Consider the following 57,671-nt stretch of genomic DNA (forward strand, 5'->3'; position numbering starts at 1 on the left):
GGGGCGCAGGCCGTGGATGCCGTCGGCGTTGGGGATCTCGATGACCTTGTCGGTCTTCATCACGTCGCAGCGGATGCGGGCGACGCGGGTGTTGGCCTTGTCGTTGACGAAGATGTAGCGCCCGTCGTAGGTATTGTCGGTGAACGACATGTGGGGGTGGTGCAGGTCGCCGTTGGGCAGCACGCCGCCGATCGACTCGACGAACTTGCGTGTCTCGGGCGTGAGATGCTCGTTCAGGATCTTGCGGCTTTCGTTGGTGCGGCCCCAGCCCGTGGCGCTGCACATGTTGAATACCGGAATGCGCATGAGTTCGCGCATGGACGGCACGCCCAGGATACGGACCTCGCCCGACTGGCCGCCCGAGTTGAAGGCATAGTATTCGTCCAGTTCGCCCGGAGGGACTTCGGTGCTCTGGTGGCCCTTTTCATTTTTCTTGTCATCCTTGTCTTTGGCCGTGGCGGCGCCCAGGTGGGTGACGCCCACGGCAGCCGCCCCGGTCAGCGCGGCGGTGCCGAGAAAGCCTCGACGGCTCAGGGCGGGTTTATCTTGGTTCTGGTCGGACATGAAGTGCTCCCTGGAAGGGTTGATGTTCGTAGCGGTCCGGTTTCCGGTGCTACGGGTTCGACGAAACGGGGGTGGCGGCGTCATCGGCCGTGCGCGGACGAACGGTCGGCTTGCGGCTGGCGATGACTTCGCCCGGGATGCCAGCGTCGGGCGGCGGTGTCTTGTTGCGCTTGAGCTTGGCGTTCTTCTGGATCAGGTGCGGGCAGCGCTTTTCGTTGTGATAGAGCTGCTGGCAGTTCAGGCACTGAATGCATTCATTGGGGTTGATGTCGCCCTCGGGGTTGATTGCCTGCACGGGGCAATCCACGGCGCACAGCTGGCAGGGATTGCCACAGGTCTTGTAGCGCCGCAGCCAGTCGAAGATGCGCAGGCGCGCCGGGATGGCGAGGGCAGCCCCCAGTGGGCACAGATAGCGGCAATAGAAGCGTTCGATGAACAGACCCGCCAGCAACAGCACCACGGCGAAGATCACGAAAGGCCATTCGCGGATGAACTTCAGGATGATCGCGGTCTTGAATGGCTCGACCTCGGAGAACTTTTCCGCCAGGCCCAGCTCGTAGAGCGAGATGCCGAACAGGATCAGGAAGATGATGTATTTCAGCCCGGCCAGCCGCGTGTTCAAACCGTGCGGCACCTTGATCTGCGGGATGTGAAGCTTTTGCGCCAGCTGGTTGGTCAGTTCCTGCAGCGCGCCGAACGGGCACAGCCAGCCGCAGAAAGCGCCCCGGTTCCAGAAGATCAGGGACATCGCCGTGGCAATCCACAGGATGAACACGATCGGATCCATCAGGAAATATTCCCAGCTGAAGTCGGTCCGCAGCGAGGTCGTGAACGTCAGGACATTGACGACAGAGAGCTGCGCCTGGGCATACCAGCCAATCCAGAACAGGGTGAATATCAGGAAGCCGGTCCGGAAGCGCCGGTAGATGACTTCGTTCTTGACGAGCTGGTTCTGGAAGAAGAACACGCCAATCAGGGCCAGCAGGGCAATCGAGATCACGATGATCTGGGTCGTTTTGGCCTTCCAGATCTGCTTCCAGAGCGCCGGAGCGTTATCCTGGGCGGCCGCGGGAGCTTGCGTGGGCGCGGCCGATGAACTAGCGGCCGTGCTGGCGGGCTGGGCCGCCGGTGTCGCGGGTGTCTCGACCTTGGTGAAGGCGGCAGGCAGCTGGTAGTTCAGAACGAACGCAGTGAAGGCCTTTTCCTTCACGTTGATGATGCGCTGGACGCTGAGCTGCAGCCGCCAGGCGGCGGTCGGGTCGAAGACGGCATTGGTTGGCGCGGTGAACAGCGCAATCTCGCGAAAGCCCGGGGCGCCGGCCGCCATGATGTCGGCGAGGCGTTGATGGTCGAGGTCGGTGAAACGGAAGCTGTTTTCGTCCTGGACGACCTCGATGCGGTCGAATACGCCCCCGCGCACGTAGCCAGAGCCTTTGAAGGAATAACGCCCGTTGCCGGCCACCAGAATCGCCTGCTGGCCGGGCTTGAGGCGGTCGCGCAGGTAGTTGTAATCGCTGTCGCCCAGCAGGCTGCGGCCGATGGTCGGCACGCTGACCACGGCGGCATACAGGTCGATGAACGTGTCCTTAGGGTCGCCGGGTTCCGGGTGGTCGATGGCCCCTTGCCGACCGGTCGCCTCGAATGCCTTGTTGACGTCGGCGACGCTGACCCTGAGGGCGGAGACGGCCCCCGTTTTCAGCAGCTCGTCCCAGGATTGAATCCCGGTCTTTTCCATGTCGATGACACGGTGTTCGACGGGTGCGGCGTGGGTCTGTGCTTCCTGGCCGATGCCGTAGTTGCGAGCCACCGCCAGCACCGAACGGGGGATGCTGTCGCCGATGACCATCAGGGTGACGGTTGCGCCGCTGATGATGTCCACAGGCGGCGGGGCGCCGGGGCGGGGCGGTTCCTTGACGTAGTTCTGGCCGATGTAGCCGTCGATGAAGCGCTGGACCTTGGCTTCGGGGATCCCGATCAGGACAATCGGTTCGTGGTGCTCGACCAGCTTGACGCCGACGATTTTTCCCTCGAGTGTCAGACCGACCAGGATGTCGATGGGCTTGCTCGAGTAGCCGCGTGTGTTGACGATGTCGGTCGTCAGGTAGACGTAGCCGATCATCTTGTCGGCGGCGTAGGCGCGGGCAATCGTCGGCTTGCCTTCGGGGGGGCCGATCCGGTCGGCCCCGGGGAAGATGTCGGCCGGCTTGACCTTGTTCAGAAAGGCGCCCAGGCGCGGGCTGTTGCCCAGTGGCGTGCCGCCGCCCCCGAACTTGAACGCCTCATGCGCGCGGCTCGAGTCCGGTTGCGCTATGGACTGGATAGGAGTGGCGAGCAGGCAGGCCGCCAACACGATCAACAGGCCGAACCAGACCCAGGAGTTGGACGGTTGAGACAGGCTCTGGCGGAAGGGGCGCATGACGACAGGGTGAGAAATTAGAGATAACCCTGATATGCTAAGGGCGGATCCCAAACCTGAATTTGCGCTGAGTCAAAAGAAGCGTCTGTCGGAAATGCCAATCAATCTCGGCTTGGCCCGGGGGCCTCGGGACTGCCGTTTACCGCGCGCTGCGCTTTTTGGCCGGCCGGCGGCTGACGGCGGGATGGCCGTCGATGTAATAGCGCAGGGGTTTTTCCGCCCATTCGCCGGCGTAATCCACGCCGATCCGCGGGCTGGTTGCGGCCGGGACGTGCGTCGGTGCCTCGTCCCGGGCAAGCCACAGCGTGTCGCCGCACAGGTCGATGCCGTAGTGATCCAGGGTGATGTTCATGGCCTTGCACAGGCGCCCGGGGCCGTTCGTGGCAACGTCCAGCCCGGAGACGGGCGCCAGCGCACGCAGCAGCACGGCAGTGCCGCTGCCTTCGGGGCCGGTCACCACGTTGATGCAGTGGTGCATGCCGTAGATCAGATAGACGTACGCATGGCCCGGGGGCCCGAACATGGCCCGGGTGCGGGCAGTGCGCCCGCGCGAGGTGTGCGCGGCCAGGTCGCCAGGCCCCAGGTAGGCCTCGACTTCCACGATGCGGCCGATGTGTGGGCCCGTCGGGGTGGCATGGATCAGCAGCCGTCCGAGCAGGTCGGGGGCAACGGCGGTGGCGGGCCGGTCGTAAAAGTCGCGGTCCAGTTTGCGGCATTCGCCCTGGATCGCGTCGCCGGGCAGTCTCAGTTTTGCAAGATTGACGGGGGTAAGCATCGGGGAACGGGGCTCAGCCCCGGCGGGCAGCCGACGCCAGCCGGTCCAGCAGACGGGCCTTGTCGGCTGGAGGCAAGAATGAGGCATTCAGGCTGTTGGCGGCCAGCGTCACCAGTTCGTCATGCGACAGATCCAGGGCGGCGGCGCTGGCGACGTAGTTGTCCAGCACGTAGCCGCCGAAGTAGGCCGGGTCATCGGCATTCAGAGTGATCATGGCGCCGGCACGCAGCAATCGCGCCAGGTTGTGTTCAGACAGGTCGTGGACCACGCCCAGTTTCAGGTTGGACAATGGGCAAACCGTCAGGGGGATTTGTCGCTGGATCAGGATCTGGAGCAGCTCGGGATCGTCGCTGCTGCGCACGCCATGATCGATGCGGGCGACGCCCAGGATATCCAGTGCGGAGCGGACATAGTCCGCCGGTCCTTCTTCGCCGGCATGCGCCACAAGGTGGAAACCCAGCCGTGCGCACCGGGCGTAGACCCGGGCGAATTTTTCCGGCGGGTTGCCCTGTTCGGACGAGTCCAGGCCGATGCCGATCCAGAGATCGGCGTAGGTTTCCCGCAGCGGCAGCGCGGCCTCCAGGGTGGTGATGGCGTCTTCCTCGCTGAGATGGCGCAGGAAGCTGAGCAGCAGATAGCTGCTGATGCCCAGGGTATCGCGCCCTTCGCGCAGAGCCCGTGCCAGCCCCGCAAAAACTGTGTCGATGGCAATGCCCCGATGGGTATGGGTCTGCGGGTCGAACATGATCTCGACGTGAACCAGGCCGTCGGCCTGGGCGCGCCGCAGATAGGCCATGGCCAGCTCGTAAAAATCCTGTTCCGTGACGAGCACGCTGGCGCCTGCATAGTACAGGTCCAGAAAGGACTGCAGGTCGGTGAAGCGATAGGCGGCGCGCACCGCTTCGACATCCGCGTAGGGCAGGGTGACACCATTGCGGCGGGCGAGCTCGAACATCAGTTCGGGTTCGAGCGTGCCTTCGATGTGCAGGTGCAGTTCGGCCTTGGGTAACGTGCGCAGCCATGCGCGCAGCACGGGATCGGGGGTTGGGCTGGACATGAGCATCCGGGTCTGGCTTGACAGGCATTCATTATAAAGGCCGTGTCCCTAAAGGCCGTGTCCCGCGCGGACAGGCAAGCGGCCTGTCTTTGGGGCCGCGCGGGACGACCGATCAGGCGTTGGGGCCGCGCCAGGCCGCTAGCGCCAGCGCCAGCCAGGACAGGATCAGGAGCAGCCCGCCGACCGGGGTGATGGCCCCCAGGATGCGGATGCTGGTCAGGACCAGCGCGTACAGGCTGCCGCAAAACAGCAGCAGCCCGGCCAGCATCAGGCCGCCGGCCCAGACTGCCGGCGTCGGTGCCAGTCGGGCCCAGAGGGCGGCAAGCGCCAGCAGACCCAGCCCATGGATCATCTGGTAGTGGGCAGCGGTACGCCAGGTATCCAGCAGTTCCGGTGTCACCAGGCGCCGCAGGCCGTGTGCGCCGAAAGCGCCGGCCGCCACGCCCAGCGCCAGGATCACGGCGCCGCACAGGATCAGGAAACGGGGTGTCATGTCGGGAGTCTCCGTGAAGGTGTCGGGGTCGATTGTATCGGGGCGCTGTCCGCTGCCGGGAATCGCGGGTAGACTGAGGTCGTGCAATCCCGGAGGAACACCTGATGAACGTCGCGGATGCCGCACCGGATGCGTTCCGGGCCGAAAACCTGGTGCCGGACTTGCCGGACTGTAACCTGTTTCTGACGGACGCCGCGCTGGTGCAAGGGGTGCGCCGCGAAGGCGGCCAGGATCACGAGGCCGATCTGGATTCCTGGGGACTGCGCCTGGGGCGCGCCGATCTGTCCAGGCTGGCGGCGGACATCAACCGCACCGCGCCGACGTTGCGGGCCTTCGACCGGACCGGACACCGGCTCGACGTGGTCGATTTCCACCCGGGTTGGGCCGAGTTCCTGACTTTGGCTTTCGCTCAGGGTATGCACGGCCGCGCCTGGATCGCGCCGACTCCGGGTGCGCACGTGGCCCGCGCGGCGCATTACCTGATGCATGGTCAGGTCGAAGCCGGATCCTTGTGTCCGATCACCATGACCAGCGCCGCGATTCCGTTGTTGATGCGCGAACCGTGGTTCACCGCCCTGCAACCCCGGCTCGCCAGCGGTCAGTACGACGGGCGCGATATTCCGGTGTCGGCCAAGCAATCGATGATGGTGGGCATGGGCATGACCGAGAAACAGGGTGGGTCCGACCTGCGCAGCAATGTCAGCCGGGCGGAACCGGCCGGAGACGGCTGGTTTCACCTGACCGGGCACAAATGGTTCTTTTCTTCGCCCATGTCCGATGCCCATCTGATGCTGGCCCGTGATGGCGATGGGCATTCCTGCTTCTATGTGCCGCGCTGGCTGGATGATGGCCGGCGCAATCCGGTGCGCATCCTGAGGCTGAAGGACAAACTTGGCAACCGCTCCAATGCCAGTGCCGAGGTCGAGTTCGACGCGGCCCTTGGGCGACGCGTGGGCGAGCCCGGGCGGGGGATCGCCACCTTGGTCGAGATGGCGTCCTACACGCGCATGGACTGCGTGCTGGGCAGCGCTGCGCTGCTGCGCCAGGCCGTTGTTCAGGGTATTCATCATGCACGTCATCGCCGCGCCTTCGGCCGCCTCCTGATCGATCAACCCCTCATGCGGCAGGTGCTGGCCGACCTGGCCCTGGAAAGCGAGGCCGCAACCACGCTGGCGCTGCGTCTCGCCCACGCGTTCGACCATCCGGAAAATCCGGCGGAACAGTCCCTGCGCCGGATCCTGACCCCGGCCGCGAAATTCTGGATCTGCAAGCGGACAATCGAGGCCACCGCTGAATGCATGGAGATCTGGGGCGGCAACGGCTACATCGAGGATGGCCCGATGGCCCGGCTCTACCGTGAGGCACCCGTCAATTCGATCTGGGAAGGTTCGGGCAACGTCATGTGCCTGGATGTGCTGCGCGCGGTCCGGCAGGATGCGCAGCCCGTGGCCCAGGCAATCGATGCGCTGGCGCGGGCGCACCCGGGGGAACCCGCCATGCGGGCGACGGCTGACCGTCTGCTGCAGGGATTGCGGGCCGATCCTGACCAGCAGCAGACCCTCGCTCGACGGATCTCCCAGGACCTGGTGCTGCTGGTCCAGTCGGATCTGCTGCTGCGCCATGCGCCGGACTGGTTGTCGCGGGCGTTCGTGGACAGCCGTCTGACGGGGGGCGGAGGCCGTGTCTATGGCGCCCAGCCATCCGGCCTGGCATCCGACGCGCTGTTGCGACGGGCCTGGCCTGACGCGTGAATTACAATACCCGGTCCTGGCCGCGTTGGCGGCCCATTTTCCGCTGCCCGCCTTGCGCCGTCTCCCTTTTGGTTCCCGCGTCATCCGCCGCCTGATTGCATTGGCGCTGCTGGTCTGTGCCACCTGGTTGTCAACCGGGAAGTTCTCCATTGGATCGTCTTCCGTTCCCACCGGCTCATCGGCTGCCGGGGTGTACACGCTGGCTGGCCGGATCGTCAACGTGGCGGATGGCGATACCCTGACCGTGCTGGTCGGTGGCAAGCAGGAGCGGGTGCGGCTTGCCAGCATCGACGCCCCGGAAACCAGCCACGGCAGTCAACGTCCTGGGCAGCCCTATGGACAGGCCTCCCGGCAGGCTCTGGCGGATCTGGTGGCCGGCCGGACATTGCAGCTGCGCTGTTACGAACATGACCAGTACGGGCGCAATATCTGCGACGTGCCCCTGCCGGATGGCCAGGTGGCCAATCGCGTCATGGTTGCGGGCGGGATGGCCTGGGCCAATGAGCAGGGGGGTGGAAAATACCTGCGTGACCCGGATCTGCGGCGCCTGGAAAAGCAGGCGCGTCAGGCACGCCTGGGCCTGTGGCAGCGTCCGGGGGCCGTGGCACCCTGGGAATGGCGCTGGAAATGCTGGAAGGCGCTTGAAACTGGACACTCAACCCCCATTTGCTGATCATGGCACTGAAAGTATTCGATCTCGCTTGCGAGCATGACCACGTCTTCGAGGGTTGGTTCGCATCCCAGGAAAGCTACGACGACCAACGGTCGCGGGGGCTGGTCCGTTGTCCGATCTGCCAGAGCGACCAGATCACCCGCCGCGTGTCTGCGCCGCACCTGAACGTCAGCCATCTGCGGCGGGAATCGCCGCGCGCCGAGCCCCAGTTGCAGTCCGATCGGGCGCCATCGGGGCAGGTGGCCGAGGGGCGGGCCGCTGTTGCGGCGCCGTCCAGCGATCAACTGGCGCGCCTGCAGGCCGAGGTCCTGCGCCAGATCCGCCGCATCGTGCGCCAGTCCGACGACGTCGGGACGCAATTCGTCGACGAAGCCCGGCGCATGCACAGCGGCGAGATCGAGGAACGACCCATCCGCGGGACAGCTTCGGCCCAGGAATGTCGGGAACTGGACGAGGAAGGCATTTCCATCATGCCGATCCCTGAGATCCTGGACGATGACCGGCTGCAATAGCGGCTACCCTATCCGCGTGTGACGGCCTGGCGCAGTGGCGCATGACGCAGGCCCATGGCGGGCGGTCAAAAAGAAACCGGGCATGCGCCCGGTTTCTTTTTGACGTTCCGTCAGGATCACATCACGCGGCTACGGTATTCGTTGGTGCGCGTGTCGATTTCGATTTTGTCGCCGATATTGCAGAACAGCGGCACGGACAGTTCGTAGCCGGTGTTGATCTTCGCCGGCTTCAGAACCTTGCCGGAGGTGTCGCCCTTCACGGCGGGTTCCGTGTAGATGATTTCGCGTACGATGATGGTCGGCAGTTCGACGGAGATCGCGCGGCCTTCGTAGAAAACGACTTCTACCGTCATGCCTTCTTCCAGGTAGTTCAGCGCATCGCCCATGCTGTCGGCTTCGACTTCGTGCTGGTTGTATTCTTCGTCCATGAAGACGTACATCGGGTCGGCGAAGTAGGAATACGTGCAGTCCTTGTTTTCGAGCATGACCTGCTCGAATTTTTCGTCGGCCTTGTAGACGAATTCGCTGGCGCTGCCGGTCAGCAGGTTCTTGAACTTCAGCTTGACGACGGCGGCATTACGACCGGACTTGTTGTATTCGGCCTTCTGGACGACGAGCGGGTCATTGCCGACCATCACGACGTTACCAACGCGCAGTTCTTGGGCGATCTTCATAAGGGAGAAACTCCGGGGATTGATGTGCCCCGAGCATGAAAACGCATTCCGAGGCAAAGCAGAAAAAAGATTAACTTCGCATTCTAACTCTTCTGGCGGCATTTCTGGCAGAAATCCACCAGATTTTGGGCCAGATCGGCGCGTGCGGCCAGTTCGCCCGACCAGTCCCGGCAACGCGCCTGCCAGGCATGCCAGGGGTCCGGCTGCAGGACCTGCAACAGCGACGCGCAGACCCCGGTATCGTCCTGGCGGTTCCAGGCTTGGGTCAGCGCCTGCGCGGGGTCGGGCCAACGTGCGAGGGTCAGCCAGGCGTCGAGCTTGTCGAGATGGGCCGATTCGGCCTGGCGATAGATCTGCCAGACCAGTGGGCTGCCCGCCCAGAGGGCTCGCACCAGCGAATCCTCGCCGCGCACGAAATTCAGGTCGCAGCACCACAGCAGTTCATCGAACCGGGTCTGCGGGACGAAGGGGATCGGCAGAACGCGTAGGGACCCCTCATCCGTCAGGCCGGCCGGCCGGCCTCCGGGCACCAACAGGCAGGTGGGGATTTCCTGATGGACCAGACCCGCCCGCAGGCCGGCGAGCGGCGCGTCCGGATAGCAGAACAGCAGGATATGGCGGGCATTGGCGGGCAGGGTATCCGCGTGCAGCCCCGTGAGTGCCTGCAGGCGCTGCCGGCGGTCTTGCTTCCGGGCCTGGTCGCGGCGAGCCGTCAGATCCGGTTCGCGTAGCAGTCCGCCGGTTTCCTGGGTGAAGCCGGGAAAGAAAAAATACTTCGGCACCCCGTTGGGCTGCGGCGAGGGCAGGCCGTGGCAGCCTTCCACCCAGGACTCGGCGCTCAGGTATTCCAGGTTGATCCACAGGCAGCGCCGTGCCGCCATGGCATTTTCATACCGGGCGGGCAGCGCGCAGGCGAAGGCTTCGATGACGACGCCGTCCTCGGGGGGGGGCGCGTGCCCGGCGTGCGCCCATGAGCCGATCCGCACGCCTTCCACCTGCTGCTGTTCCATGGCCGGCCGGACCGCTGGAACCAGCCTGCCGAGTGTCTCCAGATCGTCGATCCAGAGGCGGACGGTGTGTCCCATCCCCGCCAGCCGATGCGCCAGGCGCCAGCAGACGCCCGCGTCGCCGAAATTGTCGATGACGCGGCAGAACAGGTCGAATGCCGGAAGATCCATGGTCGGCGTGCGGACGGGCCCTATCCGATGCGGATGGTCAGTGGAACTGCACGGGCTCGGGGTCGATTTCCTCGGGGAGTTCCGGGTGCTGCATCTCGCCCAGCATGTTCGGAAAGTAGGGCGTGCCGCAGTCTTCGCAGAATTCCATGGCCTGCAGGCCGGGCAGGCGCCGTATGTCCTGGATGCCGGATTCGCGCAACAGGGCCGCCAGTGTGTCCCAGGTGTCGACCTGGCCTTCGGTACCCTGGTCCAGGCTGGATTCTTCGCGGCTGAGCGACGGCCAGACACAGCCGTAGATGACGTCATTGTTCTGGCGCGTGCAGAAGCCGATGCGGTATTCCTCGATGGCCTGCTCGCCGCAGGCCACGATGGCGGCCCGCAGATCGGTGCCGGGAATGTGGGCGGCTGTCTGCAACCATGTGATGGCGGATTTCAGCGTGAGTGGCCGGATTCCCTGGTCAGCCTGCCGCGTGCTGGTGTAGAACGCCTCGGGCGGTAGATATTCCAGCTGGCATCCGGTGAACAGGGGTTCGACGATGCGCGCGCATCCCTGAGCCCATTGCGCGGTGACCGAGGCGCGGGTAGGCGGTTGATCCTGCCCGGACGATTGCCATTGGAAGAGCGCCTGTCCGTGGGGGACGAGGACGGCACCCAGCAGGAAATAGGCGTCCGCCAGCAGGTCTTCCGGCGTTTCGGCGTCATGCCTGGCGGGCGGCTCGCGGCGCAACCCCAGCACCTGTTGGGCCAGGGACTGCGTCCAGCCGCGAGTTTCGCGAAAAGATTGCGGCAACTGGTCGAAGCGGATGAGTTCGGGCAGCAGGACGAGCCGCGCCCCCGGCGCCAGGACCGAGGCGCCCAGCAGATTCGTGAGTTGTTCCACGTGTTGCGGCGTCAATCGACCCGCAGGTAGCTGGTAGCGCGTCCAGGCCAGCAGGGGTGCCGAGATCAGCAGCGCATCGAAAACCTGGTCCTCGTGCGTGATCGACAGGGATTCGGAGTGTGCCTCGGCCTGTTCCACCAGGATCTCGTAGGCGGGGGACCGCTGTTCCAGCAGCCGGTCCAGGGCGGTTTCCACCGCCTGCCCCTGGCGTGCGGCCAATGCCTTGTCCAGCGCTTCGCCCAGCAGGTTTTCCCACCAGCCGTCTTCCACCCGGCTGCCCGAGCTGGAAAGAGCTTCGGCCAGGGAAATCAGGGAGAGCGACGTCCGGGAGGTGGAGGAGGATCGTGAACGGGCGGGCATGAGGAACCGGGAAAAGAGGCAAATACCAGAGATCTATTAGTGTACCTCGTCTACCTGTGCCAGCCGGACTCGCCGTGGTCATCATATAAAACCCCCGAAGGCTGGATTGACGTCCAACATTCGGGGGTCGGTTCTGCCGGAGCTTGCGGTGCCGCGGCCGCCCCCCGGATGGGGGGCGTTCGCGGTGATCAGGCCTCGACCGTGCTGGCGACCGCCGTGAAGTCCTCGATCTGATCGAAGTTCATGTAGCGGTAGATCTGCTCGCCGTTTTTGGCCAGCAGCCCCATCGCTTCGAGGTATTCCTCGCGGGTCGGGATGCGGCCCAGACGCGAGCAGATGGCGGCCATCTCGGCGGAACCCAGGAACACATTGGAGTTCTTGCCCAGCCGGTTCGGGAAGTTGCGCGTGCTGGTCGAGAACACCGTGGCACCTTCACGCACCTGAGCCTGATTGCCCATGCACAACGAGCAGCCCGGCATTTCCATGCGGGCGCCGGCGGTACCGAAGGTGCTGTAGTGGCCTTCCTTGGTCAGCTCGCTGGCGTCCATCTTGGTCGGCGGCGCGACCCACAGCTTGGACGGCAGATCGCGCTTGCCTTCCAGCAGCGTCGCGGCGGCGCGGAAGTGACCGATATTGGTCATGCAGCTGCCAATGAAGACCTCGTCGATGGCGGTGCCGGCGACGTCGGACAGTGTCTTCACGTCATCCGGGTCGTTCGGGCAGGCCACGATGGGTTCGTGGATCTCCGCCAGGTCGATGTCGATGACCGCCGCGTATTCGGCGTCGGCATCGGGTTCGACCAGTTGCGGGTTGGCCAGCCAGGCTTCCATGTTCCGGATGCGGCGCGCCAGGGTGCGGGCATCCTGGTAGCCGTTGGCGATCATCCATTTCAGCAGCGTGATGTTGCTGTTCAGGTATTCGATGATCGGTTCCTGGTTCAGCCGCACCGTGCAGGCGGCGGCGGAACGTTCGGCCGAGGCGTCGGACAGTTCGAAGGCCTGTTCGATCTTCAGGTCGGGCAGCCCCTCGATTTCCAGGATGCGGCCGGAGAAGATGTTCTTCTTGCCTTTCTTTTCGACCGTCAGCAGGCCCTGTTTGATGGCGTACAGCGGGATGGCATTGACCAGATCGCGCAGCGTGACGCCGGGCTGCATCTTGCCCTTGAAGCGCACCAGCACCGATTCCGGCATGTCCAGCGGCATGACGCCGGTGGCGGCGGCAAAGGCCACCAGACCGGAGCCCGCCGGGAAGCTGATGCCGATCGGAAAACGCGTGTGCGAGTCGCCGCCGGTGCCGACCGTGTCGGGCAACAGCATGCGGTTCAGCCAGGAGTGGATGATCCCGTCGCCCGGACGCAGCGCCACGCCACCGCGCGTGCTGATGAAGGCGGGCAGTTCATGGTGGGTTTTCACGTCCACGGGTTTCGGGTAGGCTGCCGTGTGGCAGAAGGACTGCATCACCAGATCGGCCGAGAAACCCACGCACGCCAGGTCCTTGAGCTCGTCGCGGGTCATGGGGCCGGTGGTGTCCTGGCTGCCGACCGAAGTCATGCGCGGTTCGCAGTAGGTGCCCGGGCGCACACCCTGGCCTTCAGGCAGGCCGCAGGCGCGGCCGACCAGTTTCTGCGCCAGGGAATAGCCCTTGCCGGTATCGGCGGGGGCCTCGGGCAGGCGGAACTGCGTCGTGGGCGGCAGGCCCAGCGCGGCGCGGGCCTTGGTCGTCAGGCCGCGGCCGATGATCAGCGGGATACGGCCGCCGGCGCGCACTTCGTCCAGCAGCACGTCGGATTTCAACTGGAATTCAGAGATTACCTGGCCATTTTTCAGGGCCTTGCCTTCGTAGGGGCGCAGCTCGATCACGTCGCCCATGTTCATGCCGGAGACGTCCAGCTCGATCGGCAGGGCGCCCGAATCTTCCATCGTGTTATAGAAGATCGGCGCGATCTTGCTTCCCAGACAGACACCGCCGAAGCGCTTGTTGGGCACGAAGGGGATGTCTTCGCCGGTGTACCAGATCACCGAGTTGGTGGCTGATTTGCGCGAGGAGCCTGTGCCCACCACGTCACCCACGTAGGCGACGAGGTGACCCTTGGCCTTCAGTTCGTCGATCAGCTTGATCGGGCCGACCTGGCCGGCCGCGTCCGGCGTGATGCCGTCGCGCGGGTTCTTCAGCATCGCCAGGGCATGCAGCGGGATGTCCGGGCGGCTCCAGGCGTCCGGCGCCGGAGACAGGTCGTCCGTATTGGTTTCGCCGGTGACCTTGAAGACCGTCAGCGTCAGGCTTTGCGGGACTTCGGGACGGCTGGTGAACCATTCAGCGTCCGCCCAGCTTTGCAGAATTGACTTGGCCTGGACATTGCCCGCCTTGGCTTTTTCCTCGATGTCGTGGAAGGCATCGAACACCAGCAGGGTCTTTTTCAGGGCATCGGCGGCAACCGGGGCCAGATCGGCATGGTCCAGCAGCTCGATCAGCGCGCCGATGTTGTAGCCGCCCAGCATCGTGCCCAGCAGTTCTGTGGCCCGCTTCGCGTCGATCAGCGGACATTTTTCCTTGCCCAGCGCCACAGAGGCCAGATAGGAAGCCTTGACTTTGGCGGCGTCGTCCACGCCGGCGGGAACGCGGTGCGTGAACAGATCCAGCAAGAACTGCTCTTCCCCGGCGGGCGGGTTTTTCAGCAATTCGATCAGATCGGCTGTTTGTTGCGCCGTCAGGGGAAGCGGCGGAATACCGATGGCTTCGCGAGCGGTGGCTTCGGTGCGGTAGGAGTCCAGCATGGCGTGATGCCCCAGGAAAGAGGGTTGGATAACGCCGGTATTTTACGGGTTGAAATGTGGATCAGGCAAGGGTCTTATATAAGATATAAGACACCCGCCCGAGGGAACCTGCGCGCAGGCCTGGATTGGATCAGAACCGGTAGCCGACGCCGGCGGTCACCACCCAGGGGTCGATATGCGCCGTCCCGATATCGGTGCCGTTCAGACGCACTTTGGACGAGATGCCGATGTAGCGCAGGTCGGCGTTCAGGAACCAGCGTTTGTCCAGCATCACGTCGACCCCGACCTGTCCGGCAAGACCCCAGGAATCGTCCAGGCTCAGGTTGCCCAGCTTGCTCTCCGTGCTGAAAAATGTGGTGTAGTTCAACCCCACGCCCACGTAGGGCTGGAACGTGGATTCAGGCAGGAAGTGCCATTGCAGGCTGAGCGTGGGCGGCAGTTGCTTGGTCGATCCGATTTCCCCCATCCCGTCGGCGTTGATGGTGTGCTTGAACGGTGCCGCCCCCAGCAGTTCGATCCCGATGTTGCGCGTGGCCATGTAGGTCAGGGTGAAGCTGGGACGCGTGCTGCCGTCGATATCCAGCTTGACGGCGCCGCCGGCGACCGTCCCGTTGTTCGATTTTGGTTCGACGTGGCTGACCCCCGCCTTGAGCAGCCAGTCGCCGGCCTCATGCGCCATGACAGGGCTGGCGGCCAGCAGGCTGGCTGCCAGAACGGCAGCGGCAATACGCGGATTTGGATGACATACCATCGGAAAATCTCCCTGTTTACAGTGTGGATTTAAGGAGACCCCATTGTGCCGAGATGTTTCCGCGAAGGATTTAATCCGGATCAATGAATCCGCATTTTCCTCATTTGTTAGTGTTTCATGGGTGTGCCCGGAGCCTTGCGCGTTCCGGGCTCCTGCGTGAAACGGACCGTCTCACGCAGGAATCGGATCACGCAGTCAGATCCTGATATTCCGGATGTCGCTGTACGTAGGCTGCGACATACGAACATACTGGCCGGACCGTCCAGCCGCGCGCCCGAGCCGTCTCCAGCCCGACGCGCACCAGATCGGCCGCGATCCCGCGCCCGCCCACAGAGGCCGGAACCCCAGTATGGACGAACGAGGCCACGGATCCTTCCAGCACGTAATCCAGTACGCACAACTGGCCGTCCTCGGTGAACTCGAACCGGTGGGCGGCTTCGTTGTGGCGGACTGCGCGGGGCGCAACCCCCGCAATAGCATCAGCGGATGGGAGTTCAGATGACATACAAATCCACGTATTCGTGCACCGGCATGGATTCCAGCTTCGCCTGATCCAGCGACGCGGCCAGGATGCGCTGCTGCTGGCGGGCCGGGAATTGCCGCGCCAGATTCGTGCGGAACTTCGCTTCCAGCAGCGGGATCCCGTCCTTGCGGCGGCGCTTGTGGCCGATCGGGTATTCGCAGATGATCTCGTCGAGCTTCGTGCCGTCGGTGAATTCCACGGTCAGCGCATTGGCGATGGAGCGTTTTTCCGGATCGTGATAGTCCTTCGTGAACGCTGGGTCTTCCACGCAGACCGTCTTTTCGCGCAGCGCGTCGATGCGTGGATCGGCCGCCACGGCATCTTCGTAGTCGCCGGCGGTGAGACGCCCAAAGAGGATGGGCACCGCCACCATGTACTGGATGCAGTGGTCGCGGTCCGCCGGGTTGTTCAGTGGCCCCTTCTTGTCGATGATGCGGATGCAGGCCTCGTGCGTGCGGATGGTGATCTTGCGGATGTCGGCGTCGGTCTTGCCCAGCGACTTCAGCCGGTCGTGGATCTGCATGGCGCATTCTACGGCCGTCTGGGAATGGAATTCAGCCGGGAAAGAGATCTTGAACAGCACGTTTTCCATCACGTAGCTGCCGTAGGGCCGTTGGAACTTGAAGGGCTGGCCCTTGAACAGCACGTCGTAGAAGCCCCACACCGGTGCCGTCAGCACCGAGGGGTAGCCCATCTCGCCCGTACGCGCCATCAGCGCCAGGCGCACTGCGCGGCTGGTGGCGTCGCCCGCCGCCCAGGACTTGCGGCTGCCGGTGTTCGGGGCGTGGCGGTAAGTGCGCAGGCTTTGCCCGTCGACCCAGGCCAGGGATACCGCGTTGATGGTTTCGTCGCGCGTCAGGCCCAGCATCTGCGAGACGACGGCGGTGGAGGCGACCTTCACCAGCACCACGTGATCCAGGCCGACCTTGTTGAAGGAATTTTCCAGCGCGATGCAGCCCTGGATTTCGTGCGCCTTGATCATGCCTTCGAGCACGGCGCGCATGGTCAGGGGGGCCTTGCCGGCAGCCACGGCATTGCGCGACAGCCAGTCGGCGACCGCCAGGATGCCGCCCAGATTGTCCGACGGGTGGCCCCATTCGGCGGCCAGCCAGGTGTCGTTGAAATCCAGCCAGCGGATCATGCAACCGATGTTGAAGGCCGCCTGCACTGGATCCAGCTGGAACTGGGTGCCTGGGACCTTGGCGCCATTGGGTACGACCGTGCCGGGTACGATGGGACCCATCAGCTTGCGGCAGGCCGGGTATTCCAGGGCTTCCAGCCCGCAGCCCAGGGTGTCGATCAGGCAATTGCGGGCGGTCTCGAGCGCCAGAGCGCTGTCGATCTTGTAGTCGAGCACGTAGTCGACGATGTCCACCAGCACCTGATCGGGTTGGGGGCGGACGTTGGAGATAGTCGCGGACATGAATTTTCCTGATGGGTTGCGGCTTACTTGCGCTTTGCCAGGGGGACGAATTTCTGGTCCTCCGGGCCAACGTAGTTGGCGGTCGGGCGGATGATCTTGTTGTCGATGCGCTGCTCGATGATGTGCGCGGACCAGCCGGCCGTGCGTGCGATCACGAACAGGGGGGTGAACATCGCGGTGGGTACGCCCATCATGTGGTAGGACACGGCCGAGAACCAGTCCAGATTCGGGAACATCTTTTTCGCGTCCCACATGACCGATTCCAGGCGCTCGGCGATGTCGAACATTTTCATCGAGCCGGCGGATTTCGACAGGCGCTGGGCCACGGCCTTGATGACCTGGTTGCGCGGATCGGACACGGTGTAGACCGGGTGGCCGAACCCGATGACCACTTCCTTGGCCTCGACACGGCGGCGGATGTCGGCCTCGGCCTCGTCCGGGGTGTCGTAGCGCTTCTGGATTTCGAAGGCGACCTCGTTGGCGCCGCCATGCTTCGGGCCGCGCAGGGCGCCGATCGCCCCGGTGATCGCCGAGTACATGTCGGATCCCGTGCCTGCAATCACACGTCCCGTGAAGGTCGAGGCGTTGAATTCGTGTTCCGCGTACAGGATGAGCGACGTGTGCATGGCGCGCACCCATTCGTCGGACGGGGCTTCGCCATGCAGCAGGTGCAGGAAATGGCCGCCGATGCTGTCGTCATCCGTCTCGACGTTGATGATGCGGCCATTGTGGCTGTAGTGGTACCAGTACAGCAGTGCCGACCCCAGACTGGCCATCAGGCGGTCGGCGATGTCGCGCGCGTCCGGCAGGTTGTGGTCGTCCTTTTCAGGCAGCACGCAGCCCAGCACCGAGGCGGCCGTTCGCATCACGTCCATGGGGTGGCTGGCGGCGGGCAGGGCTTCCAGGGCGACCTGAACCTGGGCCGGCAGCCCGCGCAGGCGGCGCAGTTTTTCCTTGTAGGCCTTCAGTTCGGCGGGGGTCGGGAGCTTGCCGTGGATCAGCAGATGGGCGACTTCCTCGAATTCGCAGGTGTCGGCAATATCCAGGATGTCGTAGCCGCGATAGTGCAGATCATTGCCGCTGCGACCCACCGTGCACAGCGCGGTGTTGCCCGCGACGATGCCGGACAGGGCGACGGATTTCTTTGGTTTGAAGCCGGGCGTGGGCGTGGCGGCCTGCGCGGCTGTGGCGCTGGTCGCGGTCACAGCGGCCTTCGGTGCGGCTGCAGGGGTCTTCGTGGTCTTGCCCGAAGCGGGGGTCTTTGCGGAATTCTTGGTTCGTGTCGCCATGAGAGGTCTCCTGGATTGACGGGGTGGATGCGGGATGGGGTGCGGCCCTGGATCAGGACGCCTTGCCTTTGCCTTGTTGAAACAGGGCGTCGAGCTGTTCTTCGAAACGGTGGTAGCCGATCCGGTCGTACAGTTCCTCGCGCGTCTGCATCGTGTCGATGACGTTGCGCTGATGCCCGTCGCGGCGGATCGCCGTGTAGACAGCCTCGGCCGCCTTGTTCATGGCGCGGAACGCCGACAGCGGGTAGAGCACCATGCCGACGCCGGCGCCGGCCAGTTCCTGCACCGAGAAGAGTGGCGTCTGGCCGAATTCCGTGATGTTGGCCAGCACGGGTACATTCAAGGAGCTAGAAAATTTTGCATAGGTTTCCAGATCGTAGGATGCCTCCGCGAAGATCGCGTCGGCGCCGGCTTCCACGCAGGCGTGCGCGCGCTCCAGCGCCGCGTCCACACCGCTGACCGCGATGGCGTCGGTGCGGGCGATCAGGTAGAAATCGCTGTCGGTGCGCGCGTCGGCCGCAGCCTTGACGCGATCGGCCATTTCTTCCGTGCTGACGATTTCCTTGCCGGGTCGGTGGCCGCAGCGCTTGGCGCCTACCTGGTCTTCGATGTGGCAACCGGCCGCGCCGAACTTGATCAGCGATTTCACGGTGCGGGCGATATTGAAGGCGGATGGTCCGAACCCGGTGTCGATGTCCACCAGCAGGGGCAGGTCGCAGACGTCGGTGATGCGGCGGATGTCGGTCAGGACGTCATCTAGGGTGTTGATGCCCAGATCGGGCAGGCCCAGCGATCCGGCCGCGACGCCGCCGCCGGACAGGTAGATGGCATGGTAGCCGGCGCGTTTGGCGAGCAAAGCGTGATTGGCATTGATGGTGCCGACGATCTGCAGCGGGGATTCTTCGATGAGGGCCTGGCGCAGCAAGGCGCCGGGAGATGCGGGACGGGTCATGAACGGCGCTCCGGTGTGCCGCCGGGGCCGGGCAGGCCCAGTGCGCGGCAGAGGTCGCCCCGGGTCGGGGCGGAATTCCTGCCGATGAAGACATCCATGGTGCGTGCGCAGTGCCGGAATGTCTGTCATCGGCTGGACAATCAGCGGCGGCCCGCCTGGACCTCGTGGGCCCGGCGGGGACCGCCGCCCGGTGTCCCGCTCGCCGAATTCGACGTGGGAGACACCAGAACCAGTTTATTTTAGAAGCTCGGCGATGCCGTCGCGTTCTTCCAGCAACTCGTTCAGGGTGTGGTCCATGTGCTTGCGCGAGAACGCATCGATTTCCAGGCCGGTGACACGGGTGTATTCGCCGTTGGCGGTCGTGACCGGAACCCCGTAGATGATGCCTTCGGGAATGCCGTAGGAGCCGTCGGACGGGATGCCCATGGTGACCCATGCGCCGTTCGAGCCGAGCACCCAGTCATGGATGTGATCGATGGCGGCATTGGCAGCCGAGGCGGCCGATGACAGACCGCGTGCGGCAATGATGGCGGCGCCACGCTTGCCCACAGTCGGGATGAAGGTGTCGGCGATCCAGGTCTGGTCATTGATCAGCGCCTGCACGGACTGGCCGCCGATGGTGGCGAAGCGCGTGTCCGGGTACATGGTGGGCGAGTGGTTGCCCCATACGATCAGCTTTTCGATGTCGGCCACGGCCTTGCCGGTTTTGGCGGCGATCTGCGACAGGGCGCGATTGTGGTCCAGGCGCAGCATGGCGGTGAAGTTTTTCGCCGGCAGGTCCGGCGCCGACTTCATGGCGATGTAGGCGTTGGTGTTGGCCGGGTTGCCCACCACCAGCACCTTGACGTTGCGGCTGGCGACTTCGTTCAGGGCTTTGCCCTGGGCGGTGAAGATCTGGGCGTTGACGTGCAGCAGGTCCTTGCGTTCCATGCCGGGGCCGCGCGGGCGGGCGCCGACCAGCAGCGCGACGTCGGCATCCTTGAAGGCGGTACGCGGATCGCTGTGGGCGCTCATGCCGGCCAGCAGCGGGAAGGCGCAGTCGTCCAGTTCCATCATCACGCCCTGCAGGGCCTTCTGAGCCTTCTCGTCGGGAATTTCAAGCAGTTGCAGGATGACCGGCTGGTCCTTGCCGAGCATTTCTCCCGAAGCGATGCGAAACAGCAGGGCATAGCCGATCTGGCCGGCCGCACCGGTGACCGCGACGCGCATGGCGGGTTTGGACATGGTTATTCTCCGATAGGATGAGAGGGGTATCCGGGGTTGCGAAAACGCCGAAAAGAGTAGTGTATTTCATCGGTCAGCGTCAAGGGTCTTATATCTTATATAAGACAGAAGAGTATTAGACATCTGATTCCGGAAATGCGAAAATGCATAAGTTCCATTTTGTAGCATGGGCTACCCCGCAGCGTTTCCGTCCGACATGTCCGACTCTTCCCCGATCGACCGCCAACAGCCGCTGGGCCGCACTTCTCATAGTGCCGCGTTCAGCCCGCTGTATCAGCAGATCAAAGGGCTGATCCTGCAGGGGCTGGACCGCGGCGAATGGAAACCCGGCGAGGCCATCCCCAGCGAACTGGAACTCGCCGCCCGTTTTCAGGTCAGCCAGGGCACGGTGCGCAAAGCGATCGACGAACTGGCCGCCGACAATCTGTTGATCCGCCGCCAGGGAAAAGGCACCTTCGTCGCCACCCACAACGAGGCCAAGGTCCGCTACCGCTTCCTGCGCCTGACACCCGACGATGGTCAGCCCGCGGTGTCCAGCAGTCAGATCCTGGATTGCCGGCGCGCCAAGGCATCGGCCGAAATCGCCGCCGCCCTGGATTTGCGGGCGGGGGATGCAGTGGTCAACATGCGCCGCGTACTGTCGTTTGCCGACGTGCCCACCATCCTGGACGACATCTGGCTGCCGGGCAGCATCTTCAAAGGCCTCACACTGGAATCGCTGCTGCGCTACCGGGGTCCGGTCTATGCCTTGTTCGAAACTGAATTCGGGGTCAGCATGGTACGCGCCGAAGAAAAAATCCGCGCCGTGGCGGCCTCGGATGCGCAGGCCAACCTGCTGCGGGTCGCCTCAGGCAGCCCGCTGCTGCAGGTCGAACGCATCGCCTATACCTACGGCGATCGGCCCATGGAATTGCGGCGCGGCCATTACGTCACCGAACGCTACCATTATCGCAACAGTTTGAATTGACTTGCAGATCGGCGAAAATGCCGAGTAAGTCCCGAAATCCTTCCATCATCCAACTACGAGGCCATCATGTCTGACTCAGCCACAAAGCCGCGCCCGCAGTTTCGTAACCTGGGGTTGACCGACCTCATGAGTTACAAGCTGCCGCCCGCCGCCAAAGCATCCATCCTGCACCGCGTCAGCGGCGCGCTGTTGTTCCTGGCGCTGCCCCTGATCCTGGTGCCGCTGTTTGCGCAAAGCGTCCGCTCGCCCGAGACCTTTGCGACCATGAAGGAATGGGTCGCCAATCCGGCCTGTAAGGTTATCCTCCTGGTGCTGATGTGGGGCTACTTCCACCATTTCTGTGCCGGCATCCGTTACCTGACGCTGGACCTGCACATCGGCAACGCGCGCGAACCGTCCCAGCGTTCTGGCGCCCTGGTGATCGGCGTGGCCCTGGCGTTGACCGTGGTGTTTGGCTTGAAATTGTTTGGAGCATGGTAATGACACAAGAACGCATCGGCCGCAAGCGCCTGGTCGTGGGCGCGCATTACGGCACCCGGGACTTCGCCGTCCAGCGGGCCACCGCCGTCATCATGGCGGTCTACACGCTGATCCTGGTCCTGTACGCCGTCTTCGTCCCCAGCCTGGATTTCCAATCCTGGCGAGCCTTCTTCTCCTTCACCCTCGGCACCCTGCCGGTCGGCCAGCTGCTGGCTACCCTGGCTTTCCTGTCGCTGGCCTGGCATGCCTGGATCGGCGTGCGCGACATCTGGATGGATTATGTGCATTCCGACGGCCTGCGGTTGTTTCTGCAGGTCCTGACCATTCTCTGGCTGGTGGCCTCGGTGGTCTTCTTTGGTCAAATTCTCTGGAGTCTCTAACGTGGCTGCTGTCAACAAATCTCTCCCGCGCCGCCAGTTCGATGTGGTGGTCGTCGGCGCCGGCGGGGCCGGCCTGCGCTGTGCCCTGCAGTTGTCCCAGGCCGGCCTGACGGTGGCTGTGCTCACAAAGGTCTTCCCCACACGCTCGCACACGGTTGCGGCCCAGGGCGGCGTCAGCGCGTCGCTGGGCAACATGAGCGAAGACCACTGGCAATGGCACATGTACGATACGGTCAAGGGCTCCGACTGGCTCGGCGACCAGGATTCGATCGAATTCATGGTGCGCGAAGCGCCCAATGCGGTCTACGAGCTCGAGCACTTCGGCATGCCGTTCGATCGCAATCCGGATGGCACCATCTACCAGCGCCCGTTTGGCGGGCATACCTCGCATTTCGGTGAAAAGCCGGTGCAGCGGGCCTGTGCGGCCGCCGACCGGACCGGCCACGCCATGCTGCACACCCTGTATCAGCGCAACGTAGCCGCCCGCACCAATTTCTTCGTCGAATGGATGGCGCTCGATCTGCTGCGCAACGGCGACGGCGACATTCTGGGCGTGACCGCCATGGAAATGGAGACCGGCGAGATCTACGTCCTGGAAGCCAAGCACACCGTGCTGGCCACTGGCGGCGCAGGCCGGATCTGGGCGGCGACGACCAATGCCTTCATCAACACCGGCGACGGTCTGGGCATGGCAGCGCGCGCCGGCATCCCGCTGCAGGACATGGAATTCTGGCAGTTCCACCCCACCGGCGTGGCCGGGGCGGGCGTGCTCATCACCGAAGGCGTGCGAGGCGAAGGCGGCTTCCTGCTGAACAAGGACGGCGAACGTTTCATGGAACGTTACGCGCCGCAGCTCAAGGACCTGGCGCCGCGAGACTTCGTGTCGCGTTCCATGGACCAGGAAATCAAGGAAGGCCGTGGTTGCGGCGATGGCAGCTACGTGTTGCTGAAACTCGATCACCTGGGCGCGGAAACCATCATGAAGCGCCTGCCCTCGATCCGCGAAATCGCCATCAAATTCGCCAACGTCGACCCGATCAAGGATCCGATCCCGGTCGTGCCCACCATCCACTACCAGATGGGCGGCATCCCGGCGAACTATCACGGCCAGGTCGTCACCCGCGTCAATGGCGAGGACAAGGTCGTCAACGGTCTGTACGCCATCGGCGAGTGCGCGGCCACATCCGTGCACGGCGCCAACCGCCTGGGCACCAATTCGTTGCTGGACCTGATCGTCTTCGGCCGTTCGGCGGGCAACTTCATCGTGTCCCAGCATCCGGAACGCCAGCACAGTCACCAGATTGTTCCCGACACCGATATCGATGCCTCGCTGGATCGCGTCAACCGCCTGGAAACCCGCGCTTCGGGCGAGAAGCCCCAGGACGTGGCCAACAAGATGCGTCTGGCAATGCAAAGCCACTACGGGGTGTTCCGCAAGCTCGATACCCTGAAGGAAGGCGAGCAGGTCATCAACAGCCTCGTGCCGGAAGTCGACAACATTTATTTTTCGGACAAGTCCAAGGTCTTCAACACCGCCCGCCTCGAGGCGCTGGAAGTCGCCAACATGATCGAGGTGGCCCGCGCGACGGCAAAATCCGCCGCCAACCGCCTGGAATCGCGCGGCGCCCACGCGCTGGAGGACTACCCCGAGCGCGACGACGTGAACTGGCTCAAGCACACTCTGTGGTTCGCCGAGGATAACCGTCTCGACTACAAACCCGTGCGCATGCAGCCGCTCACCATGGACAGCATTCCGCCCAAGCCGCGTACCTTCTAATACTGGATATCGTCATGACTAAACGTATCGTGAAATTCGAGATCTACCGCTACGATCCGGACAAGGACGAACGGCCCTACATGCAGAAGCTGGAAGTCGAACTTCAGCCGACGGATAAAATGCTGCTGGACGCCATTCTGCGCATCAAGAACGAGGTCGACGACAGCCTGGCGCTGCGCCGGTCCTGCCGCGAAGGCGTGTGCGGCTCGGACGCCATGAACATCAACGGGCACAACGGCCTGGCGTGCACCACGAACCTGCTGACCCTCAGCGAACCGATCGTGCTCAAGCCGCTGCCCGGCCTGCCGGTGGTGCGCGACCTGATCGTGGACATGACTTTCTTCTTCGATCAGTATCATTCGATCAAGCCTTACCTGATCAACGACGAGCCGCCCCCGGAAAAGGAACGCCTGCAGTCTCCCGAAGAGCGCGAAGAACTCAACGGCCTGTACGAATGCATCCTGTGCGGCTGCTGCTCGACGGCCTGTCCGTCGTTCTGGTGGAATCCGGACAAATTCGTCGGGCCCGCAGGCTTGCTGCAGGCCTATCGCTTCATCGCGGACTCGCGCGACAGGGCGACCGGCGAACGTCTGGATAATCTGGAAGACCCCTACCGTCTGTTCCGCTGCCATACGATCATGAACTGTACCGAAGTCTGCCCGAAGGGTCTGAACCCCTCGGCCGCCATCGGCAAGATCAAGGAAATGCTCGTTCGCCGCACAGTCTAGGTCACATCATGTCTGGCGAACTATCCGGTCTGGATCGCGCGCGCCTGCGCTGGCGGGCGCGCCGCGGTCTGCTCGAAAACGATCTCATCATCACGCGTTTCCTGGATACCCACGAAGCGCAGCTGAGCGAGGGTGACGTTCGGGCACTGACGCAGCTTTTTGAAATGGGCGACAACGAATTGCTCGATGTCCTGCTGGGACGGTCTGATCTGTCCGGGGATTACGATACCCCGGACATCCGGCGGCTCGTCGCGCAAATGAAAGCGCTGTAATTTAGAGTTTGAGGAAAATCACATGAAGCTATCCGACAAAAAAGCCACGCTCTCGTTCTCCGACGGCAGTCCCTCGGTCGAGTTCCCGGTATATCAGGGCACTGTGGGCCCGGATGTGATCGACATCCGCAAACTCTATGGCCAGACCGGAATGTTCACCTACGATCCGGGCTTCATGGCCACGGCGTCGTGCGAGTCGGCCATCACTTTCATCGATGGCGACAAGGGGCAGCTGCTGTACCGTGGCTATCCGATCGATCAGCTCGCGCAGAAATGTGATTTCCTGACGATCTGCTACCTGATCATGAACGGCGAACTGCCGAACGCGCAGCAAAAGAGCGACTTCGACGACCTGGTCACGCATCACTCGCTGGTGCACGAGCAGATGCACACCTTCCTGCAGGGCTTCCGTCGGGATGCGCACCCGATGGCAGTCCTGACCGGGCTGGTGGGCGCGCTGTCCGCCTTCTACCATGACTCCACGGACATTACCAATCCGCATCATCGGGAAGTCTCCGCAATCCGCCTGATCGCGAAGATGCCGACGCTGGTGGCGATGGCCTACAAACATTCCCTGGGTCAGCCTTTCATCTATCCGAAGAACGATCTGTCGTACACCGGCAATTTCCTGCGCATGATGTTTGCCACGCCGTGCGACGACTATCAGGTCAACGAAGTCGTCGAACGGGCGCTGGATCGCATCTTCATCCTGCATGCCGACCATGAGCAGAATGCCTCGACCTCGACCGTGCGCCTGTGCGGTTCCTCGGGTACCAATCCATTTGCCGCGATCGCGGCCGGCGTGGCCTGCCTGTGGGGGCCCGCGCACGGGGGCGCCAACGAAGCCTGCCTGAATATGCTGGAACATCTCCAGGCCAATGGCGGCGTGGCGAAGGTCGGCGAGTTCATGGAAAAGGTCAAGGACAAGAACTCGGGCGTGCGCCTGATGGGCTTCGGCCACCGGGTCTATAAAAACTACGACCCGCGCGCCAAGATGATGCAGGAAACCTGCCGCGAAGTGCTCGACGCACTGGGCCTGCACGACGACCCGTTGTTCAAGCTGGCCATGGAAGTCGAACGCATCGCGCTGGAAGACCCGTACTTCGTGGAACGCAAGCTGTACCCGAACGTGGACTTCTATTCAGGCATCGTGCAGCGCGCCATCGGTATCCCGACGTCGCTGTTCACGGCGATCTTCGCCCTGGCTCGCACAGTGGGCTGGATCGCGCAATGGAACGAGATGCTGTCCGATCCCGACTACAAGATCGGCCGTCCGCGCCAGCTGTACACGGGCGCTGCGGTACGCGATGTGAAGTAATTTCCTGCTGTCGCGGTAGCTACAATGAAAACGGGCCATCTGGCCCGTTTTCATTGCCTGGTCGGGGGAGCCCGAAGGGCCGCCGAGCCCCTGGCCCAAACACTCCAGTCTTCGCACCAAACGTGTTTAAAACCCAGATGAAGCCAAAAAACAGGCGGAGAACCTCCGCCTGTCATACCGCTATCTGTGTTGATGGATCAAACCGCTTGCCCCGCCTCCTGCTGCGCGTCCACCACCGCCAGCGCCGTCATGTTCACGATGCGGCGCACCGTCGAACTGGTCGTCAGGATGTGCACCGGGCGCGCTGCGCCCAGCAGCACCGGCCCCATCGCCACCCCGTGGCTGCCCGTCATCTTCAGCATGTTGTAGGTGATGTTGCCCGCATCCAGGTTCGGCATGATCAGCAGATTGGCCGGTCCCTTCAGCGTGGTATCGGGATAGGCCTTCGTACGGATCGATTCGGACAATGCCGAGTCGGCATGCATTTCGCCATCGACTTCCAGATTTGGGGCGCGTTCGGCGATCAACCGCCGGGCTTGCGCCATCTTGCGCGACGAATCCGAGGGGCGGCTGCCAAAGTTGGAATGCGAGAGCAGGGCGATCTTCGGGACGACGCCGAAGCGGCGGACCTCCTCGGCGGCCAGGATCGTCATGTCGGCGATCTGCTCGGCGCTGGGGTCTTCGTTCACGTGCGTGTCGCAGACGAACAACGTCTGGGTCGGCAGCATCAGCACATTCATGGCCGCGAACGTACCGGCGGTTGGCTTCAGGCCGATGACCTCCTCGACGTACTTCAGCTGATTGTCAAAGCGGCTGGCGACGCCGCAGATCATGGCGTCGGCGTCTCCGCTTTGCAGCAGCATGACGCTGATCAGCGAGTTGTGCTTGCGCACCATGGCCTTGGCGATGTCGGGCGTGACGCCCTCGCGCCCGCGCAGCTTGTAGTAGGCGCCCCAGGTTTCGTTGAAGCGGGCGTCGTTTTCCGGATCCACGACCTCGATGTTCTGGCCCGGCACCAGGCGCAGGCCGAACTTCTGGATGCGCATGTTGATCACGGACGGACGGCCCACCAGGATCGGGAAGGCGAGCTTTTCGTCCAGCACCGTCTGAGCGGCGCGCAGAACGCGTTCGTCCTCGCCGTCGGCGTAGACCACGCGCTTGGGGGCGGCCTTGGCCTGGCGGAACAGGGGCCGCATCAGCTGTCCGGAGTGATAGACGATGCTCATCAGGGACTGACGGTAGGCGTCCATGTCCTCGATCGGGCGCCGAGCGACGCCTGATGCGGCGGCGGCCTCGGCCACTGCGGGAGCGATCTGGATGATCAGGCGTGGGTCGAAGGGCTTTGGAATGATGTAGTCCGGCCCGAAGCTCAGGTCCTGGTCGGCATAGGCGCCGGCGACTTCCGCGCTGCTTTCGGCCTCGGCCAGCTCGGCGATCGCCTTGACGCAGGCCAGCTTCATTTCCTCGTTGATGACCGTGGCGCCGCAGTCCATGGCGCCGCGGAAGATGAAGGGAAAGCACAGGACGTTGTTGACCTGGTTCGGATAGTCCGAGCGGCCGGTCGCGACGATGCAGTCCGGGCGGGCCGCCTTGGCGTCCTCAGGACGAATTTCCGGGTCGGGGTTGGCTAGTGCCAGGATGAACGGGCGATCCGCCATGCTGCGCACCATGTCCTGCGTCAGCACGCCCGGTGCGGAACAGCCCAGGAAGACATCCGCACCCTTGCAGATGTCGGCCAGGGTGCGGGCGTCGGTTTGCTGGGCGTAACGGGCCTTGTTGGGTTCCATGTTTTCGTCGCGGCCCTGCCAGATTACACCGCGGGAATCCACGACGAAGACGTTCTTCTGTGAGACGCCCAGTTTGACCATCAGGTCCAGGCAGGCGATGGCGGCGGCGCCGGCGCCTGAGCAGACCAGCTTGACCTCGCCGATCTTTTTGCCGACGACCTTCAAGCCGTTGAGGACGGCGGCCGAGGAGATGATGGCGGTGCCGTGCTGGTCGTCATGAAAGACAGGGATCTTCATGCGCTCGCGCAGCTTCTTTTCAATGTAGAAGCACTCGGGCGCCTTGATGTCTTCCAGGTTGACGCCGCCCAGCGTGGGTTCCAGCGCGGCGATGATGTCGACCAGCTTGTCGGGATCGTGTTCGGCGAGCTCGATGTCGAAGACGTCGATGCCGGCGAATTTCTTGAACAGGCAGCCCTTGCCTTCCATGACGGGTTTGGCCGCCAGCGGGCCGATGTTGCCCAGGCCCAGCACGGCCGTGCCGTTGGTGATCACGCCCACCAGATTGGCGCGCGAGGTGTATTTGGCGGCCGCCGATTCGCCTTCCGCGTGAATGGTCATGCTGGCGGCGGCTACGCCGGGCGAGTAGGCCAGCGACAGGTCGTCCTGATTGGCCAGCGGCTTCGTGGGGACGACGGAGATTTTTCCGGGGGTCGGGAATGCGTGGTAGTCGAGCGCCATTTTGGCGCGATCGTCTTTCAGATCCATGGTTGCAAATGCTCCTGCTGGTTCCAGTCGTATTGTGGTGTGCCGTCATGATCGCGGGGCTGGTCGCGATCCGGGCAAGTGTTTGTTAATACCAACGCCAATCTCGTGAAAAGGGGCATTGACCGGGCGTTTTGGGCTGGTCAGTTTATACCCGTGTAGCAAGACGGGTATACTTTAGCCCTAATACGGCTTATGTAAGGCGTCGTACTCCAGCCTTCTGCCCCTGCTATCCGCTCATCGGTCTGGCCGAGCCGCGGAAGGTTTTTCAATCTGCATCGTTCGGGTGAAGCACCCGTCAGGTGAAGCGCACAATGTCTACGGAACTTGAACTTCAGTCCAACTCTTATCTGTTCGGGGCCAATGCCCCCTACGTAGAAGACCTCTACGAAGCCTATCTCGATAACCCGGGTTCCATTCCAGACCAGTGGCGCACCTACTTCGATCAGCTCCAGCACCAGCCGGCCGCTGATGGCCGCGAAGCCACCCGCGATCAGGCTCACGCCCCCATTATCGCGTCGTTTGCGCAGCGCGCCCGCGAAAACACCTTCCAGATCCGTCCGGCTCAGGCATCCGACCAGGCTTTGGCCATCGCCGGCAAGCAGGTCTATGTGCAGTCCATCATTGCCGCGTACCGCTCGATGGGTACGCGCATTGCCCAGCTCGACCCCCTGAAGCGCAGCGAGCGCCCCCAGATTCCCGAACTCGATCCGGCTTTCTATGGCCTGTCCGAGGCCGACCTGGATCAAATCTATTCGGCTACCAATACGTACTTCACCAAAGCCGACACGATGACCATGCGGGACATCATCAAGGCGCTGCAAGACACGTATTGCCGCAACATCGGCGCCGAGTTCATGTATATCGCCGATCCGGCCGTCAAGCGCTGGATCCAGGAACGTCTGGAATCCACCCTGGGCGTGCCCGAGTTCACGGTCGAGCAAAAGCGCAATATCCTGAAACAGGTCACCGAAGCCGAAGGCCTGGAACGCTTCCTGCACACCAAATATGTCGGCCAGAAGCGCTTTTCCCTCGAAGGCGGTGAAAGCTTCATCGCCGCCATGGACGAAGTCGTCAACCACGCCGGCGAGAACGGCGTACAAGAGATCGTCGTCGGCATGGCGCACCGCGGCCGTCTGAACCTGCTCGTCAACGTCATGGGCAAGATGCCAAGCGACCTGTTTGCCGAATTCGAAGGCAAGCACACGCAAGCGCTCAGCGATGGCGACGTCAAATATCACAACGGCTTTTCCAGCGATCTGTCCACGCGTGGCGGTCCGTTGCACCTGTCCCTGGCATTCAATCCGTCCCACCTCGAAATCGTCAACCCGGTGGTCGAAGGCAGTGTGCGCGCGCGCCAGGACCGGCGCGCCGATCCCGAAGGCGATCAGGTGCTGCCCGTGCTGGTGCACGGTGATGCCGCCTTTGCCGGCCAGGGTGTGGTCATGGAAACCCTCAATCTCGCCCAGACGCGCGGTTATGGTACGGGCGGTACGCTGCACATCGTCATCAACAATCAGATTGGCTTCACGACGTCCGACCCGCGCGACACGCGTTCCACTACGTATTGCACCGATGTGGTCAAAATGATCGAAGCGCCGGTCTTCCACGTCAATGGCGACGATCCCGAGGCCGTGGTGTTCGTCACCAAACTCGCGCTCGATTACCGCCTGAAGTTCCGGCACGACGTGGTGGTGGACATCGTCTGTTTCCGCAAACTGGGCCACAACGAACAGGACACGCCGTCCTTGACCCAGCCGCTCATGTACAAGAGCATCGGCAAGCACCCCGGCACCCGCAAGGTATACGCCGATCGCCTCGTGGCGCAAGGCGCGCTGGCCGAGGGCGAGCCCGACGAAATGGTCAAGAACTACCGGCAGCTGATGGAAGATGGCCAGCGCACGGTGGAACCGGTCCTGACCGACTACAAGAACAAATACGCGACCGACTGGTCCCAGTTTCTGGGCGCCAAATGGACCGATCAGGCGGATACCGGCGTGCCGCTGGCCGAACTGACCCGGATCGGCGAAAAGCTCACCCAGGTGCCCGAAGGCTTCACCGTACATCCGCTGGTCAACAAGCTGCTGGGAGACCGTCTGGCGATGGCGCGCGGTGAACACCCGGTCGACTGGGGCATGGGCGAACATCTGGCCTTTGCCACGCTGGTCGCCAACGGCTACGCGATCCGCATCACCGGCCAGGATTCGGGGCGCGGCACGTTCACGCACCGCCACGCCGTGTTGCATGACCAGAAACGTGAACGCTGGGATGCCGGCACCTACATCCCGCTGCAGAATGTGGCCGACAATCAGGCACCGTTCACGGTGATCGACTCGGTACTGTCCGAGGCCGCCGTGCTGGGCTTCGAATATGGCTACGCGACGGCGGAACCCAACATCCTGACCATCTGGGAAGCCCAGTTCGGCGACTTCGCCAACGGCGCCCAGGTCGTGATCGACCAGTTCATCGCCGCCGGCGAGGCCAAATGGGGTCGTGCCTGCGGTCTGACGCTGATGCTTCCGCATGGTTACGAAGGCCAGGGTCCGGAACACTCGTCCGCTCGCATCGAACGTTTCCTGCAACTGTGCGCCGACAACAACATGCAGGTCGTGCAACCCACCAGCGGCGCGCAGATCTTCCACCTGCTGCGCCGCCAGATGATCCGCCAGTTCCGCAAGCCGCTGGTGATCTTCACGCCGAAGTCCCTGCTGCGCAACAAGAACGCGGCATCCCCCCTGGAAGACCTGGCCAACGGCAGCTTCCAGCCGGTGATCGGCGAGGTCCTCGCCGACATCGTGCCGACCGACATCAAGCGCGTGCTGGTGTGCTCCGGCAAGGTCTACTACGATCTGGTGCATGCCCGTGACGAGCAGGGCCGCAAGGACGTGGCCATCATCCGCATCGAACAGCTGTACCCGTTCGCCCATAAGTCCTTCCAGACCGAACTGCAGAAATATCCCAACGCCACGGAACTGGTCTGGGTGCAGGACGAACCGCAGAACCAGGGCCCATGGTTCTATGTGCAGCACCATCTCTACGAGAACATGAACGACGGTCAGAAGCTTGGCTACGCCGGTCGTGCGGCCTCGGCATCGCCCGCGGTGGGTTACATGGCCAAGCACCAGGAGCAGCAGCGCGCCCTGATCGAACAGGCGTTTGCGCCGAAACTGAAAAGCTTCTCGCTGATCAAGTAATCCGACAACCTCAAAGACAGACAAACCGGAAAAATACATTATGGCCATTACTGAAGTCCTCGTTCCGCAGCTTTCCGAATCCATCTCCGAAGCCACCTTGCTGAACTGGAAGAAGCAGCCTGGCGAGGCCGTCCAGGCCGACGAGATCCTGATCGAGGTCGAGACCGACAAGGTCGTCCTTGAAGTCCCCGCGCCCGCCTCGGGCGTGCTGGCTGAAATCGTGAAGGGCGACGGCAGCACTGTGGTCGCCGGCGAGGTTCTGGCGCGCATCGACACGGCAGCCAAGGCCGCCGAAGCCCCCAAGGCTCCGGCTCCAGCTCCCGTTGCGGCCGCCGCCGCGCCGGCCGCCGCGCCGGTTGCGAAATCCTCGGTGGCTTCCCCCGCCGCCGGCAAGATCCTGTCCGAAAAGGGCATCGATCCGGCCACCCTCGAAGGCACAGGCCGCGGCGGTCGCGTGACCAAGGCTGATGCCCTGAATGCGGGTGCGGCCACCGCCCCGGCGGCTGTCGCAGCACCGGCCGCGCCGGTTCCGGTCAACCTGGACGGCCGCCCCGAACAGCGCGTACCCATGAGCCGCCTGCGTGCCCGCGTGGCCGAGCGCCTGCTCCAGTCGCAGTCGGAGAACGCCATCCTGACGACCTTCAACGAGGTCAACATGCAGGCCATCATGGACTTGCGCAAGAAATACAAGGACCAGTTCGAAAAAGAACACGGTGTGAAGCTCGGCTTCACGTCCTTCTTCGTCAAGGCGGCCGTGGCCGCCCTGAAGCGCTACCCGGTCGTCAATGCCTCGGTCGACGGCAAGGACATCATCTATCACGGGTATTTCGACATCGGTGTGGCCGTCGGCAGCCCCCGCGGCCTGGTCGTCCCCATCTTGCGCAATGCCGATCAGCTGTCGCTGGCCGATATCGAAAAGCAGATCGCCGACTTCGGTCGCCGCGCGCAGGACGGGAAGCTCACCCTGGATGAACTGACCGGTGGCACCTTCTCGATCTCCAACGGTGGCGTGTTCGGTTCGATGCTCTCGACCCCGATCATCAACCCGCCGCAATCGGCCATCCTGGGCATCCATGCCACGAAGGACCGGCCGGTCGCGGAAAATGGCCAGGTCGTCATCCGTCCGATGAACTACCTGGCTCTGTCCTACGACCACCGGATCATCGACGGCCGCGAAGCCGTGCTGGCCCTGGTCGCCATGAAGGACGCCCTGGAAGACCCGCAGCGCTTGCTGTTGAGCGTCTGATCCCGCCGAAGGCGCGCGCACCCGATCGGGTGCGCTCCGCCCGGCGCCGGCCCGGCCGCCCCTCGCGGCGCGACAGGCGCCAGGCCTTCCGATCCGTTCTGAAGGCCTGTGCGATCGGGATCCTGCCGGGCATTCCCGGGGCGCGCGCACCGCGCGTCCGGAAACCTCTCTGAGAGACAATCATGGCAAAACAATTCGATGTGATCGTGATCGGCGCGGGCCCCGGTGGCTACATCGCCGCCATCCGCGCCGCCCAGCTGGGCATGGCCGTGGCCTGCGTGGACGCCTGGACCAACCCGGCGGGCAAGCCTGCGCCGGGCGGCACGTGCACCAACGTCGGCTGCATTCCCTCCAAGGCGCTGCTGCAGTCGTCCGAGCACTACGAACAAGTCAATCATCATTTCGCCGAGCACGGCATCACCGCCAAGGGCGTGAGCCTGGATCTGGCCAAACTGGTCGGCCGCAAGGACACGGTGGTCAAGCAGAACAATGAAGGCATCCTGTATCTGTTCAAGAAGAACAAGGTTTCCTTCTTCCACGGCACAGGTTCGCTGGCCGCGAAGACCGACTTCGGCTGGTCGGTGAAGGTCTCCGGTTCGACCGACGAAGACCTGGAAGGCCGCCACGTCATCGTGGCCACCGGCTCCAATGCGCGTGAACTGCCCGGCGTGCCGTTCGACGAGGAACAGATTCTGTCCAATGACGGGGCGTTGCGGATCCCGGCCGTGCCCAAGAAGCTCGGCATCATCGGGGCAGGCGTGATCGGTCTGGAAATGGGTAGCGTCTGGCGCCGTCTGGGGGCCGAGGTCACCATCCTGGAAGCGCTGCCGGACTTCCTGGGCGCGGTGGACCGTGACGTCGCCAAGGAAGCCCAGAAGGCCCTGACCAAGCAGGGGCTGGGCATCCAGACGGGCGTGCGCATCACCGAGGTCAAGACCTCGGCCAAGGGCGTGAATGTCCAGTACACGGATGCCTCCGGTGCCGAGCAGAAGCTCGCCGTCAACCAGCTGATCGTGTCCATCGGTCGGGTGCCCAACACCCAGGGTCTGGGCGCGGACACCGTAGGGCTGAAGCTCGATGAGCGTGGCTTCGTCGTGGTGGACGAGGATTGCCGCAGCAATCTGACCAATGTCTGGGCGGTGGGCGATGTGGTGCGCGGCCCGATGCTGGCGCACAAAGCCGAAGAAGAAGGCGTGGCGGTGGCTGAACGCATTGCCGGTCAGCACGGTCATGTCCGCTTCGACACCATCCCGTGGGTCATCTACACCTCGCCCGAAGTGGCCTGGGTGGGCAAGACCGAACAGGCGCTGAAGGCCGAGGGCCGCGACTACAAGGCCGGCTCCTTCCCCTTCATGGCTAATGGCCGTGCGCGGGCGCTGGGCGATACGACCGGTTTCGTGAAGATCCTGGCCGATGCCAAGACCGACGAGGTGCTGGGTGTGCACATTGTTGGTCCGATGGCCTCCGAACTGATCGCCGAAGCGGTCACGATCATGGAGTTCCGCGGCGCCGCCGAGGACATCGCGCGCATCTGTCATGCGCATCCGACCTTGTCCGAGGCCGTCAAGGAAGCCGCGCTGGCAGTCGACAAGCGCACACTGAACCTGTAAGCCTATTCGATGGATGTCAGTGCGTATTACGCGCAGGCCCTGCGCGAGCGGGGCTTCGTCGGTGACGAGGCCCAACGCGCAGCGGTCGAGCGCCTGCAGCAATACTACGATGACTGGATCGAGTTCAAGCGGCAGCGGTCCAATGGCCTGAAGAAGATCTTCCTGCATCCAGCCGTGCCCCGTGGGGTTTACCTTTGGGGCGGGGTGGGGCGCGGGAAAAGCTTCCTGATGGACGCGTTCTACCTGACAGTGCCGGTCAAGCGCAAGGTCCGCCTGCATTTTCATGAATTCATGCGCGGGGTGCACCGCGAGATCCGGGCGGTCAGCGGGGAACCCGACCCCCTGGATCACGTCGCGCGCACCATCGCGAAACGGTATCGCCTGATCTGCTTCGACGAGTTCCATGTGTCGGACGTGGCCGATGCCATGATTCTGTACCGGTTGCTGCTGCGCCTGTTCGAATACGGCACCTCGTTTGTCATGACCTCGAACTACGAACCGTCCACTCTGTATCCCGATGGGTTGCACCGCGACCGTATCCTGCCGGCCATTGCCCTGATTCAGGACAAGATGGACGTCCTGAACGTGGACGCCGGGGTGGACTATCGCCGCCGCACACTGGCGCAGCTGCGGACCTACATCACGCCCATCGTCGCAGGCACATACGAGGAATTGCGGTCCGCCTTCAATCATCTGGCGGATACCGCCGAGCAGAAACCGGTGCTGAGCATCGAAAATCGCGAGGTTCACGCCATCAAGCTGGCAGGGTCCGTGGTCTGGTTCGACTTCGCCACCTTGTGCGGCACGCCGCGCTCGCAGAACGATTACCTGGATCTGGCCGATCGTTTCCAGACGATCATCCTGTCCGACGTGCCACGCATGGCCCCACGGCAGGCGTCCGAGGCTCGGCGTTTCACCTGGCTGGTCGACGTGCTGTACGACCATAAGGTGAAACTGATCCTGTCGGCCCAATGCCCCGCCGATGCGCTTTATACTCAGGGCCCGCTGTCCAACGAGTTCACCCGCACCGTTTCTCGCCTGATGGAAATGCAGTCGCGCGAATATCTGGCGGAAAGCCGCCGGGCGGCTGTGGTCCTGTAATGCCCGATCGGGCGCCCATTTTCCGGATGATCGACGCATGAATACGAAGACCTCAGTGAATACCCCGGGCGTATCCCGGGTCCTGACCGGTATCACGACGTCGGGGACACCGCATCTGGGCAATTATGCGGGGGCTATCCGTCCGGCCATCCAGTCCAGCACCGAGCCGGGGGTGGACGCCTTCTTCTTTCTGGCCGATTTCCACGCGCTCATCAAGTGCGCCGATCCGGCACGCGTGGCCCAGTCGCGCATGGAGATCGCGGCAACCTGGATCGCCGCAGGGCTGGATACGGATCGTGTGACGTTCTACCGGCAGTCCGACGTGCCGGAGATCCCGGAACTGTGCTGGATGCTGACCTGTGTGACGGCCAAGGGTCTGATGAACAGGGCACATGCCTACAAGGCCTCGGTCGACGTCAACCTGGCCAAGGGCGAGGAACCGGACGACGGCATCACCATGGGCTTGTTTTCCTATCCGGTCCTGATGGCCGCCGACATCCTGATGTTCAATGCGCACCGGGTGCCGGTGGGACGCGACCAGATCCAGCACCTGGAGATGACGCGGGACATCGCTCAGCGTTTCAATCATCAGTATGGCGGTGGGCGCGATCTGTTCGTGCTGCCCGAGGTCCAGATCGACGAGGCCGTGGCGACGCTGCCCGGCCTGGACGGCCGCAAGATGTCCAAGAGCTACAACAACACGATTCCTCTGTTCGAGGGCGGCGCCAAGGCGCTGAAATCGGCGGTGGCGCAGATCGTGACGGATTCCCGGCTGCCCGGAGAACCCAAGGACGCGGACAATTCGCACCTGTTCACCCTGTATCGGGCCTTCGCCACGCACGAACAGGCCATCGAATTCCGGAAATCTCTGGAAGATGGGCTGGGCTGGGGCGACGCCAAACAGGCTTTGTGCGAGCGGATCGAGGCGCAGATCGGTCCCATGCGCGCGCACTATGCGGACCTGATGGCGCATCCCGAGCGGATCGAGGACATCCTGCGGGCGGGCGCGGAAAAGGCGCGGCGCACAGCCGTTCCCTTCATGATGCGGTTGCGCGAAGCCGTTGGCCTGCGTCAGCCGGCCTCGACGGCTGGCGGCAAGGCCGCCGGGACGGGCAAGGGCGCCAAGGCCGGGCAGGCCCGGCTCGTGTCCTTCCGGGACGAGGACGGCCGGTTCCGCCAGCGTCTGTTTGCTGCCGACGGCACGGAGCTGCTGCTCTCCGAACCTTTTGGCGATCCCAAAGTGCTCAATGCGCTGGGCCGTTCGTTTGCGGGGCGGGATCTGAGCAGCCTGGTGGCGGGGACCGATGGTCTGGTCAGCCTGGAATCCGACGGACTGTGCTGGGCGCGTTGTCCGGCCGATCGGGTGAATGCCGTGCGGATGGCACTGGCGCAGGTTTAGGCGCGAAGGCCGCCCGGCAATCGCGGGCGGCTTGTACCGGGCGATGTGTGGCCGTCAGGCCGGGTGTCAGGGATCGATCCGCACGGTCTTGGCCTCGACGCGGCCGCGCAGCCATTCCAGCGTCAGCAATAGTGCGGTCGAGAAGATGATCAGGATCGTCGCGACGGCGGCGATGATGGGGCTGATGTTTTCCCGGATGCCCGTGAACATCTGACGCGGCAGGGTGACCTGTTCGGGGCCGGCCAGAAACAGTGTGATCACGATTTCGTCGAATGCGGTCGCGAAGGCGAACAGGGCGCCCGAGATGACGCCAGGCGCGATGATGGGCAGTGTGATGCGAAAGAACGTGCGTGCGGGCCCCGCGCCCAGGCTGTAGCTGGCGCGCAGCAGATTGGGGTCCAGGCCCTGCAGGGTCGCCGACACGGTCGTCACCACGAAGGGGGCGCCGATGGCCGCCAGCGCCAGGATCAGGCCGGTGTAGCTGTTCACCAATCCGTACGGCGCAAAAAACAGATAGATGCCCAGGCCGGTGACCACCAGCGGCACGATCATGGGCGAGATCAGCACCGCCATCAGCAGGCTCTTGCCGCGGAATTGCGCTCGGTGCAGACCCGCAGCGGCCAGGGTGCCGAGCACCGTGGCCAGCAGGGTCGCGGCGGGCGCCACGATGAAGCTGTTGGTCGTCGCCCTGGCCCAGTCGTCCGACTGGAACAGCGCTTGATACCAGCGCAGCGAGAACGAGTCCATCGGGTACAGCAGCATCGAGCCCTGATTGAACGACAGCGGGACGATCGCCAGGACGGGCAGCAGCAGGAACAGCAGGATCAGCGCGCACAGGATACGCAGCGCGTAGTGCCAGATGCGCTCGGTCAGTGACAGATAGGGTGGGAATTCTGGTTTGAACATGGGCGTCTTCTCGGTCTTCTCAGCTCAGGGCCAGTTCTCTGCCGGAGATCCGGCGGTACAGGGCATACAGCAGCAGGGTGCCGGCCAGCAGGAGCAGTCCCAGCGCGCTGGCCATGCCCCAGTTGATGGTCTGGTTGGTGAAATAGGCGACGTAGTAGCTGACCATCTGGTCGCCGGCGCCGCCCAGCAGGGCTGGTGTGATGTAGTAGCCGATGGCGATGATGAAGACGAGCAGCGATCCGGCCACGATGCCGGGGTAGGTCTGGGGCACGTAGATGCGCCAGAAAGCGGCAAAGGGATGGCTGCCCAGAGAGATTGCCGCGCGCTGATAGCTGGCGGGTACGGACTGCATGACGCTGTAGAGCGGCAGCACCATGAAGGGCAGCAGGATGTGGACCATGGCGATGTAGACGCCCAGCCGGTTGAACAGCAGCGGCAGCGGTTCGGATATCAGCCCCAGGCTGGTGAGCGCCTTGTTGATGAGGCCTTCGCGCTGCAGCAGCACGACCCAGGCGGCGATGCGCACCAGCACGGAGGTCCAGAACGGGATCAGGATGCAGATCAGGACCAGGTTGGCGCGGCGTTTGGACAGGCGCGTGATCCAGTACGCCAGGGGGTAGCCCAGCACCAGCGTCACCAGCGTGACCACCAGGCTCATGATGAAAGTGCGCGAGAAGATCGCCTGGAAAGCCGAGGTGCCCGGCGGGACGGCGGCCACCTGGCCGTTGGCATCCAGCTTCAGGTCCAGCGAGGCCAGCAGGTAGTAGGGGGTCCAGGTTTTGTTGTTGCTGGCGATGACGGCCCAGTAGGTGGGCTCGGCCCAGCGCTTGTCCAGATCGACCAGCTGCTTGCGGGCGGGGTTGTCGCCGGTTGCCTGGATCGGCATGTGACGCAGGGTCTTGAAGATCAGCGAGCGGTAGCCGGAGATTTCGTAGTTCAGGCGTCGGGCGAGTTCACCCGCGCCGGGGGAGTTCTTTGCCTGGGCCAGATCCTGGGCGAGTGCCTGGAATGCCGCATCGGGCGGTTCGGTGCGGCCGTCCCACTGTTGCAGGGCCTGCAGGGTTCGGGGCAACGTCTGTATGACCTCGGGATTGTCGATGGCACGGGTCAGCAGCGATGCGATCGGAATGACGAAGATGAGCAGCAGGAACAGCGCCAGGGGCGCGACCAGCAGCAGAGCGCGGCGTGTTTTGCGCCGCTGCGCGGCCTGCATCGAGCGACGAATGACACCGGGGTCGTCGAGAGTCGTGTCCATGGCGGGTTCCTGGCGGGGTTCACGTGAGGGGCCTGCCGGACTGGCCGGCCCCTGTGGAGGTCAGCGGGCGGCCCAGGCCGTGAAGCGCTGTTCGAGTTCCTCGCCGTGGTCGGTCCAGAATTCGAGATCGTTGAACAGGGCGTTGCGGGCGTTGGCCGGCGAATTGGGCACGTTGGCCAGGACGTCAGGTTTGAGCATGCCGATGGCCTGCTTGCTGATGGGGCCGTAGGCGATGTGCTGGGAGTACGCGGCCTGAGCTTTGGGCGAGCTGGCGTAGCGGATGAATTCGATCGCCTGGTCCTTGTTCGGCGAGCCGGCCGGGATGACCCAGTAGTCGAAGTCGTAGACGCTCTGGTTCCAGACGACCTTGAGGGGCTGGCCCTCGCGCTGGGCGGCGTCGATGCGGCCGTTGTAAGCGGCGGACATGACGACGTCACCCGCCGAGAGCATCTGCGGCGGCTGGGCGCCGGCTTCCCACCATTGGATATACGGCTTGAGTTCGTCGAGCTTCTTGAAGGCACGGTCCACGCCTTCGGGGGTCGCCAGTACCTTGTAGACATCCTGTGGCGGCACACCGTCGGCCATCAGCGCGAATTCGACGTTGTAGTGCGCGCCCTTGCGCAGGCCCCGCTTGCCGGGGAATTTCTTCACGTTCCAGAAATCCGCCCAACCGGTCGGCGCGGTCTTGAGCTTGTCGGCGTTGTAAGCCAGGGCTGTGGACCAGACGAAGGTGCCCACGCCGCAGTATTTCAGGGCGCCACGCACCAGGTCGCCCTTGTTCAGGATCGAGGCCCAGTCTACTTTTTCATACAGGCCCTCGTCGCAGCCCCGGCCCAGTTCGCCCGTCTCGACCTCGACCGCGTCCCAGACGACGTTTTTGGATTGCACCATGGCCTTGACCTTGGCCTGTTCGCCGTTGTAGGCCACGGGGATGACCTTCTTGCCGGATTCTTTTTCGAAGGGCTGGATGAAGGCGGCATTCTGGGCGTTGCCGTTGGCGCCGCCGAAATTGACGACCGTCAGATCCCGCGCCTGTGTCGGGGCCTGGATCAGCAGGGCCAGCGGCACGGTGAGCGCCAGGGCCTTCAGTGTGGGTTGAAGTTTCATGGGGTGTCTCCTGTGTTTTGGTGGTGGATCTCAGGGAAGGAAGATGCGGACGTGCCCGGGGTCGATCCGCAGTGGAATCCGGGTGCCCGGAGCATGTTCCCGGGCATCCGAGGTCAGGGGCATTTTGACAAAGAAGGTATCGCTGTCGTCCAGGCGGCACCGCAGCCGGATATGGTCGCCGAAATAGACCTCGTCGACGGCGCTGGCCTGGAAGTGGTTGGTATCGTCGCCATTGGCCGGCAGGATGCGTTCGGGGCGCATGGCGACGATGCAGGGGCTGCCGGCCGTCAGGTTCTGGATGTTGCGTCCGCGCAGTTGCATGCCGCCGGCGATCTCGACCTGGCACCAGTCGCCGTCGATCCCGCGCACGGTGCCGGGAAACTGGTTGCTGTCGCCCACGAACCCGGCAACGAAGCGGTTGCAGGGGGTTTCGTACAGGGTGTCGGCGCTGCAGACCTGCTGGATGATGCCCTGGTTGAACACCGCGATGCGGTTGCTCATGGTGAGGGCTTCGCTCTGGTCGTGCGTGACGTAGACGAATGTGACCCCGAGCTGGCGGTGCAGCGCCTTGAGTTCGAGCTGCATGTGTTCGCGCAGTTGCTTGTCCAGCGCGCCGAGCGGCTCGTCCATGAGCACGATCTTCGGCTTGAAGACCAGGGCGCGCGCCAGGGCGATGCGCTGCTGCTGTCCGCCCGAGAGCTGGGCCGGATAGCGCTTGGCGAAGTCCTGCATGCGTACCATGGACAGAGCCTCGTGGATGCGGTCGGCGCGCTCGCCGGCCGGCACCTTGCGCAGTTTCAGGGGGTAGTCCAGATTGCGTTCCACCGTCATGTGGGGGAACAGGGCGTAGTTCTGGAACACCATGCCCAGGTTGCGGTGGTGCGGCGGGACGTCGTTGAGGCGCCGACCTTCCAGGAAGATGTCGCCGCGCGTCGGTGATTCGAAGCCGGCGAGCATCATCAGGCAGGTGGTCTTGCCCGAGCCCGACGGGCCGAGCAGGGACAGGAACTCGCCCGGATAGATGTCGAGGTTGAGATCCCGGACGACCAATTGGCTGCCGTCATAGGATTTCTGAACGCCCTGGAATCGGACCAGTGGCTCGGGAGTGGGAACTGCGGACATCGGAAGCAACCTCCGGAGCAGATGAATGGAAGCGGGGCTGGCTCAGGGAGCTATTGTGGCTCAGGCCATGGCTTCTTTGAGGATAGCCAGACCCTCATCCAGCAGGCTATCGGGGATTGTCAGGGGAAACAAGAACCGGATGACGTTGCCGTATGCGCCGCAGGTCAGCAGGACCAGCCCGCGCTCCAGCGCGCGGCGCTGGATGCGGACAGCCGTGTCGGGATCGGGCCGGCCGTCGGGATGACGGAACTCGGCGGCGACCATGGCGCCAAGACCACGGATTTCGGCGATGCGCGGGTGCGCGAAGCCCGCCAGCGCCTGGCGCAGACGCTGGCCCAGGGTCGCCGCGCGTGCGGTCAGGTTTTCTTCCGCGATCACGTCCAGCACGGCCAGGGCAGCGGCAATAGCCAGCGGGTTGCCCGCGTAGGTGCCGCCCAGCGAACCGCGCGGCGCGGCATCCATCAGTTCGGCCCGGCCGCAGACACCGGACAGCGGCATGCCGCCCGCCAGGCTCTTGGCCATGGTGATCAGGTCGGGCGTTACGCCCGAATGTTCGATGGCGAACATCCGCCCCGTGCGGGCGAAGCCCGTCTGGACTTCGTCGACGATCATCACGATGCCGTGGGCGTCGCAGCGTTCGCGCAGCGCCCGCAGGAGTTCCGGCGGAGCGACGTTGAAACCGCCTTCGCCCTGGACCGGCTCGATGACGATCGCTGCCACCCGGTTTGGGCTGATGTCGGCCTTGAACAGCAGATCCAACGCCCGCAGCGAATCCTGCGTGGTGACGCCGTCAAGCGGAGTGGGAAAGGGGATGTGATAGACCTCGGCCGGCAGCGGGCCGAAATCCTGTTTGTATGGAGCGACCTTGCCGGTCAGGGCCATTCCCATGAAGGTACGGCCATGAAACGCGCCGGAAAAAGCGATGACCCCGGTGCGGCCGGTAGCGGCGCGCGCGATTTTGACAGCGTTTTCCAGGGCTTCGGCGCCGGTCGTGAAGAACGCGGTTTTCTTGGGGAAGTCGCCGGGCGTCAGGTGATTGATGCGTTCAGCCAGTTCCACGTAGGAACCATAGGGAGCCACCTGGAAGGCGGTGTGGGTGAAGGCGTCGAGTTGTTCGCGGATGGCCTGGACGATGCGAGGGTGGCGGTGACCGGTATTGGCCACGGCGATGCCGGCGGCGAAATCGATGTAGCGGCGGCCTTCCACGTCCCAGAGTTCCGCGTTCAGGGCGCGACTGGCATAGAAGTCGCAGGTGATGCCGATGCCGTTGGGGATGGCCGCGTTCTTGCGGGCCTGCCAGTCTTCGTTGAGTTCGGTCATGCTTGTCTCCGCTGATTGGTGCGTGGTTCTATCCTTTCGGCCAATATACTGTGGCCTTGGTTTGTCAAATAGATCCATTTGATTATTATTGATAGGACCAATTGACAAAAGATGGCTGATTTCCCTTGGAATCACTGGGAAATCATGGCGACAACCTATGGACCTAGGATTTTCCCTTATACCTTCTGGTCTGCGGGGGCCAATCGACCCGGTTTCGTGGAATCCATGGGCGCGGAAGCGGTCGCGTCAGCGCGGCGTTCAGTGGTCGTCCGCCGGATTCGATTGCGCGGATCGCGCTGGTCGGAATATCAGTTGCGGACCACCTTCAGTCCGGGCCGGGTGTTGACCGCGCCGCGCGCCCACGTTTACCGCACCGAGCTGGGCCTTCAGGTCGCCTTCCTGGTCGCGGCGCGAGCGCATATTGGAGAGCATGAAGTTGATGACGTCTTCCCTGGGCCTGCCTTTTTCCCAGAGCTTCACGGGCGGGATGCGCAAACCCTCGGTGAAGATTTCCTTGGCGTCCGGGTTGTAGCCAGCCGGTACCGGGCTGCCGATGTCTGTCACGTGGCCCTTGCAGACCGCTCAAAAGACAAGCTGGCCCTCGTGGATATCGTCGCCGAAGTATGCGGCCACGGCTTTCATGGCGGGGATCAGGCCGCCCAGATGGATGGGGATGTCCTGGCCCTGCAGGATCATTTCCGGCCGATGGTTGAAGAGGGCGTTGCTGTAGTCGTGAGCCACGTTGAAGACGCTGGAGCGGGCGGTTTTCTCCAGCGTCATCGTCATTTCACGCTGCGTGGTTTCGAGCGCACCCCGGACGACGGCCAGGGTGATGGGGTCGAGCTGCTTCGTCATGCATGTCTCCAGGAGAATTCTTGGTATGTGAAGCCGCACGATTCGTTCTTGCCGGGTGCGGCTTGATGTCTCCTAGGTTATCGATTTGGCGCCGGAGAAAATTGGCGCATGGGGAAGGACCTGTTGCCGCTGAAGGAACAGCCGTGCGAAGACCCGCCCGGGGCTATTCCCCCGCCGATCGGTTTCACCTATACTGTCGATATGGTTCTGTGTTTAAACCATTTTAATTAAAATCAATGGGGCCAATTTGGAATCCTTTGTCCTTTCAGAATGGTTGCAGCAGCACTTTGATCCTGCGGGCGATAGTCCCGCCTATCAACGGCTCTATGTACTGATCAGTAGGGCCATTCTCGAAGGCCGCATGGCGGCTGGCTCGCGGCTGCCCTCCACGCGCGACCTGTCCGGCGACCTGCGCATTGCGCGCAACACCGTGCTCCAGGTCTATGACCAGTTGACCGAAGAAGGCTATGTACACGCAGGAGTGGGGCGGGGCACCTATGTGCAAGACATCAGCCAGGATCTGATCGAGACCCCGGCGCGCGACGGGGCGGCCGACGGTCACGCCCCGCTGGGGGCGGATCGACACCTGTCCCGTCGGGGTGGCGAGCTGCTGGCACATTTGGGGTTTTCCAACCGCCAGTCGGGCGCCTTCATGCCTGGCATCCCGGACGTGCGCGAGTTCCCGCTGAAGACCTGGGCACGCATCCAGAACCGCCAGTGGCGCGAGGGTCCCTGGGACCTGATGCGTTATGCCCCCGCAGGCGGCTACGGCCCCCTGCGTCAGGCCCTGTCCGACTATCTCGGCAGCGTGCGATCCGTACGCAGCACGGCCGCGCAGGTCATCATGACCACTGGCATCCACCAGGCCATCGACGTCACCATCCGGCTGCTGTGCGATCAGGGTGACACGGTCTGGATCGAGGAACCGGCATATTGGGGCGTGCGCAATCTGCTGGCATCGGCCGGGCTGAAGCTCGTGCCGCTGCCGGTGGATGACGAGGGTTTGTGCCTGGGCGATGCCGAACATGCCAGTCCCCCTCGCCTGATCGTGGTTGCGCCTTCGCATCAGTACCCCCTGGGTATGGTGATGAGTCTGGCGCGCCGGCGCATGCTGCTTGATTATGCGCGCCAGAACGCCTGCTGGGTTCTGGAAGACGACTACGACAGTGAATTCCGTTATGGCAGCCGACCCCTGCCATCCCTGCAAGGCATGGACGAGGATGGCCGTGTGCTGTATGCCGGCAGCTTCAGCAAGACCCTGTGCCCAGGCCTGCGCGTCGGTTTTCTCGTAGTGCCCGAGGTGCTCGCCGGCGCCTTTGCCAATGCGGTGGCCGAACTCTACCGAGAAGGCAACATGATGACGCACTCGGTCCTGGCGGAGTTCATCCGGGACGATCACCTCGGATCACATATCCGCCGGGTCCGTCGCCGGTATGCGGAACGGCGCGCCTGCCTGATCGAGGAGGTGCGCCGGCATTTCGGCGATGCGCTGGAGATCGTGGGCGATGACGCGGGCCTGCATCTGATCCTTGCCCTGCCTGACAGCGTGGATGACGTCCTGGTGGAGCGGGACGCATTGCAGCAGGGCGTAGTGACGCGCCCGCTGAGCAACTATTACATGGACCGGGCGAATGCCCGGCCCGGCCTGCTGCTGGGCTATGCCGGGGCGACACCCGACGAGATCCGGCCGGCTTTCGACGCCCTGGCCCGTGTGATCCGCCGCTATGTCTGAGGCTCCGTCCGACACCACCCCATTGATTCTTTTTACGGCTTGAACCCGAAGGAAATCCTGATATGACGACGAACGACACCCTGGCCCGCAGCGACGTGGCCTACCAGCTGCATTCCTACACCAATGCCCAGAGGCACCGCGAAGAGGGGCCTTGCATCATGGATCGCGGCGACGGAATCTACGTGTATGACACGAATGGCAAGCAGTACATCGAGGGTATGGCGGGACTGTGGAGCGTAGCGGTGGGCTTCAGCGAGCCCCGGCTGGCCCGGGTGGCCTACGAGCAGATGCAGCGCCTGCCCTTCTATCACACCTTCAGCCACAAATCGAACATCCCTTCGATCGAACTGGCCGAGAAGCTGATCGGTCTGACGGGCGGACGCATGGCCCAGGCCTTTTTCACGAATTCGGGGTCCGAGGCCAACGACACCATCGTCAAGATGGTCTGGTATTACAACAATGCTCTGGGCCGGCCGGAAAAGAAGAAAATCATCGCCCGCCAGCGCGCCTACCATGGCGTCACCGTCGCCTCGGCCAGCTTGACCGGCCTGGCCGGCAACCATCGCGACTTTGATCTGCCGCTGCCGCAGATCCGGCACGTACGCTGTCCGCATCTGTACCGTGAGGGGCTGCCGGGGGAAACCGAGACGGCATTTGCCGACCGGCTGGCTGCCGAGCTGGAGGCGCTGATCCTGAAGGAAGGCCCCGACACCGTGGCGGCGTTCATCGGCGAGCCTGTCATGGGCGCGGGTGGCGTGATCGTCCCGCCTGAAACCTACTGGCCGAAGATGCAGGCGGTGTGCCGCAAGTACGACGTGCTGGTGATCGCCGACGAGGTCATCACCGGGTTCGGGCGTACGGGGCGGATGTTTGCCTCCGACCTGTTTGGCATCGAGCCCGATTTCATGACGCTGTCCAAGCAGCTGACCTCGTCATACATGCCGCTGGCCGCCGTGCTCATGAACGACAAGGTCGCTTCGGTGCTGGCGCGCCACAGCGGCGAGCTGGGCACGTTCGGTCACGGCTACACCGCCAGCGGGCACCCGGTGGCGGCCGCCGTCGCACTCGAGAACATCCGCATCATCGAGGAACGTGGCCTGGTGGACAACGCGGCGAAGGTTGGTGCCGTCCTGCAGCGCCGTTTGCGGGATCTGTCCGGCCATCCCCTGGTGGGCGAGGTCCGCGGCGTTGGACTGATCGCAGCAGTGGAACTGGTGGCCGACAAGGCGTCGAAGGCTCCGTTCGATCCGCTGGGCAAGGCGGGCGCCCTGGTGGTGCGTCAGGCACAGGACAATGGCCTGATCCTGCGTGGTATTCAGGACAGCCTGGCGTTTTGCCCGCCGCTCATCATCACCGAGCCTCAGGTCGAGACGCTGGTGGAACGGTTCGCGCAATCGCTGGAGGCGGCGGCGCGGGTCCTCTGACCCCACGTCCATTCGGGGCCCTCATCCATCCAGAGTGGGGCCCCGTCCGATACGGCTCCGGAAAACGGCACGCATGCCAGGTGGGCGTGGTGCTGTTTCCGGGGCCGTGCGTATTTGATCCGCTGCCGATAATGGATTGCAGCGCCACACGATGCGCACATGCGGATGTGGGGTGTTGCTGGCGTTGCCGGTTTTTTTGCTGATGACAATCATCAAGATGATGGGAACGAAAGTGCTGGCTCGCACCGGATCGGTCGGAGTGGTGGCGGACATCCTTGGTACCATTTTCCGTTGATCGTTACCTGTTGGTTCAATAATCTGGAAATGAATGAAATGAAGATGTCTTTCGGCGTCAGGGGCGTTTTTGTGTGCCTGGCCCTTTTCATGCCTTTGGTGTCGAATGCGGAATTGAGCGCCAATATCGGTGTCGTGTCTTTGTACAAGGATCGAGGCGTTGATCAGGAGGGCCGGGACGAGGCGGTCCGCCCCGCCATCCAGGGGGGGCTGGATTATAGTTTTGACAGTGGTTTCTATATCGGCAATTGGAATTCAACCGGCCGGTTCGAACATGCGGATGTGGAAATGGACCTATACGGGGGATATCGGTTCGAATTTGCCCATGATTGGAAATTTGATGTCGGCTATATTCACTACGTCTATCCCGGGGAAGGGGCGTGGAATTCCGGAGAAGTCTATGCGGGGGTCGGATACCAGAGATTCTTGTTCAAGACTTATCGTGGCGTGCGAGATAATGTCAATCAAGGCGACATGTACTATCGACTGACCTATACGCAACCCATCATGGCTCGGTTGGACGCCCTGGTGGGTGTTGGCTATCAGCATTTCGATAATGCGGACTTACACGGGAAATTCGACTACAGCATGGGGTTGAGTTATGCCCTGACCAAGCATGTCTCCGTGTCCGGAACCGTGGCAGGCGCCAACCGCAGGCACGATGTGGAAGATCATTCCAGAGACACCCGTTTCATTGTTGGGGTGACCGCCGCCTACTGATCCCTTCGATATTATGTCCCGCTGGCGGATCGCGCCTGTCCGATCAGCCAGTCGCGGAACTGGATCAAGGCTGGCACAGCGGCCTTGCGTTCCGGCACGATCAGGTGAAAGGCACGCTGTCCTGGGCCACTGTGCGGATTCAGAACGTGCAGCCGGCCCTCGTCCAGTTCCCGCTGGACCAGAAAGGGCGGAATCAGGGCCACGCCCAGGCCGTCGCTGGCGGCCTGGGACAGCATCGAAAATAATTCCAGCCGCGTGCCGGCCATGTCGCCGGGCGCGGGCACACCCGTGGAGGCAAACCAGTCGCGCCAGGCCGTGGGCCGGGTACTTTGCTGCAGCAGGGGCAGGGCGGCGATGTCGGCCGCATCCAGCGGGCCGGCAGCCAGACTGGGGCTGCAGACGGGGACCGGGTTTTCCTGCATCAGAAAATGAGCCTGCGTGCCGGGCCAGCCCGGATCGCCCGAATAGATGGCCGCATCGAATTCCGTCTCGTCGAACAGGAAGGGCCGGGTGCGGGTGGCCATGTTCACCTGCAGGCCGGGGCAGCGTGTATCCGGATGCGCCAGCCGGGGCAGCAGCCACCGGGTGGCGAAGGTCGGGACTACCGCCAGATCGACCACGCCGCCGCCTTGGTGCGCCATGATTGCCAGGGTATCGCGTTCGATGGCGTCCAGCTGGCGGCGCACCAGCCGGCCATAGCGTTCGCCTGCGTCGGTAAGCCGCACGCCGCGCCGGACGCGGTTGAACAGCGGAACACCGACGAAGGCTTCCAGGCTGGCGATCTGGCGGCAGACGGCGCCCTGGGTCAGGGACAGTTCCTGAGCGGCATGGGTAAAGCTTTCGTGCCGGGCGGCGGCCTCGAAGGCCTGCAGGGCCATCGTGCTGGGGAGTCTCTTGCGCATGTCTGAAGTGAGAAAAAATCACAGATAACACAGTTTATATCGATTGTCCTGCAGGGGATTAGTTATTAGGATGCTGAATAATCACTCGTGCAATCGGTCGTGTTCAGCCCAACAGATTTCCCCCCATGTCGTTGGCGCATGTCATTTCTCCAGGAGTCCATCGAATGTCCTCATCCCGCCCTCAGTTTCAGTGGCTTGATCCCTTGCTGCTGGATCAGCAACTGACCGATACCGAACGCATGGTGCGTGACGCCGCCCGCGCTTACGCGCAGGACCGCCTGCAGCCCCGTGTCCAGGAAGCCTTCCGCCACGAAAAGACCGATCCGTCCATCTTCCGCGAAATGGGCGAGCTGGGGCTGCTGGGCGCCACGATTCCGGAACAATACGGCGGCGCCGGTATGAATTACGTCTGCTACGGGCTGATCGCGCGCGAGGTCGAGCGGGTGGATTCCGGCTACCGTTCGATGATGAGCGTGCAGAGCTCCCTGGTCATGGTGCCCATCAATGCCTTCGGCACCGAGGCGCAAAAAGAAAAATACCTGCCGAAGCTGGCCTCGGGCGAGTGGATCGGCTGCTTCGGCCTGACCGAACCGGATCACGGCTCGGATCCGGGGTCCATGGTGACACGCGCCAAGAAGGCGCCCGGCGGCTACAGCCTGACGGGCGCCAAGACCTGGATCACCAACAGCCCGATTGCCGATGTGTTCGTCGTCTGGGCCAAGGACGAGGCCGGCGACATTCGCGGGTTCATCCTGGAAAAGGGCTGGAAGGGCCTGTCGGCACCGGCCATTCATGGCAAGGTCGGCCTGCGTGCATCGATTACCGGCGAAATCGTGCTGGACGAGGTCTTTGTGCCGGAAGAAAACGCCTTCCCCAGCGTGCGCGGCCTGAAGGGGCCCTTCACCTGCCTGAATTCGGCGCGCTTCGGTATCGCCTGGGGCGCGCTGGGCGCCGCCGAGGCCTGCTACGAGACTGCGCGCCAGTATGTGCTGGATCGCCAGCAGTTTGGCCGGCCCCTGGCGGCCAATCAGCTGATCCAGAAGAAGCTGGCCGACATGCTGACGGAAATCACGCTGGGTCTGCAGGCGGTGCTGCGCGTCGGGCACTTGAAGGATCAGGGCCTTGCCCCGGTGGAAATCACTTCCATCATCAAGCGCAATTCCTGCGGCAAGGCGCTGGACATCGCCCGCACGGCGCGCGACATGCTGGGCGGCAACGGCATTTCAGACGAGTTCTGCATCGCCCGCCATCTGGTGAATCTGGAAGTGGTGAATACCTACGAAGGCACGCATGACGTGCATGCCCTGATCCTGGGTCGCGCCATCACCGGCATTGCGGCATTTGCTAACTAAGGAGCGGGGGATGGGTGCCTTGTCCCACATCCGTGTCCTGGATTTGTCCCGGGTCCTGGCCGGCCCTTGGGCCACGCAGATTCTGGGGGATCTGGGGGCGGACGTCATCAAGATCGAGCGTCCCGGTGCCGGGGATGATACCCGTGGCTGGGGGCCACCCTGGATGCCCGACCAAAAGGGGCAGGAATCCAGGGTGGCTGCGTACTACCTGTGCGCTAATCGCAACAAGCGTTCCGTCACAGTGGATATGGCCACCGCCGAGGGCCAGGACCTGATCCGCCAACTGGTGCGCCAGTCCGATGTGCTGGTGGAAAATTTCAAGGCGGGCGGGCTGGCTCGCTATGGCCTGGACTATGCCAGCCTGCATACGCTCAATCCCCGTCTGGTGTATTGCTCCATCACGGGGTTTGGCCAGACCGGCCCCTATGCGGTGCGGGCCGGCTACGATTTTCTGGTGCAGGGCCTGGGCGGCCTGATGAGCGTCACGGGGCGCCCCGATGAGGAGCCAGGCGGTGGCCCGATGAAGGTCGGCGTGGCGCTGACCGACATCCTGACGGGGCTGTACGCCGCCAATGCCATCCAGGCAGCCCTCGCGGCGCGCGAACAGACAGGCATAGGCCAGCATGTGGACATGGCCTTGCTGGACGTGCAGGTGGCTTGTCTGGCCAACCAGGCCATGAACTACCTGGCCACGGGACGCAGTCCGGGCCGTCTGGGCAATGCGCATCCCAGCATTGTGCCGTATCAGGACTTCCCGACCGCCGATGGCTACATGATCCTGGCTATCGGCAACGACGGCCAGTTTGCGCGGTTTTGCGAGGAGGCCGGCCGCCCCGATCTGGCTCAGGATCCGCGTTTTGCCACGAACCGCGCGCGGGTCGAGCACCGCGTCGAGCTGATCCCCATCCTGCGTCATCTGACCACGGCGCGGACTACCGCCCAGTGGATCCAGGCGCTGGAGTCGCGCGCCGTGCCCTGTGGGCCGATCAATGCGGTGGAGCAGGTCTTTGAAGACGCGCAGGTCCGCGCACGCGGCCTGCGCATCGAGATGCCGCAGACGGAAGCGGGCCCGGTGTCCCTGGTCGCCAGCCCGATCCGGTTGTCGGGCACCCCGGTGGACTATCGTCTGGCGCCGCCTGCGCTCGGCGAGCATACGGTGCAAGTCCTGGAAGAGGTGCTGGGCCTGACGCCCGACGCCATCGGGGCTTTGCGGGATCGTGGCGTTGTCTGAGCGGGGGCTGTCGCCAGGTCCTGAAACGGCGCCTTCGGGCGCCGTTTTTCATTCGGATCTTTGATCGACATCAAGGCTTACATTCGCGGATGCGCCTGCCACCCCCGCCGTTCATCTGGTGTCAATGTCCGGGCCCTTACGATGTCCCCGACAGCTGCCCTCCGGCAGCCATCTTGGATGGGGAGAACCACATCATGCGAATGATCCGAGGACTTGGCGCCTGTCTCATGGCCGCGACGCTGGGCATGGCCGTCGCGCCGGCGCTGGCCGACGATGACTGTGATGCGCCTGTCGGTCGCTGGCAGTCCCGGGACGCCGTCGGTCAGCTGGCGAGCAGCAAGGGCTGGGACCTGCAGCGCGTGAAGATCGATGACGGCTGCTATGAAATTCGCGCCCGGGACGCCGATGGCCGGTCCTTCAAGGCGAAGCTCGATCCTGAGACCCTGGAAATCGTCAGGATCAAGTATCGCGACCACGATGACGATCGCCGCCGTGACCGGAAGCGCGACCGCGATGGAGGCCAGGCGGAGAACCCCACCGGTCCAGGTGATGGCGCAGTCCGGGGTTCGGGCGCTTCCTCCGCCCCGCCGGGCGGATTTCTTGGCCCGGGCGCCGCGCCGCGTGGCCAGATCGAGTGAATTCCACTGACCTTACAGGAGCATCATCATGAAGACTGTATCCATCGCCGCCTTGCTGGCGGCCACCACCCTGGCGATCCCCGCACTGGCTCAAAGCCGCACGGTGACGCTGTCGACGACGTTGAAGAATTATGGCGGCGACGGCGCCTACCTGGCGGTCTATCTGACCGATGCCAAGGGTGCTTACGCTGGCACGCTGTGGGTGGCGGGTGGCAAGGCCAAATACTACAAGCACTTGACCGACTGGAAGCGTCTGTCGGCCGGGGATGCGGCGCGCGTCGATGGCGTGACGGGGGCCAGCGTCGGCCAGGGCCGCACGCTGAAGGTCACGGCGGATCTGGCCGACGCACTGTTCGATGCCGGCTATGAGGTGCATGTGGACGCGGCCGTCGAGGACATGCGCGACAGTCCGTCGGAGATCCGCGTTCCGCTGACCACGGCGGGCGCCGGCAAGGCAACCGCCGGGCGGCAGTTCATCCAGTCCTTCACGTACCGGATTCAGTGATCATCATGCAATGGCGGCGGATTCACCGGTGGCTGGGCCTGGGGGCGGGCACCCTGGCCTTGCTCATCGGGGTGACCGGACTCATCTTGGCGTTCTTCCCGGTGCGTGACTCCTGGCAGGCGGTTCAGGCGGACCATGGCCTGCCGGTGGCCCTGCTGGCGCAGCGGGTCGTCGATCACGTGCCGGGGGTCGAGGAGATCCGCCGGCTGCCGTCGGGGGACATCGTCGTCTATTCTTTCAATGGGGGTCAGGCGCGTGCGAGCCGGGTGGACCCAGCCGACGGCCGGGTGCTGGGCGATTACGCGGCGTCCGCCACGGAGCGCTGGGTGCGCAATCTCCATCGTTCGTTCTTTCTGAATGATCCGGGGCGTCTGGGGGCCGCCGCTGTGGCGTTGTCCATGCTGTTGCTGTCGGTGTCGGGCGTGTTGCTGCTGGTGCGGCGCCTTGGGGGCTGGCGCCATCTCCTGAGACCCGTCCGCGGAACGCCTGCCCAGCGGGTGCATGCGGTGGCGGGCCGCATCCTGGTGCCGATCCTTGCCCTGTCTTCGCTGACGGCGCTGTACATGAGCGCGACGACCTTCAGCCTGATTCCAACGGATTCGGCAGCCGATCCGGACGTGATCTCCGTTGCCGATGGGCGGCCCGACCTTCCGGTGGCCAACCTGCCGCTGTTGCGGGCGCTGTCGGCCGACGGTTTGCGCAAACTGAATTTCCCCGCCGCGGATGACCCCGAGGATGTCTGGAGGCTGTCCACCGATTGGGGGGATGGATGGATCGACCGGCACAGTGGCCACGTGCTCGCCTGGGAACCCGCAACGCCGTCCCGGCGCATCTATGACTGGATCTATGCATTGCATACCGGACAGGGCCTGTGGCTCTGGGCGCTGATACTGGGCCTGGCGGGGCTCGGCATTCCGGTCTTCTGGGTTTCTGGCTACCTGGTCTGGCGGCAGGGCCGGGCCCGCAGGCCGCATCTGGCCGGCAATGCGCCCGCCGGGCGTGCCGATATCCTGATTTTTGTGGCCAGCGAGGGCGGTACCACCTGGGGGTTCGCCAAGGCGCTGCATGACGCCTTCTTGCGCAACGGCCATGCCGTCCATACCGCCCCGCTGGAGCAGTTCCAGGTACCCGGTGCCGCGCGCCAGGTATTCGTGCTGGCGGCCACGTATGGGGATGGGCAGGCACCCGCGCATGCGGCCCGGGCACTGGACCGGATTGCCGATCTGCCGGCAGGGTCCGTCCCTGTGACGGTGCTGGGTTTCGGCGATCGCCAGTTCCCCGCGTTTTGCGGCTATGCCGAGGCGTTGGATCGGCTGCTGCGGCAGCGCGACTGGCCAGCAACCCTGCCGCTGGAATGCGTCCACCAGCAGTCCGCTCAGCAATTCGACCGCTGGGCCGCCGCCCTTTCGCTGGCGCTGGGGGAAACACTTGCGCCGGACTATGTGCCGTATATCCCGCCGACTGTCCCGCTGGAGCTAGTCAGCCGCGAGGATTATCCCGGTGACAGCGGTGCCACCGTGGTGCTGCGTTTCCGCTGGCAGGACTATGGTTGGTCCGACCGCATCCGGGGGCGTGCCATGCCGCGCTTTCGCGCGGGGGACTTGGTCGGCATCGCGCCGCCCACCAGTCCCGTACCCCGGTATTATTCTCTGGCGTCCAGTTTTCGCGACGGGTTCCTGGAGATCTGCGTCAAACGGATGCCCGGGGGGGCCTGCTCGGGGTTTCTGCACGATCTGAAACCGGGGGACTCCATCCGCGCGTTCATCAAGGCCAATCCCGGCTTCCAGTTGGATGGACGGCGGCTTCCGGTCGTGCTGATCGGCTCTGGAACGGGGGTGGCGCCCCTGGCGGGCTTCATCCGGGACAATACCCGCAAGGTTCCCATGGTCCTGTACTTCGGGGCGCGCAATCCGGACGAAGACTTCTATTTTGGCAAGTCAATCAAGGGCTGGCTGGCGGATGGCCGCCTGTCGGGATTGCGGACGGCATTTTCTCGTGTGCCGGATGGCGGCGGGTATGTGCAGGACGCCTTGTGCCGCGATGCCGATCGGCTGCGAGCCCTGGTGTCCAAGGGGGCGGTCCTGCGGGTCTGCGGCAGCCGGCCCATGGCTGCCGGGGTGGCCGAGGTGCTGGACGGAATCCTGGCCGGTGCGGGCTTGAGCGTGCATCGGTTGCGGGAAAGGGGGCGCTATGCCGAAGACGTGTTCTGACGGGGCCGAATCCACGCTCAGCGGCCCGACGATGGGGACACGGTGGGCGGCGCGCTACCAGGCGCCGGCCGGCGTCGATCATGCCGCCCTGTACCAGGGGCTGGCGCAGGCCGTCGCCTGTGTGGACCGGCAGATGTCGCCCTGGAAGCCGGATAGCGATCTGATGCGTCTGAATCGGGCTGCGCCGGGCGAATGGGTGACGCTCCCAGCGGAGATCCTCGACGTGTTGGATTGCGCGCTGGATGTCGGTCGGCGCAGCGATGGCGCGTTCGATGCCGCAGTCGGCGATCTGGTGAATGCCTGGGGCTTCGGTGCGCAGCGGGACGCGCCCGACGCCGTAGCAGTCCGCGAGGCAGCGTCGGCGCATCGCTTCGCCCATGATGGCCTGCTGCTGGACCCGACGCTGGGCCGGGTCTGCAAGCAGTCGGTCATGACGCTGGATCTGTGCGGAATCGCCAAAGGCTATGCGGTGGACCGGATGACCGCCGTGATGCGGGATCATGGCGTAGGCCACGCCTTGCTGTCGCTGGACGGCGAGTTGCGGGCGCTCGGGGCCCGTGCGGATGGACGGCCCTGGGCGGTGGCGCTGGAGAGTCCCACGGACGGATTGCGGGCCCCGCATGGGGTGCTCGAACTGGCGGATCTGGCCGTGGCGACTTCGGGGGATTATCGCCATTGGATCCAGGTGGGCGGTGAACGTCTGGCCCATACCATGGATGGCCGGCGGACCGCGCCAGTGCGCAATTCGATTGCTTCAGTCACGGTCCTGGCGAACGAATGCATGGCGGCCGATGCCTGGGCGACGGCGCTGTTGGTGGCTGGCCCCGACGAGGGTCCGGCGCTGGCCCGGCGTGTCGGGCTGGATGCCTTGTTTCTGCTGCGGCGCGACGGGCGGCTGATCGAATGGGGCGTCGGACGTTTCGGTCGTGGTTGATGTCGCGGGCAGGGCGTCAGCCGAAGACTTCGAACGCTTTGCGGACCACGGCGAACAAAGTCGCCAGCAAACCGATTCCCAGCAAAATGATGCCAGGATTGCGATCACGAAATCCAAAGCCGATGAACATGGCGATCACGCCGAGAATGAAGATGACCAGAATCGCATTGCTGTGGAGGAACATGGCGGCAGGTTTCCGTGTGACGTGGATGGGGGGATGGTCAGGCCACCAGGCGATAGGCGTGGCGGGCTGCGATCCATTCTTCGTTGGTCGGTTCCATGGCGACCAGAACCGAGCTGTCGGCAGCCGACAAGGTCGTGGCGTGGGCGGCATTGGCTTGGGCGTTCAGCCGGATGCCCAGCCAGGCCAGGCGGTCGCAGATCCTCTGGCGCAACGTGGCATTGTGTTCGCCGATCCCGGCTGTGAACACCAGCATGTCCAGGCCGCCCAGCACGGAAGTCAGCGCACCGACTTCGCGCACGACGCGCTGGACATAGAGGTCCAGCGCCAGCCGGGCGCGCGGCGAATCCGCTTCGGCGGCCAGCAGCTCGCGCGGATCGGCCGAGATGCCTGACACCCCCTTCAGGCCGGATTCGTGATACAGGATACGGCCGACCTCTTGCAGACTGAGCCGTTCGATTTCCATCAGATACAGGACGGCGCCCGGATCCAGGGATCCGGTGCGCGTGCCCATCATCAGGCCATCCAGCGCCGAGAATCCCATGGTGGTGGCCTGGCTGCACAGGCCGTGCAGCGCGCACAAACTGGCGCCGCTGCCCAGGTGCGCGGCGATGACTCGGCCATGCGCCATGTCGCCATGGCGTTCCGGTAGTGCGATCGACAGGTATTCGTAGGACAGGCCGTGAAAGCCGTAGCGGCGCAGCCCGCGCTCCCACGCGCCATAGGGTAGCGGTAGCATCTGTTCGACCTGCGGCATCGTGTAATGGAACGCTGTATCGAAGCAGGCGATCTGAGGCAGATCGGGGCGCTCGCGCAGCAGGATTTCGATGGCCTCCAGTGCGAAGGGCTGGTGCAGCGGCGCTAGCGGAATGTAGCCGCGCAGGTCCTCCAGGGCGGCCGCATCGATGCGCACCGGGGTGGAGTACTTGCTGCCGCCATGCACGACCCGGTGGGCGACGGCCATCAGGTGACCGTCGCCCAGGCGCGTGCGCATGTGCCGCAGGATCATCGCCAGCGCGCTGCGATAGGGATGCGTCTCGTCGAGGGTGACGGGAAACGGAGCCACGCCGGTTTCGCCGAAATCCGGCTGTTCGCCGCCGATCCCCTGGACCTTGCCGTTCCAGACGGGGGCCCGGGGCAGTGGACTTTTAGCGGTGTCGAAGAGGGCGAATTTGATGCTCGACGAGCCACAGTTCAGCACCAGGATGAGTTCCTGCCGGGACATTTTTTCGTGGGTCATGGGGGAGTGCTCCTGTAGTGGTGGGCGAGCAGCAATGCGATGGCGCAGGATGCGATGCGGGATTCGTCGGTGTCGGCGCGGCTGGTCAGGATGATCGGCACGCGGGCGCCCAGCACCACGCCGGCGCTGGCCGCGTCTCCCAGGTATATCAGTTGCTTGGCCAGCATGTTGCCGCTTTCGAGGTCGGGTGCCACCAGGATATCGGCTCGGCCGGCGACCTCGGAGCGAATGCCTTTGACCTGCGCGGCGGCCAGCGAGATCGCGTTGTCGAAGGCCAGCGGCCCGTCCAGCAGGCCCCCCGTGATCTGGCCGCGATCCGCCATTTTGCACAGGGCTGCCGCATCCAAGGTTGCAGGCATGGCGGCACTGATGGTTTCCACGGCCGCCAGAATGGCCACGCGGGGGCAGGGCACCCCGATGGCATGGGCTAGGTCGATGGCATTGCGGATGATATCGGCTTTTTGTTCCAGGGTCGGGGCAATGTTGATCGCCCCGTCCGTGATGATGAAGGGG

At 63.9% G+C, this 57,671-nt stretch carries 48 protein-coding genes and 2 pseudogenes (2 of these 50 only partly in view); 24 read left to right on the forward strand and 26 right to left on the reverse strand.

Annotated features, from left to right (window positions below):
• The 5 genes from nosZ to ABCV34_RS01610 all read right to left on the reverse strand — a co-directional run.
• A protein-coding gene (nosZ, locus tag ABCV34_RS01590; protein ID WP_345797511.1) for a TAT-dependent nitrous-oxide reductase crosses the window boundary here: on the reverse strand, positions 1–564 show its beginning. 1,356 nt of this gene lie to the left of the window's left edge; only the first 564 of its 1,920 coding nucleotides appear in the window; its start codon is at positions 562–564; its stop codon lies off the left edge, out of view.
• A gap of 49 nt (positions 565–613) precedes the next feature.
• A complete protein-coding gene (locus ABCV34_RS01595) occupies positions 614–2,980 on the reverse strand; it encodes a 4Fe-4S binding protein (RefSeq protein WP_345797513.1) in 2,367 nt (788 codons plus the stop codon).
• A gap of 139 nt (positions 2,981–3,119) precedes the next feature.
• A complete protein-coding gene (locus ABCV34_RS01600) occupies positions 3,120–3,755 on the reverse strand; it encodes a DNA-3-methyladenine glycosylase (protein ID WP_345797514.1) in 636 nt (211 codons plus the stop codon).
• 13 nt (positions 3,756–3,768) lie between these two features.
• Positions 3,769–4,812 carry an adenosine deaminase gene (locus ABCV34_RS01605; protein ID WP_345797515.1) on the reverse strand — a complete coding sequence of 348 codons (1,044 nt, stop codon included), beginning with the start codon at positions 4,810–4,812 and terminating at the stop codon, positions 3,769–3,771.
• Between the two features lie 112 nt (positions 4,813–4,924).
• Positions 4,925–5,305, reverse strand: coding sequence for a DUF423 domain-containing protein (locus ABCV34_RS01610; RefSeq protein WP_345797517.1), 381 nt, complete (start codon positions 5,303–5,305; stop codon positions 4,925–4,927).
• Between the two features lie 104 nt (positions 5,306–5,409).
• Between ABCV34_RS01610 and ABCV34_RS01615 the strand changes: the two genes are divergently transcribed.
• From ABCV34_RS01615 to ABCV34_RS01625, 3 genes are read left to right on the forward strand one after another with little or no spacing between them, the layout of a single operon-like run.
• Complete coding sequence (locus tag ABCV34_RS01615; protein WP_345797518.1) at positions 5,410–7,056, forward strand: acyl-CoA dehydrogenase family protein; 1,647 nt, start codon at positions 5,410–5,412, stop codon at positions 7,054–7,056.
• On the forward strand, positions 6,992–7,729 hold the full coding sequence (locus ABCV34_RS01620; RefSeq protein WP_345797520.1) for a thermonuclease family protein: 738 nt from the start codon (positions 6,992–6,994) through the stop codon (positions 7,727–7,729). Before ABCV34_RS01615 ends, ABCV34_RS01620 begins: the two co-directional genes overlap by 65 nt.
• Before the next feature lie 2 nt (positions 7,730–7,731).
• Positions 7,732–8,241 carry a DUF1178 family protein gene (locus tag ABCV34_RS01625; protein WP_345797522.1) on the forward strand — a complete coding sequence of 170 codons (510 nt, stop codon included), beginning with the start codon at positions 7,732–7,734 and terminating at the stop codon, positions 8,239–8,241.
• Positions 8,242–8,357: 116 nt separating this feature from the next.
• Here ABCV34_RS01625 and efp read toward each other — a convergent pair whose 3' ends face one another.
• The 10 genes from efp to ABCV34_RS01675 all read right to left on the reverse strand — a co-directional run bounded on the left by efp (position 8,358) and on the right by ABCV34_RS01675 (position 20,269).
• Entirely contained in the window at positions 8,358–8,915 is a 558-nt protein-coding gene (gene efp / locus ABCV34_RS01630; protein ID WP_345797523.1) for an elongation factor P, read from the reverse strand.
• An 83-nt stretch (positions 8,916–8,998) separates the two neighbouring features.
• Positions 8,999–10,093 carry an elongation factor P maturation arginine rhamnosyltransferase EarP gene (gene earP / locus ABCV34_RS01635; protein ID WP_345797525.1) on the reverse strand — a complete coding sequence of 365 codons (1,095 nt, stop codon included), beginning with the start codon at positions 10,091–10,093 and terminating at the stop codon, positions 8,999–9,001.
• A 37-nt stretch (positions 10,094–10,130) separates the two neighbouring features.
• Positions 10,131–11,333 (reverse strand): DUF2863 family protein, encoded by a 1,203-nt coding sequence (locus ABCV34_RS01640; RefSeq protein ID WP_345797527.1) that lies wholly within the window; start codon positions 11,331–11,333, stop codon positions 10,131–10,133.
• A 188-nt stretch (positions 11,334–11,521) separates the two neighbouring features.
• Entirely contained in the window at positions 11,522–14,107 is a 2,586-nt protein-coding gene (acnB, locus tag ABCV34_RS01645; protein WP_345797528.1) for a bifunctional aconitate hydratase 2/2-methylisocitrate dehydratase, read from the reverse strand.
• 130 nt (positions 14,108–14,237) lie between these two features.
• The gene (locus ABCV34_RS01650; RefSeq protein ID WP_345797529.1) at positions 14,238–14,858 is read right to left on the reverse strand and encodes an OmpW family outer membrane protein; all 621 of its coding nucleotides are present in this window, start codon (positions 14,856–14,858) and stop codon (positions 14,238–14,240) included.
• Positions 14,859–15,045: 187 nt separating this feature from the next.
• Positions 15,046–15,363, reverse strand: a complete 318-nt coding sequence (locus tag ABCV34_RS01655; protein WP_345797531.1) for a GNAT family N-acetyltransferase — start codon at positions 15,361–15,363, stop codon at positions 15,046–15,048.
• Positions 15,353–16,804: a bifunctional 2-methylcitrate dehydratase/aconitate hydratase gene (locus ABCV34_RS01660; protein WP_345797532.1), complete on the reverse strand. Its 1,452-nt coding sequence runs from the start codon at positions 16,802–16,804 to the stop codon at positions 15,353–15,355. Before ABCV34_RS01660 ends, ABCV34_RS01655 begins: the two co-directional genes overlap by 11 nt.
• A 23-nt stretch (positions 16,805–16,827) precedes the next feature.
• A complete protein-coding gene (gene prpC, locus ABCV34_RS01665) occupies positions 16,828–18,093 on the reverse strand; it encodes a 2-methylcitrate synthase (protein WP_345797533.1) in 1,266 nt (421 codons plus the stop codon).
• A 52-nt stretch (positions 18,094–18,145) separates the two neighbouring features.
• Positions 18,146–19,045, reverse strand: coding sequence for a methylisocitrate lyase (prpB, locus tag ABCV34_RS01670; RefSeq protein ID WP_345797534.1), 900 nt, complete (start codon positions 19,043–19,045; stop codon positions 18,146–18,148).
• A 234-nt stretch (positions 19,046–19,279) separates the two neighbouring features.
• Positions 19,280–20,269, reverse strand: coding sequence for a malate dehydrogenase (locus ABCV34_RS01675; RefSeq protein ID WP_345797535.1), 990 nt, complete (start codon positions 20,267–20,269; stop codon positions 19,280–19,282).
• 196 nt (positions 20,270–20,465) lie between these two features.
• Between ABCV34_RS01675 and ABCV34_RS01680 the strand changes: the two genes are divergently transcribed.
• The 7 genes from ABCV34_RS01680 to gltA all read left to right on the forward strand — a co-directional run bounded on the left by ABCV34_RS01680 (position 20,466) and on the right by gltA (position 26,191).
• Positions 20,466–21,236, forward strand: a complete 771-nt coding sequence (locus tag ABCV34_RS01680; RefSeq protein WP_345797536.1) for a GntR family transcriptional regulator — start codon at positions 20,466–20,468, stop codon at positions 21,234–21,236.
• Positions 21,237–21,302: 66 nt separating this feature from the next.
• Positions 21,303–21,716 carry a succinate dehydrogenase, cytochrome b556 subunit gene (gene sdhC, locus ABCV34_RS01685; protein ID WP_345797537.1) on the forward strand — a complete coding sequence of 138 codons (414 nt, stop codon included), beginning with the start codon at positions 21,303–21,305 and terminating at the stop codon, positions 21,714–21,716.
• Positions 21,716–22,096, forward strand: coding sequence for a succinate dehydrogenase, hydrophobic membrane anchor protein (gene sdhD / locus ABCV34_RS01690; RefSeq protein ID WP_345797538.1), 381 nt, complete (start codon positions 21,716–21,718; stop codon positions 22,094–22,096). The genes sdhC and sdhD overlap by 1 nt, the downstream gene beginning before the upstream one ends.
• 1 nt (position 22,097) lies before the next feature.
• A complete protein-coding gene (gene sdhA / locus ABCV34_RS01695) occupies positions 22,098–23,873 on the forward strand; it encodes a succinate dehydrogenase flavoprotein subunit (protein ID WP_345797539.1) in 1,776 nt (591 codons plus the stop codon).
• Positions 23,874–23,887: 14 nt separating this feature from the next.
• Positions 23,888–24,601 (forward strand): succinate dehydrogenase iron-sulfur subunit, encoded by a 714-nt coding sequence (locus ABCV34_RS01700; protein WP_345797540.1) that lies wholly within the window; start codon positions 23,888–23,890, stop codon positions 24,599–24,601.
• 8 nt (positions 24,602–24,609) lie between these two features.
• Positions 24,610–24,873: a succinate dehydrogenase assembly factor 2 gene (locus ABCV34_RS01705; RefSeq protein WP_345797541.1), complete on the forward strand. Its 264-nt coding sequence runs from the start codon at positions 24,610–24,612 to the stop codon at positions 24,871–24,873.
• Between the two features lie 22 nt (positions 24,874–24,895).
• Positions 24,896–26,191: a citrate synthase gene (gltA, locus tag ABCV34_RS01710; RefSeq protein WP_345797542.1), complete on the forward strand. Its 1,296-nt coding sequence runs from the start codon at positions 24,896–24,898 to the stop codon at positions 26,189–26,191.
• 197 nt (positions 26,192–26,388) lie between these two features.
• Here the strand turns inward: gltA and ABCV34_RS01715 are convergent, their stop codons facing one another.
• Positions 26,389–28,683: an NADP-dependent malic enzyme gene (locus ABCV34_RS01715; protein ID WP_345797543.1), complete on the reverse strand. Its 2,295-nt coding sequence runs from the start codon at positions 28,681–28,683 to the stop codon at positions 26,389–26,391.
• 311 nt (positions 28,684–28,994) lie between these two features.
• Between ABCV34_RS01715 and ABCV34_RS01720 the strand changes: the two genes are divergently transcribed.
• The 5 genes from ABCV34_RS01720 (at position 28,995) to ABCV34_RS01740 (ending at position 37,230) form a co-directional block, all read left to right on the forward strand.
• Entirely contained in the window at positions 28,995–31,874 is a 2,880-nt protein-coding gene (locus tag ABCV34_RS01720; protein ID WP_345797544.1) for a 2-oxoglutarate dehydrogenase E1 component, read from the forward strand.
• Positions 31,875–31,914: 40 nt separating this feature from the next.
• A complete protein-coding gene (odhB, locus tag ABCV34_RS01725; RefSeq protein WP_345797545.1) occupies positions 31,915–33,120 on the forward strand; it encodes a 2-oxoglutarate dehydrogenase complex dihydrolipoyllysine-residue succinyltransferase in 1,206 nt (401 codons plus the stop codon).
• Positions 33,121–33,302: 182 nt separating this feature from the next.
• The gene (gene lpdA / locus ABCV34_RS01730; protein WP_345797546.1) at positions 33,303–34,730 is read left to right on the forward strand and encodes a dihydrolipoyl dehydrogenase; all 1,428 of its coding nucleotides are present in this window, start codon (positions 33,303–33,305) and stop codon (positions 34,728–34,730) included.
• Between the two features lie 9 nt (positions 34,731–34,739).
• Entirely contained in the window at positions 34,740–35,831 is a 1,092-nt protein-coding gene (gene zapE / locus ABCV34_RS01735) for a cell division protein ZapE (protein ID WP_345797547.1), read from the forward strand.
• Between the two features lie 37 nt (positions 35,832–35,868).
• The gene (locus ABCV34_RS01740) at positions 35,869–37,230 is read left to right on the forward strand and encodes a tryptophan--tRNA ligase (RefSeq protein ID WP_345797548.1); all 1,362 of its coding nucleotides are present in this window, start codon (positions 35,869–35,871) and stop codon (positions 37,228–37,230) included.
• 66 nt (positions 37,231–37,296) lie between these two features.
• Here the strand turns inward: ABCV34_RS01740 and ABCV34_RS01745 are convergent, their stop codons facing one another.
• From ABCV34_RS01745 to ABCV34_RS01770, 6 genes and pseudogenes are all read right to left on the reverse strand, one after another.
• Positions 37,297–38,136, reverse strand: a complete 840-nt coding sequence (locus ABCV34_RS01745) for an ABC transporter permease (RefSeq protein ID WP_345797550.1) — start codon at positions 38,134–38,136, stop codon at positions 37,297–37,299.
• 19 nt (positions 38,137–38,155) lie between these two features.
• Complete coding sequence (locus ABCV34_RS01750) at positions 38,156–39,391, reverse strand: ABC transporter permease (RefSeq protein WP_345797551.1); 1,236 nt, start codon at positions 39,389–39,391, stop codon at positions 38,156–38,158.
• Between the two features lie 60 nt (positions 39,392–39,451).
• Positions 39,452–40,498 carry an ABC transporter substrate-binding protein gene (locus ABCV34_RS01755; RefSeq protein ID WP_345797553.1) on the reverse strand — a complete coding sequence of 349 codons (1,047 nt, stop codon included), beginning with the start codon at positions 40,496–40,498 and terminating at the stop codon, positions 39,452–39,454.
• A gap of 30 nt (positions 40,499–40,528) precedes the next feature.
• On the reverse strand, positions 40,529–41,620 hold the full coding sequence (locus ABCV34_RS01760) for an ABC transporter ATP-binding protein (RefSeq protein WP_345797554.1): 1,092 nt from the start codon (positions 41,618–41,620) through the stop codon (positions 40,529–40,531).
• Between the two features lie 60 nt (positions 41,621–41,680).
• Positions 41,681–42,940, reverse strand: coding sequence for a 4-aminobutyrate--2-oxoglutarate transaminase (gene gabT, locus ABCV34_RS01765; RefSeq protein ID WP_345797555.1), 1,260 nt, complete (start codon positions 42,938–42,940; stop codon positions 41,681–41,683).
• 258 nt (positions 42,941–43,198) lie between these two features.
• Positions 43,199–43,795 (reverse strand): annotated as a pseudogene (locus ABCV34_RS01770) (hydantoinase B/oxoprolinase family protein).
• A 247-nt stretch (positions 43,796–44,042) separates the two neighbouring features.
• Between ABCV34_RS01770 and ABCV34_RS01775 the strand changes: the two are divergent.
• The 3 genes from ABCV34_RS01775 to ABCV34_RS01785 all read left to right on the forward strand — a co-directional run bounded on the left by ABCV34_RS01775 (position 44,043) and on the right by ABCV34_RS01785 (position 47,965).
• On the forward strand, positions 44,043–45,527 hold the full coding sequence (locus ABCV34_RS01775) for a PLP-dependent aminotransferase family protein (protein ID WP_345797556.1): 1,485 nt from the start codon (positions 44,043–44,045) through the stop codon (positions 45,525–45,527).
• Between the two features lie 62 nt (positions 45,528–45,589).
• Entirely contained in the window at positions 45,590–46,951 is a 1,362-nt protein-coding gene (locus tag ABCV34_RS01780) for an aspartate aminotransferase family protein (RefSeq protein ID WP_345797557.1), read from the forward strand.
• Between the two features lie 159 nt (positions 46,952–47,110).
• Complete coding sequence (locus ABCV34_RS01785) at positions 47,111–47,965, forward strand: TorF family putative porin (protein ID WP_345797558.1); 855 nt, start codon at positions 47,111–47,113, stop codon at positions 47,963–47,965.
• A gap of 11 nt (positions 47,966–47,976) precedes the next feature.
• Here ABCV34_RS01785 and ABCV34_RS01790 read toward each other — a convergent pair whose 3' ends face one another.
• Positions 47,977–48,867 (reverse strand): LysR substrate-binding domain-containing protein, encoded by an 891-nt coding sequence (locus ABCV34_RS01790; protein WP_345797559.1) that lies wholly within the window; start codon positions 48,865–48,867, stop codon positions 47,977–47,979.
• Positions 48,868–49,031: 164 nt separating this feature from the next.
• Between ABCV34_RS01790 and ABCV34_RS01795 the strand changes: the two genes are divergently transcribed.
• The 6 genes from ABCV34_RS01795 (at position 49,032) to ABCV34_RS01820 (ending at position 55,737) form a co-directional block, all read left to right on the forward strand.
• A complete protein-coding gene (locus ABCV34_RS01795) occupies positions 49,032–50,219 on the forward strand; it encodes an acyl-CoA dehydrogenase (protein ID WP_345797560.1) in 1,188 nt (395 codons plus the stop codon).
• A 10-nt stretch (positions 50,220–50,229) separates the two neighbouring features.
• Complete coding sequence (locus tag ABCV34_RS01800; RefSeq protein WP_345797562.1) at positions 50,230–51,450, forward strand: CaiB/BaiF CoA-transferase family protein; 1,221 nt, start codon at positions 50,230–50,232, stop codon at positions 51,448–51,450.
• A 194-nt stretch (positions 51,451–51,644) separates the two neighbouring features.
• On the forward strand, positions 51,645–52,088 hold the full coding sequence (locus tag ABCV34_RS01805; RefSeq protein ID WP_345797564.1) for a PepSY domain-containing protein: 444 nt from the start codon (positions 51,645–51,647) through the stop codon (positions 52,086–52,088).
• A 28-nt stretch (positions 52,089–52,116) separates the two neighbouring features.
• Positions 52,117–52,593, forward strand: a complete 477-nt coding sequence (locus ABCV34_RS01810) for a DUF2271 domain-containing protein (protein ID WP_345797565.1) — start codon at positions 52,117–52,119, stop codon at positions 52,591–52,593.
• 5 nt (positions 52,594–52,598) lie between these two features.
• A complete protein-coding gene (locus ABCV34_RS01815; RefSeq protein ID WP_345797566.1) occupies positions 52,599–54,803 on the forward strand; it encodes a PepSY domain-containing protein in 2,205 nt (734 codons plus the stop codon).
• Positions 54,784–55,737 (forward strand): FAD:protein FMN transferase, encoded by a 954-nt coding sequence (locus tag ABCV34_RS01820; RefSeq protein WP_345797567.1) that lies wholly within the window; start codon positions 54,784–54,786, stop codon positions 55,735–55,737. The genes ABCV34_RS01815 and ABCV34_RS01820 overlap by 20 nt, the downstream gene beginning before the upstream one ends.
• Before the next feature lie 16 nt (positions 55,738–55,753).
• Here the strand turns inward: ABCV34_RS01820 and ABCV34_RS01825 are convergent, their stop codons facing one another.
• The 3 genes and pseudogenes from ABCV34_RS01825 to ABCV34_RS01835 form a co-directional block, all read right to left on the reverse strand.
• Positions 55,754–55,921 carry a hypothetical protein gene (locus ABCV34_RS01825; RefSeq protein ID WP_345797568.1) on the reverse strand — a complete coding sequence of 56 codons (168 nt, stop codon included), beginning with the start codon at positions 55,919–55,921 and terminating at the stop codon, positions 55,754–55,756.
• A 37-nt stretch (positions 55,922–55,958) separates the two neighbouring features.
• Positions 55,959–57,158: an acetate/propionate family kinase gene (locus ABCV34_RS01830; protein ID WP_345797569.1), complete on the reverse strand. Its 1,200-nt coding sequence runs from the start codon at positions 57,156–57,158 to the stop codon at positions 55,959–55,961.
• A pseudogene (locus tag ABCV34_RS01835) lies at positions 57,155–57,671 on the reverse strand (bifunctional enoyl-CoA hydratase/phosphate acetyltransferase) (its annotated part continues 389 nt past the right edge of the window); the annotation flags it as partial. The pseudogene ABCV34_RS01835 and the gene ABCV34_RS01830, both read right to left, overlap by 4 nt.

The organism is Castellaniella sp. MT123, assembly GCF_039614765.1.
GTDB lineage: Bacteria > Pseudomonadota > Gammaproteobacteria > Burkholderiales > Burkholderiaceae_B > Castellaniella.

Coding starts and splice junctions, on each gene's coding strand:
- ABCV34_RS01595 (WP_345797513.1), bottom strand. CDS start 2,980: ATGCGCCCCTTCCGCCAGAGCCTGTCTCAACCGTCCAACTCCTGGGTC.
- ABCV34_RS01600 (WP_345797514.1), bottom strand. CDS start 3,755: ATGCTTACCCCCGTCAATCTTGCAAAACTGAGACTGCCCGGCGACGCG.
- ABCV34_RS01605 (WP_345797515.1), bottom strand. CDS start 4,812: ATGTCCAGCCCAACCCCCGATCCCGTGCTGCGCGCATGGCTGCGCACG.
- ABCV34_RS01610 (WP_345797517.1), bottom strand. CDS start 5,305: ATGACACCCCGTTTCCTGATCCTGTGCGGCGCCGTGATCCTGGCGCTG.
- ABCV34_RS01615 (WP_345797518.1), top strand. CDS start 5,410: ATGAACGTCGCGGATGCCGCACCGGATGCGTTCCGGGCCGAAAACCTG.
- ABCV34_RS01620 (WP_345797520.1), top strand. CDS start 6,992: ATGGCGCCCAGCCATCCGGCCTGGCATCCGACGCGCTGTTGCGACGGG.
- ABCV34_RS01625 (WP_345797522.1), top strand. CDS start 7,732: ATGGCACTGAAAGTATTCGATCTCGCTTGCGAGCATGACCACGTCTTC.
- efp (WP_345797523.1), bottom strand. CDS start 8,915: ATGAAGATCGCCCAAGAACTGCGCGTTGGTAACGTCGTGATGGTCGGC.
- earP (WP_345797525.1), bottom strand. CDS start 10,093: ATGGATCTTCCGGCATTCGACCTGTTCTGCCGCGTCATCGACAATTTC.
- ABCV34_RS01640 (WP_345797527.1), bottom strand. CDS start 11,333: ATGCCCGCCCGTTCACGATCCTCCTCCACCTCCCGGACGTCGCTCTCC.
- acnB (WP_345797528.1), bottom strand. CDS start 14,107: ATGCTGGACTCCTACCGCACCGAAGCCACCGCTCGCGAAGCCATCGGT.
- ABCV34_RS01650 (WP_345797529.1), bottom strand. CDS start 14,858: ATGGTATGTCATCCAAATCCGCGTATTGCCGCTGCCGTTCTGGCAGCC.
- ABCV34_RS01655 (WP_345797531.1), bottom strand. CDS start 15,363: ATGTCATCTGAACTCCCATCCGCTGATGCTATTGCGGGGGTTGCGCCC.
- ABCV34_RS01660 (WP_345797532.1), bottom strand. CDS start 16,804: ATGTCCGCGACTATCTCCAACGTCCGCCCCCAACCCGATCAGGTGCTG.
- prpC (WP_345797533.1), bottom strand. CDS start 18,093: ATGGCGACACGAACCAAGAATTCCGCAAAGACCCCCGCTTCGGGCAAG.
- prpB (WP_345797534.1), bottom strand. CDS start 19,045: ATGACCCGTCCCGCATCTCCCGGCGCCTTGCTGCGCCAGGCCCTCATC.
- ABCV34_RS01675 (WP_345797535.1), bottom strand. CDS start 20,269: ATGTCCAAACCCGCCATGCGCGTCGCGGTCACCGGTGCGGCCGGCCAG.
- ABCV34_RS01680 (WP_345797536.1), top strand. CDS start 20,466: ATGTCCGACTCTTCCCCGATCGACCGCCAACAGCCGCTGGGCCGCACT.
- sdhC (WP_345797537.1), top strand. CDS start 21,303: ATGTCTGACTCAGCCACAAAGCCGCGCCCGCAGTTTCGTAACCTGGGG.
- sdhD (WP_345797538.1), top strand. CDS start 21,716: ATGACACAAGAACGCATCGGCCGCAAGCGCCTGGTCGTGGGCGCGCAT.
- ABCV34_RS01700 (WP_345797540.1), top strand. CDS start 23,888: ATGACTAAACGTATCGTGAAATTCGAGATCTACCGCTACGATCCGGAC.
- ABCV34_RS01705 (WP_345797541.1), top strand. CDS start 24,610: ATGTCTGGCGAACTATCCGGTCTGGATCGCGCGCGCCTGCGCTGGCGG.
- gltA (WP_345797542.1), top strand. CDS start 24,896: ATGAAGCTATCCGACAAAAAAGCCACGCTCTCGTTCTCCGACGGCAGT.
- ABCV34_RS01715 (WP_345797543.1), bottom strand. CDS start 28,683: ATGGATCTGAAAGACGATCGCGCCAAAATGGCGCTCGACTACCACGCA.
- ABCV34_RS01720 (WP_345797544.1), top strand. CDS start 28,995: ATGTCTACGGAACTTGAACTTCAGTCCAACTCTTATCTGTTCGGGGCC.
- odhB (WP_345797545.1), top strand. CDS start 31,915: ATGGCCATTACTGAAGTCCTCGTTCCGCAGCTTTCCGAATCCATCTCC.
- lpdA (WP_345797546.1), top strand. CDS start 33,303: ATGGCAAAACAATTCGATGTGATCGTGATCGGCGCGGGCCCCGGTGGC.
- zapE (WP_345797547.1), top strand. CDS start 34,740: ATGGATGTCAGTGCGTATTACGCGCAGGCCCTGCGCGAGCGGGGCTTC.
- ABCV34_RS01740 (WP_345797548.1), top strand. CDS start 35,869: ATGAATACGAAGACCTCAGTGAATACCCCGGGCGTATCCCGGGTCCTG.
- ABCV34_RS01745 (WP_345797550.1), bottom strand. CDS start 38,136: ATGTTCAAACCAGAATTCCCACCCTATCTGTCACTGACCGAGCGCATC.
- ABCV34_RS01750 (WP_345797551.1), bottom strand. CDS start 39,391: ATGGACACGACTCTCGACGACCCCGGTGTCATTCGTCGCTCGATGCAG.
- ABCV34_RS01755 (WP_345797553.1), bottom strand. CDS start 40,498: ATGAAACTTCAACCCACACTGAAGGCCCTGGCGCTCACCGTGCCGCTG.
- ABCV34_RS01760 (WP_345797554.1), bottom strand. CDS start 41,620: ATGTCCGCAGTTCCCACTCCCGAGCCACTGGTCCGATTCCAGGGCGTT.
- gabT (WP_345797555.1), bottom strand. CDS start 42,940: ATGACCGAACTCAACGAAGACTGGCAGGCCCGCAAGAACGCGGCCATC.
- ABCV34_RS01780 (WP_345797557.1), top strand. CDS start 45,590: ATGACGACGAACGACACCCTGGCCCGCAGCGACGTGGCCTACCAGCTG.
- ABCV34_RS01785 (WP_345797558.1), top strand. CDS start 47,111: ATGCGGATGTGGGGTGTTGCTGGCGTTGCCGGTTTTTTTGCTGATGAC.
- ABCV34_RS01790 (WP_345797559.1), bottom strand. CDS start 48,867: ATGCGCAAGAGACTCCCCAGCACGATGGCCCTGCAGGCCTTCGAGGCC.
- ABCV34_RS01795 (WP_345797560.1), top strand. CDS start 49,032: ATGTCCTCATCCCGCCCTCAGTTTCAGTGGCTTGATCCCTTGCTGCTG.
- ABCV34_RS01800 (WP_345797562.1), top strand. CDS start 50,230: ATGGGTGCCTTGTCCCACATCCGTGTCCTGGATTTGTCCCGGGTCCTG.
- ABCV34_RS01805 (WP_345797564.1), top strand. CDS start 51,645: ATGCGAATGATCCGAGGACTTGGCGCCTGTCTCATGGCCGCGACGCTG.
- ABCV34_RS01810 (WP_345797565.1), top strand. CDS start 52,117: ATGAAGACTGTATCCATCGCCGCCTTGCTGGCGGCCACCACCCTGGCG.
- ABCV34_RS01815 (WP_345797566.1), top strand. CDS start 52,599: ATGCAATGGCGGCGGATTCACCGGTGGCTGGGCCTGGGGGCGGGCACC.
- ABCV34_RS01820 (WP_345797567.1), top strand. CDS start 54,784: ATGCCGAAGACGTGTTCTGACGGGGCCGAATCCACGCTCAGCGGCCCG.
- ABCV34_RS01825 (WP_345797568.1), bottom strand. CDS start 55,921: ATGTTCCTCCACAGCAATGCGATTCTGGTCATCTTCATTCTCGGCGTG.
- ABCV34_RS01830 (WP_345797569.1), bottom strand. CDS start 57,158: ATGACCCACGAAAAAATGTCCCGGCAGGAACTCATCCTGGTGCTGAAC.